The 57,671-nt window shown below is 35.6% G+C and carries 50 protein-coding genes and 1 riboswitch; of the genes, 9 read left to right on the forward strand and 41 right to left on the reverse strand.

Going from position 1 to position 57,671, the window contains the following annotated elements; translation table 11 throughout:
- Positions 1-624: 624 nt before the first annotated feature.
- Positions 625-1,860, reverse strand: a complete 1,236-nt coding sequence (locus BUA03_RS00010) for an ABC transporter permease (RefSeq protein WP_066082875.1) — start codon at positions 1,858-1,860, stop codon at positions 625-627.
- 6 nt (positions 1,861-1,866) lie between these two features.
- Here BUA03_RS00010 and BUA03_RS00015 point away from each other — a divergent pair, with 6 nt between their 5' ends.
- Entirely contained in the window at positions 1,867-3,081 is a 1,215-nt protein-coding gene (locus tag BUA03_RS00015; protein WP_066082877.1) for an exo-beta-N-acetylmuramidase NamZ family protein, read from the forward strand.
- Positions 3,082-3,144: 63 nt separating this feature from the next.
- On the opposite strand, the gene BUA03_RS00020 is transcribed toward BUA03_RS00015, so the two are convergent.
- Complete coding sequence (locus BUA03_RS00020; protein WP_066082878.1) at positions 3,145-3,639, reverse strand: YkgJ family cysteine cluster protein; 495 nt, start codon at positions 3,637-3,639, stop codon at positions 3,145-3,147.
- 85 nt (positions 3,640-3,724) lie between these two features.
- Here BUA03_RS00020 and BUA03_RS00025 point away from each other — a divergent pair, with 85 nt between their 5' ends.
- A complete protein-coding gene (locus BUA03_RS00025) occupies positions 3,725-4,432 on the forward strand; it encodes a class I SAM-dependent methyltransferase (protein ID WP_066083180.1) in 708 nt (235 codons plus the stop codon).
- A 143-nt stretch (positions 4,433-4,575) separates the two neighbouring features.
- Here the strand turns inward: BUA03_RS00025 and BUA03_RS00030 are convergent, their stop codons facing one another.
- The 8 genes from BUA03_RS00030 to BUA03_RS00065 all read right to left on the reverse strand — a co-directional run bounded on the left by BUA03_RS00030 (position 4,576) and on the right by BUA03_RS00065 (position 11,158).
- Positions 4,576-5,208 carry a 7-carboxy-7-deazaguanine synthase QueE gene (locus BUA03_RS00030; RefSeq protein ID WP_066082880.1) on the reverse strand — a complete coding sequence of 211 codons (633 nt, stop codon included), beginning with the start codon at positions 5,206-5,208 and terminating at the stop codon, positions 4,576-4,578.
- A 218-nt stretch (positions 5,209-5,426) separates the two neighbouring features.
- Complete coding sequence (locus BUA03_RS00035; protein WP_317041078.1) at positions 5,427-7,127, reverse strand: tetratricopeptide repeat protein; 1,701 nt, start codon at positions 7,125-7,127, stop codon at positions 5,427-5,429.
- The gene (locus BUA03_RS00040) at positions 7,117-8,040 is read right to left on the reverse strand and encodes a PstS family phosphate ABC transporter substrate-binding protein (protein WP_066082881.1); all 924 of its coding nucleotides are present in this window, start codon (positions 8,038-8,040) and stop codon (positions 7,117-7,119) included. Before BUA03_RS00040 ends, BUA03_RS00035 begins: the two co-directional genes overlap by 11 nt.
- A gap of 3 nt (positions 8,041-8,043) precedes the next feature.
- Positions 8,044-8,274, reverse strand: coding sequence for a hypothetical protein (locus BUA03_RS00045; RefSeq protein WP_066082883.1), 231 nt, complete (start codon positions 8,272-8,274; stop codon positions 8,044-8,046).
- Positions 8,274-9,071 (reverse strand): energy transducer TonB, encoded by a 798-nt coding sequence (locus BUA03_RS00050; RefSeq protein WP_066082885.1) that lies wholly within the window; start codon positions 9,069-9,071, stop codon positions 8,274-8,276. Before BUA03_RS00050 ends, BUA03_RS00045 begins: the two co-directional genes overlap by 1 nt.
- A 33-nt stretch (positions 9,072-9,104) precedes the next feature.
- Positions 9,105-9,674 carry an ExbD/TolR family protein gene (locus tag BUA03_RS00055; RefSeq protein WP_066082888.1) on the reverse strand — a complete coding sequence of 190 codons (570 nt, stop codon included), beginning with the start codon at positions 9,672-9,674 and terminating at the stop codon, positions 9,105-9,107.
- 18 nt (positions 9,675-9,692) lie between these two features.
- Complete coding sequence (locus BUA03_RS00060) at positions 9,693-10,304, reverse strand: ExbD/TolR family protein (RefSeq protein ID WP_066082889.1); 612 nt, start codon at positions 10,302-10,304, stop codon at positions 9,693-9,695.
- A gap of 38 nt (positions 10,305-10,342) precedes the next feature.
- Complete coding sequence (locus BUA03_RS00065; protein ID WP_066082891.1) at positions 10,343-11,158, reverse strand: MotA/TolQ/ExbB proton channel family protein; 816 nt, start codon at positions 11,156-11,158, stop codon at positions 10,343-10,345.
- Positions 11,159-11,528: 370 nt separating this feature from the next.
- On the opposite strand from BUA03_RS00065, the gene BUA03_RS00070 reads away from it, so the two are divergent.
- The 3 genes from BUA03_RS00070 to BUA03_RS00080 are packed head-to-tail and all read left to right on the forward strand — an operon-like array spanning position 11,529 to position 14,804.
- Positions 11,529-13,088 carry a helicase HerA-like domain-containing protein gene (locus BUA03_RS00070; protein WP_066082893.1) on the forward strand — a complete coding sequence of 520 codons (1,560 nt, stop codon included), beginning with the start codon at positions 11,529-11,531 and terminating at the stop codon, positions 13,086-13,088.
- A 49-nt stretch (positions 13,089-13,137) separates the two neighbouring features.
- The gene (locus tag BUA03_RS00075) at positions 13,138-13,500 is read left to right on the forward strand and encodes a cupin domain-containing protein (RefSeq protein ID WP_066082895.1); all 363 of its coding nucleotides are present in this window, start codon (positions 13,138-13,140) and stop codon (positions 13,498-13,500) included.
- A gap of 44 nt (positions 13,501-13,544) precedes the next feature.
- Complete coding sequence (locus tag BUA03_RS00080; RefSeq protein WP_066082897.1) at positions 13,545-14,804, forward strand: NAD(P)/FAD-dependent oxidoreductase; 1,260 nt, start codon at positions 13,545-13,547, stop codon at positions 14,802-14,804.
- Positions 14,805-14,836: 32 nt separating this feature from the next.
- Here BUA03_RS00080 and BUA03_RS00085 read toward each other — a convergent pair whose 3' ends face one another.
- Both BUA03_RS00085 and BUA03_RS00090 read right to left on the reverse strand, forming a co-directional pair.
- A complete protein-coding gene (locus BUA03_RS00085; protein ID WP_066082899.1) occupies positions 14,837-16,174 on the reverse strand; it encodes an FAD-dependent oxidoreductase in 1,338 nt (445 codons plus the stop codon).
- A 61-nt stretch (positions 16,175-16,235) separates the two neighbouring features.
- The gene (locus BUA03_RS00090) at positions 16,236-18,626 is read right to left on the reverse strand and encodes a penicillin acylase family protein (protein WP_066082901.1); all 2,391 of its coding nucleotides are present in this window, start codon (positions 18,624-18,626) and stop codon (positions 16,236-16,238) included.
- Positions 18,627-18,793: 167 nt separating this feature from the next.
- On the opposite strand from BUA03_RS00090, the gene BUA03_RS00095 reads away from it, so the two are divergent.
- Both BUA03_RS00095 and BUA03_RS00100 read left to right on the forward strand, forming a co-directional pair.
- Positions 18,794-19,435, forward strand: a complete 642-nt coding sequence (locus BUA03_RS00095; protein ID WP_066082904.1) for a flavin reductase family protein — start codon at positions 18,794-18,796, stop codon at positions 19,433-19,435.
- A gap of 3 nt (positions 19,436-19,438) precedes the next feature.
- Positions 19,439-20,971: a cryptochrome/photolyase family protein gene (locus BUA03_RS00100; RefSeq protein ID WP_066082906.1), complete on the forward strand. Its 1,533-nt coding sequence runs from the start codon at positions 19,439-19,441 to the stop codon at positions 20,969-20,971.
- Between the two features lie 79 nt (positions 20,972-21,050).
- On the opposite strand, the gene BUA03_RS00105 is transcribed toward BUA03_RS00100, so the two are convergent.
- Both BUA03_RS00105 and kynU read right to left on the reverse strand, forming a co-directional pair.
- A complete protein-coding gene (locus tag BUA03_RS00105; protein WP_066082909.1) occupies positions 21,051-21,485 on the reverse strand; it encodes a YMGG-like glycine zipper-containing protein in 435 nt (144 codons plus the stop codon).
- Positions 21,486-21,573: 88 nt separating this feature from the next.
- Positions 21,574-22,872: a kynureninase gene (kynU, locus tag BUA03_RS00110; protein ID WP_066082911.1), complete on the reverse strand. Its 1,299-nt coding sequence runs from the start codon at positions 22,870-22,872 to the stop codon at positions 21,574-21,576.
- Positions 22,873-23,048: 176 nt separating this feature from the next.
- Here kynU and BUA03_RS00115 point away from each other — a divergent pair, with 176 nt between their 5' ends.
- Complete coding sequence (locus BUA03_RS00115; RefSeq protein WP_066082913.1) at positions 23,049-23,783, forward strand: SIMPL domain-containing protein; 735 nt, start codon at positions 23,049-23,051, stop codon at positions 23,781-23,783.
- Between the two features lie 327 nt (positions 23,784-24,110).
- On the opposite strand, the gene queA is transcribed toward BUA03_RS00115, so the two are convergent.
- The 13 genes from queA to BUA03_RS00185 form a co-directional block, all read right to left on the reverse strand.
- Positions 24,111-25,160: a tRNA preQ1(34) S-adenosylmethionine ribosyltransferase-isomerase QueA gene (gene queA / locus BUA03_RS00125; protein WP_066082916.1), complete on the reverse strand. Its 1,050-nt coding sequence runs from the start codon at positions 25,158-25,160 to the stop codon at positions 24,111-24,113.
- A 149-nt stretch (positions 25,161-25,309) separates the two neighbouring features.
- Positions 25,310-26,539 (reverse strand): 3-phosphoshikimate 1-carboxyvinyltransferase, encoded by a 1,230-nt coding sequence (gene aroA / locus BUA03_RS00130; protein WP_066082918.1) that lies wholly within the window; start codon positions 26,537-26,539, stop codon positions 25,310-25,312.
- Positions 26,540-26,639: 100 nt separating this feature from the next.
- A complete protein-coding gene (locus BUA03_RS00135; protein ID WP_066082920.1) occupies positions 26,640-26,966 on the reverse strand; it encodes a nucleotide pyrophosphohydrolase in 327 nt (108 codons plus the stop codon).
- A gap of 2 nt (positions 26,967-26,968) precedes the next feature.
- Positions 26,969-28,984: a DUF3857 domain-containing protein gene (locus BUA03_RS00140; RefSeq protein WP_066082922.1), complete on the reverse strand. Its 2,016-nt coding sequence runs from the start codon at positions 28,982-28,984 to the stop codon at positions 26,969-26,971.
- 3 nt (positions 28,985-28,987) lie between these two features.
- Positions 28,988-30,898, reverse strand: a complete 1,911-nt coding sequence (locus BUA03_RS00145) for a DUF3857 domain-containing protein (protein ID WP_066082925.1) — start codon at positions 30,896-30,898, stop codon at positions 28,988-28,990.
- A 48-nt stretch (positions 30,899-30,946) separates the two neighbouring features.
- On the reverse strand, positions 30,947-31,399 hold the full coding sequence (gene dtd, locus BUA03_RS00150) for a D-aminoacyl-tRNA deacylase (protein WP_066082927.1): 453 nt from the start codon (positions 31,397-31,399) through the stop codon (positions 30,947-30,949).
- 92 nt (positions 31,400-31,491) lie between these two features.
- Positions 31,492-32,469 (reverse strand): ribosome small subunit-dependent GTPase A, encoded by a 978-nt coding sequence (gene rsgA, locus BUA03_RS00155; RefSeq protein ID WP_066082929.1) that lies wholly within the window; start codon positions 32,467-32,469, stop codon positions 31,492-31,494.
- A gap of 209 nt (positions 32,470-32,678) precedes the next feature.
- A complete protein-coding gene (locus BUA03_RS00160) occupies positions 32,679-33,329 on the reverse strand; it encodes a hypothetical protein (RefSeq protein ID WP_066082931.1) in 651 nt (216 codons plus the stop codon).
- 108 nt (positions 33,330-33,437) lie between these two features.
- Positions 33,438-34,520 (reverse strand): bifunctional 3-deoxy-7-phosphoheptulonate synthase/chorismate mutase type II, encoded by a 1,083-nt coding sequence (locus BUA03_RS00165; RefSeq protein WP_066082933.1) that lies wholly within the window; start codon positions 34,518-34,520, stop codon positions 33,438-33,440.
- Positions 34,521-34,585: 65 nt separating this feature from the next.
- Positions 34,586-35,437 carry a prephenate dehydrogenase gene (locus tag BUA03_RS00170; RefSeq protein WP_066082935.1) on the reverse strand — a complete coding sequence of 284 codons (852 nt, stop codon included), beginning with the start codon at positions 35,435-35,437 and terminating at the stop codon, positions 34,586-34,588.
- A 225-nt stretch (positions 35,438-35,662) separates the two neighbouring features.
- Positions 35,663-36,808 carry a pyridoxal phosphate-dependent aminotransferase gene (locus BUA03_RS00175; RefSeq protein WP_066082937.1) on the reverse strand — a complete coding sequence of 382 codons (1,146 nt, stop codon included), beginning with the start codon at positions 36,806-36,808 and terminating at the stop codon, positions 35,663-35,665.
- Between the two features lie 65 nt (positions 36,809-36,873).
- Entirely contained in the window at positions 36,874-37,698 is an 825-nt protein-coding gene (locus BUA03_RS00180; RefSeq protein WP_066082939.1) for a prephenate dehydratase, read from the reverse strand.
- Positions 37,699-38,189: 491 nt separating this feature from the next.
- Complete coding sequence (locus BUA03_RS00185) at positions 38,190-39,443, reverse strand: dicarboxylate/amino acid:cation symporter (protein WP_066082941.1); 1,254 nt, start codon at positions 39,441-39,443, stop codon at positions 38,190-38,192.
- A gap of 196 nt (positions 39,444-39,639) precedes the next feature.
- Here BUA03_RS00185 and gldA point away from each other — a divergent pair, with 196 nt between their 5' ends.
- On the forward strand, positions 39,640-40,536 hold the full coding sequence (gene gldA / locus BUA03_RS00190; RefSeq protein ID WP_066082943.1) for a gliding motility-associated ABC transporter ATP-binding subunit GldA: 897 nt from the start codon (positions 39,640-39,642) through the stop codon (positions 40,534-40,536).
- A gap of 213 nt (positions 40,537-40,749) precedes the next feature.
- Here gldA and metF read toward each other — a convergent pair whose 3' ends face one another.
- The 14 genes from metF to BUA03_RS00260 all read right to left on the reverse strand — a co-directional run bounded on the left by metF (position 40,750) and on the right by BUA03_RS00260 (position 57,593).
- On the reverse strand, positions 40,750-41,706 hold the full coding sequence (gene metF / locus BUA03_RS00195) for a methylenetetrahydrofolate reductase [NAD(P)H] (RefSeq protein ID WP_066082945.1): 957 nt from the start codon (positions 41,704-41,706) through the stop codon (positions 40,750-40,752).
- A gap of 82 nt (positions 41,707-41,788) precedes the next feature.
- A complete protein-coding gene (gene metH, locus BUA03_RS00200; protein ID WP_072675698.1) occupies positions 41,789-44,482 on the reverse strand; it encodes a methionine synthase in 2,694 nt (897 codons plus the stop codon).
- Between the two features lie 498 nt (positions 44,483-44,980).
- Positions 44,981-45,982, reverse strand: a complete 1,002-nt coding sequence (locus BUA03_RS00205) for a homocysteine S-methyltransferase family protein (protein ID WP_066082949.1) — start codon at positions 45,980-45,982, stop codon at positions 44,981-44,983.
- A 279-nt stretch (positions 45,983-46,261) separates the two neighbouring features.
- Positions 46,262-46,373: riboswitch (SAM riboswitch) on the reverse strand.
- 144 nt (positions 46,374-46,517) lie between these two features.
- A complete protein-coding gene (locus BUA03_RS00210; protein ID WP_066083185.1) occupies positions 46,518-47,570 on the reverse strand; it encodes an NAD(P)/FAD-dependent oxidoreductase in 1,053 nt (350 codons plus the stop codon).
- Between the two features lie 209 nt (positions 47,571-47,779).
- Positions 47,780-48,391, reverse strand: coding sequence for a precorrin-2 dehydrogenase/sirohydrochlorin ferrochelatase family protein (locus BUA03_RS00215; protein ID WP_066082951.1), 612 nt, complete (start codon positions 48,389-48,391; stop codon positions 47,780-47,782).
- A complete protein-coding gene (gene cobA, locus BUA03_RS00220) occupies positions 48,378-49,172 on the reverse strand; it encodes a uroporphyrinogen-III C-methyltransferase (protein WP_066082953.1) in 795 nt (264 codons plus the stop codon). Before cobA ends, BUA03_RS00215 begins: the two co-directional genes overlap by 14 nt.
- Positions 49,162-51,255 carry a nitrite/sulfite reductase gene (locus BUA03_RS00225; protein WP_066082955.1) on the reverse strand — a complete coding sequence of 698 codons (2,094 nt, stop codon included), beginning with the start codon at positions 51,253-51,255 and terminating at the stop codon, positions 49,162-49,164. The genes cobA and BUA03_RS00225 overlap by 11 nt, the downstream gene beginning before the upstream one ends.
- 105 nt (positions 51,256-51,360) lie before the next feature.
- A complete protein-coding gene (locus BUA03_RS00230) occupies positions 51,361-52,611 on the reverse strand; it encodes a sulfate adenylyltransferase subunit 1 (protein WP_066082956.1) in 1,251 nt (416 codons plus the stop codon).
- 79 nt (positions 52,612-52,690) lie between these two features.
- On the reverse strand, positions 52,691-53,590 hold the full coding sequence (cysD, locus tag BUA03_RS00235) for a sulfate adenylyltransferase subunit CysD (RefSeq protein WP_066082957.1): 900 nt from the start codon (positions 53,588-53,590) through the stop codon (positions 52,691-52,693).
- A 67-nt stretch (positions 53,591-53,657) separates the two neighbouring features.
- Positions 53,658-54,359 (reverse strand): phosphoadenylyl-sulfate reductase, encoded by a 702-nt coding sequence (locus BUA03_RS00240; protein WP_066082961.1) that lies wholly within the window; start codon positions 54,357-54,359, stop codon positions 53,658-53,660.
- Positions 54,359-55,261 carry a sulfite exporter TauE/SafE family protein gene (locus tag BUA03_RS00245; RefSeq protein ID WP_066082962.1) on the reverse strand — a complete coding sequence of 301 codons (903 nt, stop codon included), beginning with the start codon at positions 55,259-55,261 and terminating at the stop codon, positions 54,359-54,361. Before BUA03_RS00245 ends, BUA03_RS00240 begins: the two co-directional genes overlap by 1 nt.
- Before the next feature lie 117 nt (positions 55,262-55,378).
- Positions 55,379-55,789 (reverse strand): RrF2 family transcriptional regulator, encoded by a 411-nt coding sequence (locus BUA03_RS00250; RefSeq protein WP_066082964.1) that lies wholly within the window; start codon positions 55,787-55,789, stop codon positions 55,379-55,381.
- A gap of 95 nt (positions 55,790-55,884) precedes the next feature.
- Positions 55,885-57,057 carry a trans-sulfuration enzyme family protein gene (locus tag BUA03_RS00255; RefSeq protein ID WP_066082966.1) on the reverse strand — a complete coding sequence of 391 codons (1,173 nt, stop codon included), beginning with the start codon at positions 57,055-57,057 and terminating at the stop codon, positions 55,885-55,887.
- Between the two features lie 101 nt (positions 57,058-57,158).
- Complete coding sequence (locus BUA03_RS00260; RefSeq protein ID WP_066082968.1) at positions 57,159-57,593, reverse strand: OsmC family protein; 435 nt, start codon at positions 57,591-57,593, stop codon at positions 57,159-57,161.
- Positions 57,594-57,671 lie beyond the last annotated feature (78 nt).

Consider the following 57,671-nt stretch of genomic DNA (forward strand, 5'->3'; position numbering starts at 1 on the left):
TATTTAAAGGAACGTTTGCCGTTGTTGCGGGTGCAAAACTAACACCTTTATACCGTTATTCAAGCTTTTTATTCGCTTTTTTTTATCGCTTTCTTAATACTGCATTTAACTCGCTGAAAATACGCTTCTTGAAAAAAAAGTTTTTTCTGCTTACCTCACCCTATCCAAAGCAAAGCATGCAAAAATGACCAAATTCCAGTTTTTTTATCATTATATCCCTCTAGGAGCGATTGGAAATGCAATCCCTTTTCGCTATTTATTGGTTCTCTAAGCCGCTTTGGTAGGATCACAGACAGGATTAATCTTGAAATTAGGTCCTTGACTGCATTATCATCTGAGATAGGTTAGGTTTTTTATCGCCTAGGCACTTGTTCCTTGTCTATTTCTTACGGTACTTATTATAGTAAGACATTTTATACCTACCTATATATAAGGTACACCGAATTCTAAATCAATTACACAACTCCCCGCGTTAGGGATAGTAGCGCAAAGCCCGCAGCCAAGTGAAGTGTAACGCAACTTGACGAGGACTTGTAGCGAATAGCCCGACCCTTTATAAAAAAGAGGCTACTACCCAATTAGATAATAGCCTCTTTTTTATAATGGGAAACGCCCAAATGAAGTTTAATCGAAACGGATGGCTTTTACTGGTGCTATTTTGGTTATTATATAGGATGGAATTAGCAACACCAAGAAACAAACAGAAACTGTGAGGGCATTAAGCATGGCTATATATCCCCAGTTCAAATAAACTGGTGCTTGATTGACATAGTAATTTTCTGGATTGAGTTTGACGACACCAAAATGTTGCTGGATTAATAACAACGATATCCCTATCAGATTTCCCCAAAACAGACCTCTCACTATTAAGTAAAAAGCATTGTATAGAAATATTTTTCTAACTGACCAATTATTTGCCCCTAAGGCTTTAAGTATTCCTATCATTTGAGTGCGTTCAAGGATGAGGACTAAAAGCGCAACAACCATATTAATGGTCGCAACGAGTATCATGACCGCTAAAATTACAATAATATTAAAATCGAATAATTGAAGCCATTCGAATATATAACTGTATTTTTCGATTATGGTTTTCGTATCTAACGTAGAAGATGTTTGTGCATAAACCTGCTCACCTGTTGCCTGAATAGTATTAAAGTCATCTACAAAAACTTCAAAAGCTCCCACTTGATCGGGACTCCATTTATTAATGCGCTGCAGGTGTCGAATGTCACCTATTAAATAAGTAGCATCAAATTCCTGAAATCCAGAATTAAAAATACCTGTGATTTTGAATCTTCGGATGTTTGGTAATTTGTTTTGACTTTCTTTAATGAAAAACGTGTTAAAAGAATCACCTACTTTTAGATTCAACCTTTTAGCCAAGAATTGAGAAATTAACACCTCTTGATTAAGCTCTTTTGAGAAATCAGGCAATTTACCTGAAACCAGATATTCTTTAATGTTATTCCATCGGTAATCCTTGCCGACTCCTTTGAGGATGATTCCTTCGAAAGCAGTTTCAGTTCTTATTATTCCCGCTTTAGTTGCGATGGCTTGAATATGACTTATTCCAGAAACTGAAGTGAATTTTGGATAAAATTCCTGTTTTTTAGAAATAGGAATAAGTGTAACTTCCGATTGATTATTATCATAATTCGAAATAATAATATGGCCATTGAATGCAGAAATCTTGTCTCGTATTTTTTGTTGCAATCCAATACCAGTTGCTACAGAAACAATCATCATGATCATTCCTATGGCAATTGCCGAAATTGCAATTTTTATAATTGGCGAAGATATACTACTTTTATAATCTTTAGCAGTGATAAGTCGTTTGGCAATAAAGTATTCTAAATTCAATTTGATATGGTATCTAGTTTGGTGTTCAAAAATACATTTTTATTATTTGTTTTACTAATCGTGTCTTGCGGAAGTTCCATTAAGATTAAAGAAGAAACAAAAAACTATAAAGAAATTCCAATAAAAAATCCCATTCAAACAGTAAAAACTGGTGCTGCTAATTTTGATGCTTATATGCCATTATTAAAAGATAAAAAAGTTGGTATTGTAACCAACCAAACAGGCATCTTACCCAACAAAACCCATTTGGTTGATTTCTTTTTAGCAAAAAAAATAGCTATTCAAACTATTTTTGCTCCAGAGCACGGTTTCCGAGGAACTGCAGACGCGGGTGAACATGTAGTCGACGGAAAAGATTATAAAACAGGATTGCCAATTATTTCGCTTTATGGGGATAACAAAAAGCCTAGTTCCGAACAATTAGCTGGAATAGAGATCTTGGTTTTCGACTTGCAAGATGTGGGTGCACGATTTTACACGTACATTTCCTCTTTACATTATATCATGGAAGCTTGTGCCGAAAACAATATTCCTGTAGTGATTTTAGACAGACCCAATCCAAACATAAGTAGTGTAGACGGTCCAATTTTAGAAAAGGAATTTACGAGTTTTGTAGGGATGCATCCAGTGCCAGTACTTCACGGAATGACTATTGGCGAATACGCACAAATGATAAATGGAGAAAAATGGTTAAAACAGGGAATTCAATGTCAACTAACAGTAATTCCTTGTCTCAATTACACTAGAAAACTAAATTACAGTCTACCAGTAAAACCCTCACCTAATCTTCCGAACGACCAAGCCGTTGCTCTTTATGCTAGTTTGTGCCTTTTTGAAGGCACTAATGTCAGTGTGGGTCGAGGTACAGAGAAGCAATTTCAAATTTATGGATCACCCTACTTACCAAACAACACCTTTAGTTTTATTCCAAAACCAAATTTAGGGGCCAAAAACCCATTGCATAATGGAGTAAAATGTTTTGGCGAAGACCTATCAACTCAAACTAAAGAGAATCAACTGGAATTGAAATGGCTTATAAAAGCATATAATTCTACTTTAGATAAATCAAAATTCTTCAATTCTTTTTTCACAAAATTGGCGGGAACTAAAAAACTTCAACGGCAAATAGAAAATGGAATTTCAGAAAAAGAAATCAGAGAAAGCTGGACCGACGGCTTACAAACTTTTAAGAAAATGAACAAAAAATATTTGATTTATTAACGCTTAAGCCTATACTCAGCAGGAAAGGATTGCAAGTAACAACAGGAATTCGATGATAGTCAATTATAGCGGCAACTTCTTTTTCATTTCTTCTACAATATTAAAAGCAGCTGGGCAAATTGCAACGTTCTTTAAAGTTAGATCTGTAATTTGCTGAAACTTCTTTCTGTCCGTATGTGGGAATTCTCGACACGCTTTTGGTCGAACATCATAAATCATACATGCGTTTTCATGATCTAAAAAAGTGCACGGCACACTTTGCAAAACATAATCCTGGTCTTCATCAACACGCAGATATTGTTCTATAAATTGCTGCGGCTTTTGTCTCAAATATTTCGACACACGCTCAATATCAGCAGAAGTAAATAATGGCCCTGTTGTCTTGCAGCAATTAGCACATTTTAAACAATCTGTTTTTTTGAATTCAGCGTCATGTAAATCCTGCATTACATAATCTAAATTTTTTGGTGTCTTCTTTTTCAGCTTATCGAAATACTTTTTGTTTTCGATATGCTTATCTTTGGCTTCTTTAGGAAGTTCGTTTAAAGTAGGTTTCAATTTGAAAGTTTAAATTTTTTACAAAACTAACACTTTTTAAACGAGGATTATAGCTTTATAAATGTTGAATTTAGAATTACAAACAATGAAAGACCTTTTTGGCCAAGCCATACTTGATTATCAAACTAATAATGCTCCAGAGGATTTGATTACTGAGACCACCATCTCTGAAGAAGATGAAATGTCTGTTGCTTACTTATTCCGTTCACATGCCGAGATGCCCTTAATGGAACAAAAAGCGCTACAACTTGCCAGAGGAAAAGTGCTAGATGTAGGTTGTGGCGCAGGAAGTCACAGTTTGTATTTACAAAACGAGAGAAATTTAGATGTTACTTCGATTGATATTTCTGCAAATGCCATTCAAGCCTGCGCGCTTCGTGGACTTAAAGACGCAAAAATTCAGGATGTCATGACATTATCTAATGAAAAATACGATACCATTTTATTGTTAATGAATGGAGCTGGCATGTGCGGAAAGTTAAAAAACATCCCTAACTTTATTTTAAAATTAAAATCGTTACTACTTCCAGGGGGTCAGATTCTACTAGACAGTTCTGACATCATATATATGTTTGATGATGACGAAGATGGCGGGAAATGGATTCCTTCAGACAATCATTATTACGGCGAAATAGTTTTCAATATTTCGTACAAAGGAGAAAAGGAAAAACCATTTGATTGGATGTTTATAGATTACAACACCCTGCAAAATGCTGCTTTAGACAACGGCCTACAATGTGAATTAATTCTCGAAGGGGAACATTATGATTATTTAGCCAAGCTTTCTTTTTAAAGTAAGACAAAGAAGGAGGCAAGATAAAAATAAATCCTTCAATAATAAAAAAGTGAAGATGCTGGCACTCAACAAATCGATATTTTTACATTTTATCCTAAACAAAAACCCCAAAACAGACTTATCTGTTTTGGGGTTTTTGTTTATGGTATATTTAAATATTTATGAGTTTGCAACGAGACACGCCATTTCGGATTTTTCATTACATAATCCACAATTAATGGTGTCATCTCTTCCTTTTTACTCCATTCTGGTTGCAGAAATAAAATAGCCTTTGGATTCACTTTTTCGGCTTGTTCTTCTGCAAAAATAAAATCATGCTTATTAAAAATTATTACTTTCAACTCGTGTGCATTATCATAAACGGTTTCTGTGGGTAATTTGTTTTTCTTTGGCGAAAGACAAATCCAATCCCAAGTTCCGGAGAGCGGATAAGCTCCTGAGGTTTCAATATGTACTTTTAAATTTTGTTCTTTTAGCTTTTGAGTAAGCAAAGTCATATCCCACATCAAAGGTTCACCACCAGTAACTACAACAGTATTAGCATAATTATTTGCATTTTCGACGATTAAATCCACACTCGTTGGAGGGTGCAATGCTGCATTCCAGCTTTCTTTTACATCACACCAATGGCAACCCACATCGCAACCACCTATTCGAATAAAATATGCTGCTGTTCCTGTATGAAATCCTTCTCCCTGAATGGTATAAAATTCTTCCATCAAGGGTAACATCGCACCTTTGTTAACTTCTAACTGTATTTCTTTTGATAACATTATTTTATTTTAAAGTGCAAAGATAGTTAATTTGAAAAGGAGTTAATTTGAAATCAGTAGCTAAAATTACAAACTACGAAAATGCCTTAGCAATCATCATTAAAATCAATAGTTAGAAATGACAATTTGATCTTAAACCTATCTGCCTTAAAAATACTAACCACAAAAAAACCGATAATCAAATGACTATCGGTTTCTATTATCCTTACAAATTTCAACTATTTTAAAATCTTGATGGACTCAGCAGCATAACTATTTGCTGGATCTAAAGCAAGAGTTTTTTTAAAGTACTCAATAGCTTTAGGCTTGTTAGTATTTGCAAAACTTGCTGCCATATTATTGTAAGATTCAATGATCTTAGTCTTAACGGCAGGTTTAGCAAGTTCTTCTGCTCCTAGTTCCGTAGTTTTTGCTACATAGTCTTCATAATTCTTAACCATTATATCATCTTTTTCAAGCAATCTACTAGTTCTCGCTTTATAAAGATAAGCTTCTAAATACGTAGGAGAAGCTACTAACACTTTATCAAAAGCTGCTTGAGCCTTTTCCAATGCAACTACATCAACTTTAACTCCTTTTTCTTTATTAATGTTAGCATAGTAATTAGCTAAACCAAAATAGACATTGTCATCAAGAAAATTTGAAGAATCATTGGTGTTTGCACCATATTCAAATATTGCAGCAGCTTCAGCATACAGTTTTTGTGAAAATAATTTTTTACCTACTTCACTTAATTCTTGAACGGCTAAAGGTTCCATTTCAATCGCTTTCTTGATATCCACTAAACCTGCTTGAAAGGCAATTGGATCAATTGATAATCCATCAGCACTAGTTCCTTTTTTAATTTTAGTTAAACCCAAATATAAATAATCTAATGCTATGGCTTTATTTCCTGGCGAAGTGATAAAACTATCCAACGATTTAATAGCCACATCAACATTACCGTTTTTGTATGCAGCATATCCTAAATAGCGATAGATTCTTGGATTAACTTTGTCTAATTCTATCATTTTATTTGCTTCAGCTTCAAGTGCTACATAATCCTCTACTAGAATAAGAAAATCGGCACGACGCATTCTAGAATGAATAGAATAATCTGTTAAAGACATGTATTTATCATAGTATCCCATCGCAGTCTTATAATTTACATCAGCTTGAGATGGCTTATTACGTGCAATTTTATAATACGTTTCTGCCAACTCTCTGTATACCGGTCCATAATTTGGATTCAGTGCAATTACTTCATTGTATGCTTTTAAAGCTTCATCATACGATTTAGCCCCTTTCAACAGAACACCTAATTGCATTTTTGCCCTAAGCAAAGTATTATCTGCCTGAAAAGCATTTCTATAGGCAACATAAGCTTCATTTTGCTTACCATCGCCATAATAGGCATCTCCTAACGCCAATTGCAATTGGGCATCTTGAGCATTATTAATTGCCGCTCTACTTAAAACTGCGATTGCATTTTTGTAATCTGGTTTCACAGCATTCATATAGGCTCTACCGATATAAATAAATTCTTCGAAATCTTTTCTTCTCATGTCAGCTGTAGCCAAAGCAAATTTAGCCTGAGCACCTGCAACATCATTTTTATCTAAATCCATTTGGCCTAAACCAATTTGATTCACTTTTGCTCCATCAGAAGCGCTTAATCCACTTTGAAAATAAATCTTAGCAGAATCTTGTACATTTTGATTCAGATAAACATTCCCTAAAGTAAAAAAGGCAGCCCCATTAGATGGCTTTGCTTTGATGATCGATTTTAAAATTGTTTTTGCGCTTTCAAATTGCTCCGCATCAATCGCTTTCTTAGCTTGATTAATATCTTGTGCTTGCAGCGTAAAAGCAGACGCCACTAGGGCCACACTTAACGTTGTAAATTTATTCATGTTCATTGTAGTTAAATTATTTTTCATCTTTTTTTGATTTTGTATCAATTATAAATTTTCTTCCAGGTATACGTATAGGTAGCAAACCTGATTTCAAAATTATCCTTTGCCCTATGTCACCCCCAACAAATGAAGCAAACCCCATTCCTAATCCAGAATACCCTTGACAATTTATAATAAACAAATCGCGTGCCAAAGGATACTTTCTTTCTGCTAAATTATTTTGTGAAGGAAAATAGGATTCGTTCCCTACCAGCCCTTTTACTCTTAAAGCATTCACATTATCAACATATTTTTGCATCGCTGGACTTGGCTGCGATAGCCAGTTGACACCTACAATACCAATCATGTCGGTATTTTCCGAGACATATTTTATTACTTCATCATTCGTTTTAAAGGAGAAAACTCCACTTTTAGGGATACTCGTAATCCCAGCAAGTGCATTCATGTAGCGCACAGTACTTGAATTCAAATTATCAAAAACCAGCCCTTTAATAGATGGGGTAGGTTTTCCTTGCATAAAACTTATAACCTCTATTAGAGAGACAATCGAGTCTTTGCTACTCTTATTGGAGATAAATGCAACTGCATCTGTGGCAAATGGTGTTATTTTAGGATTAATTTTCCTTGCTTTAAAAATATTTAGTTCATCCGCTGTCAAATTTCTAGATAAAATCGCAATAGCCCCTTTTTCATTAAACAGTGCGTTAACGACTTCAGACTCCGATTTTGAAACAAGCTTTATTTTAGCCTCATAATTTTTCTCAAATACCGCTACCTGATCTTCAATTAAAGGAGATAGCGTTTCATCAACAAAGATCGTTGCGTTACCTTTCAAAATAGTTTCCTCCTCCTTTGACGTTTTAGTTTGATTGCAAGCACAAACTAATACTAATATTAAGAAAAGAACAAAATAAGGAAGTGGAGCAAATTTTTTCATAAACTAGTTGTTATTATCATTAATAATTCGAAAGAATCTATAAGAAGCATAACCTATGAGCAACGTTCCAGCTGCAATTCTATAAGTTGGCGTCAAATCTAAAGGGAAATTCTTCATGAAAATAATGAATAAACCCACAAAAAGATATACCATAAAAAACAAAATTCCTAAAACAAGAAGAAATCGCTCTTTAAGCGATTTCTTCCTAATATTACTAAGTATTTTATTCAACATTAATCTGCAGATTGAATAGTGATTGGAAGCGAATAAAGTACCCTTACCTTCTTACCATTTTGCTCACCTGGTGTCCATTTTGGACATTTCTTCAGAACACGAATCGCTTCTTTTCCTGTACCATAACCAATATCTCTAATTACTTTGATATCTGTCAATGAACCATCTTTTTCAACTACGAAAGTAACGTAAACTTTACCCTTCAAACCTTCTTCTTCCGGTGTTTGATAGTTATCACCTACAAACTTATAAAATTTATTGATTCCTCCTGGAAAGTCCGGTTTAACTTCAATACCAGCCGTATTATAAATTTGGTTATCAACTTCTTCAACTACAGCTGCTTTACCAGTTCCTACTGGTTCTACAGTTAAAACAGCATCAGGATCCCCTTTTATGGTTACGGCTCCTAGTGTTTTATTTTTTACTTCGATAATTTTAGGTGGCTCTTCAGTTACCTCTTCCGCTTTAGCAACTACGGGTTTCACGAATTTGATCACATCCACTTTAGGAGCTGGCGGTGGCGGTGGCGGAACATTTAATTTAGGCTCTTCCTTCTTTGGAGGCAGTTTAATGGCAGTGATTTTAATGTCTCTGTCGATCTCCTGCTCCTCACCTTTAGGAATTAAGTTAATGATAAGAGGAGTCGCAACAGCGATACTAAAAAATACAGCTCCCAAAATGAGTGCTTTAATAGTAGTTTTTCTGTTTGTCCTTCTTAATTCATACGCTCCGTACGCTTTATTACGCCCTTCGAATACGATATCAAGCCATTGATTTTTTAATATATCTAATTTCATTTTTCTTAATTATTAGGTTATTGGGGAATAAGATTACTCTTGTTTTCCTTCTAACAATTTTTGTTCTTCAGGAGAAAATTCAGGAACAATGGCATAGTTACCAAAATCTCCAATCCCCACAATTGCCATTTCATCAAGTATATCAATCAAATTTTTATAATTTGATTTTTTACTTGGTTTAATAATTACAATCAATCCGTTTTTGGGTTTACCCTTAGCAGCCGAATATTCCAAAACCGACTTTTGCCTTGAGATTAATTCTTTACGAATACCATCTTTACCAAAATTCAAATCTTTAGGACCTCCTATTGGAGTAGCTAATAAACCGACATAATACACTAACTTATTATCAGCACCCAACAGAATTGTCATCGTCCGATTTTCGTCAACTTTCATATCAATATTATCTTTGTTAGGATCCTTATCTGGCAAACCTAAGCTCATAGATTGAGGTTTTGACAACGTAGTGGTTAGCATAAAGAACGTGATTAACAAGAAGGCTAAATCCACCATAGCAGTTAAATCTACCTTTGCATTTGCTTTTTTACTTCTTATTTTTCCACCTTTTCCGCCTTCACCGTCGCCAGTATTTAATTCAGCCATTTTAGTGTCTTTTTTATATTAAAAATCATTTCCTCTTAAACCAGTAACTAAACTAAAGCTATTGATTTTTTGCTCTTGTAAAATGTCCATTACTTTTCTGATAGCTGGATATTCCTCTTTTCCGTCTCCTTTAATAGCGACTTGCAGTTCTTTATCGTTGATTTCAATATTTGCCTTACGAGCATTAAAAATCCATTCTTTCAACTGGTTGTCGAGGGAATCTGCAGGGATACCAGGTTGACCTGCCTTACTCCTGTCAGATGCGTCCATTTCAATGATTTGTTTCAAATTCTGAATTGGAACACCAAAATCATCCATTCTTGAAAACGTGCTTTTATCGTCTTCGGTAAAAGTCACATTATACTTCTCTGCCATCAACTCTAACGTTCTCAAGCGAACTTCTCTACCTTTCAGATCAAAAAACACCATGCCTTTACCTACAGTTAATGTAGCCAAATCAGTTTCAGGCAATTTAGTCTGAACTGTTGATGCAGGTGTATCAACCGGCAATGCTTCCGGTATTTTGGCTGTTGAAGTCATTACAAAGAAGGTAAGCAAAAGGAATGCAACATCACACATTGCCGTCATGTCTGTCGATCCCGGATTTTTTTTTATTTTTATTTTAGCCATTCTTTTTGTTTTTTAATTGCTATAAATACCAACATCTACTATTGCTTCAAACTTCCTCTAAATCTTCTGTAAGAATTTACAATTGATACAGCAGCTTCGTCGATTGAGTAAGTCAAATCATCAATTTTAGACGTAAAGAAATTGTAAGATATAATTGCGACAGCCGAAGTTCCAATACCTGTTGCAGTGTTAATTAGTGCTTCAGAAATACCAGCTGCAAGAGCTGCTTGATCAGGAGTCCCAGCAGCAGCTAAGGCGCCAAACGCTTTAATCATACCCGCTACAGTACCCAACAATCCAACAAGAGTACCTAACGAAACTAAAGATGAAATAATGGTCATATTTTTTTGCAACATTGGCATTTCAAGCGAAGTAGCCTCTTCTATTTCTTTGTGAATAGTCTCTGCCGCTTCTTCACTATTAAATCCTTCTTTCTTGACGGCTTGGTACTTTACTAATGCCGACTTAATTGCATTTGCAACAGACCCTTGTTGTTTATCACAAGCAGCAATCGCTTCATCGATTTCACCTTGTTTGATACTTAATTGTATCTTTGTCATAAAACTATCCAATTTAGTTTTACCAGCTGCCTTAGATATCACAAAATATCTTTCAATAGAAAAAACAAGAACCATTAATAACATTCCTAATAATATTGGCACAACCGCACCACCATGATATACTTGCCCTAAAGTGTTCAAAGGAATACCTTCATTATTTCCTCCTTCAAAATTCGAAGGATTACCCATAATAAATTTCCAAATCAACACACCAACACTAATACATGCAACAATAATCATTCCTGAAACCATTCCTCCACCGTTTGAAGTGCTTTCTTTTTTAACGTTTGCCATTTTTTTTAATTTTAATAGTTTTAAATAATTTATCTTAGTTACATTAAACTTGTAGTGGAGCAAATTTATATTTTTAGTTCAAATAAAAAAACTTTTTTTAATTTTATTACAATTAAATTTATTTCAAAAACATATTTACAGATTTTCACACTACATTTATATCAATATACGCAAACAAATAGGCTGTTTTATAAAAAATAATATATTTTTTTATGAATAATTAACATAATATTTCAACAAGAAGCTCTTTAGCAGGAAAACTATTATTTTATGGTATTAACAATAAAAAAGCAGGAAAACTGCAGTATACACCAAAATTGTTAATTTTAGAAAAATATAATATCTTGCAGTTGATTAAAAATAACCCACTATGAACGCAAAGGAAAATTTCATTCAACATATATCACAAGGATATAGTTCTAAAGGCGAAAGCATTATTCTTGGCGGGGCAATTTTAAACGGAGAGGCTATACCCAATACATTTGTAAAAGTTCCTTTAAAGACCTTAGACCGACATGGCCTAATTGCGGGCGCTACCGGAACTGGAAAAACCAAAACCATTCAAGTTTTTTCAGAACAATTATCAACCTTTGGAATACCTGTTTTAATGATGGACATCAAAGGCGATTTTAGCGGAATCGCTAAGGAAGGAGAGGAAAAACCTTTTATAACGGAGCGCCATGCTAAAATTAATATCCCTTATTCTACCGCAAGCTTTCCCGTTGAATTATTGACTTTGTCGGAACAAAATGGCGTTCGACTTCGCGCCACACTATCTGAGTTTGGACCAGTATTATTTTCTCGAATCCTAAATTTAAACGACACACAGGCGGGTGTGGTTTCTGTCATCTTCAAATATTGTGATGACCACAAAATGCCTTTATTGGATTTAAAAGACATCAAAAAAGTAATCAATTACATTACCGAAGAAGGTAAAGATGAAATTAGAAAACAGTATGGCAAAATTTCAACTTCGACCACGGGAACTATCCTTAGAAAAATAATTGAACTTGAGCAACAAGGAGCAGACTTATTTTTTGGAGAAATGTCTTTTGACATAGAGGATTTATTGCGTATTGACGAAAACGGAAAAGGATACATCAATATTTTGAGACTGACTGATATTCAAGATAGACCAAAATTATTCTCCACATTCATGTTGAGTTTATTAGCCGAAATTTATCAACAAATGCCCGAAAAAGGAGATTCAGACCAACCAGAATTAGTGATTTTCATCGACGAAGCCCATCTGATTTTCAATGAAGCTAGCAAAACTTTGTTAGAGCAAATAGAGACCATTGTAAAATTAATTCGTTCTAAAGGCATCGGAATTTACTTTATCACACAAAACCCTATGGATATTCCAAGTGGTATTCTGGCTCAATTAGGTTTAAAAATTCAGCACGCTTTACGAGCATTTACAGCCAATGATCGAAAAGCAATCAAACAAACCGCCGATAATTATCCAACATCCGAATATTACAATACTGATGAAATTCTAACGAGTCTAGGAATTGGCGAAGCACTGGTTACCGCATTAAACGAAAAAGGAATTCCAACTCCACTTGCAGCAACCATGATGCGTGCGCCAATGAGCAGAATGGACATTTTGACAGAAAGCGAAATTCACGAGATTAACAGCAAATCAAAATTAGTTAAAAAATATAGTGAACTTATAGATCGCGATAGTGCTTATGAAATGTTGAACAAAAAGATTGCCATAATGGAAGAGGATACAACTGCAAACAAGCAAGCACAAGAGTATCAACAACAACAACAACAACAACAACAACAACAACAACAACAACAACAACAAAATCAGAGTTCTGATACAGCAAGTGCTGTTGGAAAATCTGTTTTAAAAGTACTAACTAGTGCCACTTTTATCAGAGGCGCTTTTGGAATCTTGACAAAAATGTTTAAAAAATAAGTGAACCGAACCCCATTGTAAGGTTAATTTTAAAAAATACAAATCAATCATGAAAAAATATTTTATTCAAAGCACCCCTTTTGTAGTCCCAACCACCGATGGAAAATTAATCGAAGAGCATCATGGAAAGGCATCAACAGCCAACAATGACATTTCTATAGCTCACATGGTTGCTCCACCTAAATGGAGTGAGCCATTTCAAACTCCTGATTTTGAAGAATACACGTATATTATTAAAGGTAAAAAGCAATTTATAATTGATGATGAAATTATTATCCTTGAAGCAGGACAATCTATCAAAATCGAAAAAAATACCCGTGTACAATACTCCAATCCTTTTGACGAATCTTGCGAATACATCGCCATTTGCAAACCCGCATTTTCTATAGAAAACGTTAATAGAGAAGACTGATCCTGCAATAAATTGTATCTTTAGATTTCAAAAATATATTTAATATGGGAATTCAAAAGAAAATTGTAATTATTGGTGCTGGGTTTGCCGGTTTGCGTTTGGCACAAGATTTAGAAAACACGGATTTTGACGTTTTATTAATCGACAGAAACAATTATCATCAATTCCAACCATTAATGTATCAGGTGGCAACCGCTAGACTTGAGCCAGCGAGTATTTCATTCCCTCTCAGAAAAGTATTTCAGCATTCAAAAAATGTACGGATTCGGATTGCAGACGTCTTAAGCGTTGACTCACAAAATAAAATTGTAAAAACTTCTATAGCTGATTTTGATTACGATCACCTTATAGTTGCTTTTGGATGTACAACTAATTATTTTGGAAATGCTGAAATTGAAAAATATGCATTTCCCATGAAATCCGTTCCTGAGGCTATTCAACTTCGAAACCAAATTCTACAAACTTTCGAAGATGCTTTAATTGCCCCACCAGAAGAACTTCAAGCCCTAATGAACTTTGTAGTTGTAGGAGGTGGACCTACCGGAGTTGAACTTGCTGGTGCTTTGGCGGAAATGAAAAAAAACATTCTCCCAAAAGATTATCCGGACAAAGACTTCTCAAGATTAACTATTTTTCTACTAGAAGGTTCACCCAACGTCTTGAACCCAATGAGCATCGATTCACAAAAAATGTCTCGCAAATATTTAGAAGAATTAGGTGTAATTGTCAAAACAAGTACCATCGTAAACCATTATGACGGTAAAAATGTAAGCTTACAGAACGGTGATATCATCAAATCAACTAATGTTATTTGGGCTGCAGGAATTATTGGAAACATTCTTGAAGGCATTCCTAACGAGAGTATAACTCGAGGGAACCGCTTTATTGTGGACCGATACAGTACCATTTTAAATTTGGAGAATGTCTATGCACTTGGCGACATTGCTTTTATGGCTACTCCAAAATACCCAAACGGACATCCACAGGTGGCTAGCGTGGCTATAGAACAAGCCAAAGTTCTAGCTAACAACTTCAAACTTACCTTAAAAAACAAAGCAAAAATTAAATATGAATACCACGACAAAGGCTCCATGGCGACGGTAGGAAAGCGAAAAGCAGTTGTTGATTTGCCAAAATTTAGTTTTCAAGGCAGACTAGCTTGGTTTACCTGGATGTTTATCCATTTAATGTTAATTTTAAGTGTCAAGAATAAACTCTCCATATTCATCACTTGGATGTTCAGCTATTTTAATAATGACAGCACCTTACGAGTCTTGTTAAAACCGGCTACAAAAAATAAATAAATCTAAAAAGGACTCCTAGAAGAGTCCTTTTTTTATTTTAATAGTTCTAATATTTTATTTTCAACAGTTGGAGAGTCCCATATTTTAGCAATATTTTCCATTTTTAAAACTTCATCCATAATTGAGTTTTGATAATCGCCTATGGCTAACGCTTCTGTATAGGGACGATCGCTAAAAGTAACTCTACTATAAAGCGGAATCCATTTATCTGGATGTTTGTCTGAGAATAATTTTTCGATTTTCTTTTGGAGGAGAAAATTCTCATCGGCTGTTTTAGAACTCATTTCTAAGAAATTGCGATAGGAAAGTTCTGCAATCGCATCAGCATTAGGCTTGCGTGATCTTTGGTATTCAGAGAAAATAGTTTTCCAATCGTCGTCATACTTTTCAATCATCTCGTTAAGAATAAAAATGTCTTCAAACCCGGAATTCATCCCTTGGCCATAAAACGGGACAATTGCATGACTAGCATCACCTATAAGAGCGACTTTATCTTCATAAGTCCATGGATAGCATTTCATTGTGACTAATGTGCTCGTAGGATTCTTGAAAAAATCTTCGGCTAATTTTGGAATTACATCAATGGTATCTGGTAGGTTTTTTTCAAAAAAAGCTTCAACCGAAGCTATGGTTTTCAAGGAATCAAAAGAATTTTCTCCTTCAAATGGCATAAACAAAGTACATGTAAAAGTTCCATCTAAATTAGCCAAAGCAATCAACATATATTCGCCGCGAGGCCATATATGAAAAGAATTCTTATCTAATTTATGTGTTCCATCAGGATTGGCCGGAATGTTTAGTTCCTTATAACCAATAGGTAAGAATTCTTGTGAATAATCAAACATGCTTTGACGTTGCATACGGTGACGAATTCTGGAAAAAGCGCCATCTGCACCAAAAACCATATCGTATTTTTTATCCTCCCACGCACCACGCTCTGTTTCCCCTATATGAAGTGTTGCACTCTCTAAGGAAACATCCCATATTTTATGCTCAAAAAAGAATTCAGCACCGGCGGCTTCAGCCAAATCAATCATTTTTCTATTCAAAATTCCTCTAGAAATAGAGTCAATCGTCTCACCTTCTTGTCCGTAATTTTGAAAATTAAGTTTATCGACTAAATGAATCGCTCGCTTCTCCATGGGAATGGCAATTTTACGAATCTCATCTCCTATTTCTACTGCATCTAAAGCTTTCCAACCACGATTAGACATAGCCAAATTGATGGAACGTCCTGAAAATTGTATTTTGCGGATATCAGGGCTTCTATCGTAAACATGTACTGTATGACCCGCTTTACGAAGGTAAATAGCTAATAAAGATCCTACTAATCCAGAACCTACAACTGCTATTTTTATGGGAGTTTGCATTATTTTTTTATAAAAAGTTAAGCAAAATTACTCATTTATTATTTTAGCTCCTTTATAAAAATCATTTTTTACCAGGAATAAGAATCAATTTTGTCGAAGTCCTAATAATCTCTTTCTTATTCAGCATCATTCTTCTGAATTTACCAGCGTTATACAACTCAGCCTGATCGCTATAATGAGCACTTAGTGGATTACCAGATTGTCCTGTTGGCAAGATACTCCAGCTGTTTTCTATATCCGAAAAGTCTATGATTCGTCTTGTGGACGGACCCCCTTTTACCACATAATTACCGTCTTCAGTGTAATCAAAAAACAAGTTATTAATCACTTCCGTAGCCCCTGAAACTTCAAAAGGCCCTACGTTAAAAATACTTCGCAAAGCTGCTACCTTTCCTAATGGATGCTGGTGCTCCAATGTATGTACTCGATTCCAAGTCCAATCCATAACGGAATTCCCTAACTGATTTTCCAAAGCTTGAATTGATTCTTTAAAAGATTTGGATACGATTTGCTGTCTTGTTTCTTTCACCGTTTTGGTCGTTATATTGTCCCACCAAAGTGATTTTTCGTTCGTAATTTGTGGTGCAATAATTTGCTTCATGATATGTGTTCCTAAAAACATCTTAAAATTTTCAGGTCCTAGTTCATCTTCGAACGTATTTTTCAAATAATTAAAAATCCATTTATTATAGATCGTAGGAGCTACATCATTGAGATTATTAGACCCTTTCCATTCTCTTAAAACACCAAGTGCCTGTTTTTCATTTTCAGACAACTCTTGAAGATTACTATTTGCAATCAAATTCTTAACCACTGATGGAGCAACAGCAGATGTGTTGTCAAACACCATTCTTCCTACAGAGGCTTTGTCCCAATCTGATTTTGAATTCAGTAATTGCGTGATTCTTTTGGCTCGATCTTCTGGAAGATAATAACCAGGATACAAAAATCCATCAATTGGTTCCGGTTGATTATTTGCAGAATAGACATAATTCCATCTTGGATTCACCGCCGAAGGATTTTTGGAGAAATCTAAATATTCTATTATATCATTTTTACCACTAGCACCATCCAGGATAAAATTACGGTTTACGCCTGACTTGTGCTTGTATAACTTTCCTGTTGCCCACCAAGCCACATTTCCTTTTGCATCGCCATACATAACATTCAAACCGGGTGCTGCTATTAAACTGACTCCATTTTGAAAATCACCTTTGTTCTTAGCATGAGAAAGCTTGTAAACCGCCTCTAATATATGAATGGGTTGTTGGGTATAAATCCAAGACATTGCAACCGGTTTATCTTTAGGCAAACCATCAATTAAGTCATTCATCACTGGACCATGGCGAGTGACTTTTACCTTTAAAACCACATCGGATGAATCTTTTACTTTAATAATTTTTTTTCGGTTTTCATACGGACTAAATCCATTGGGCGTCTTGTATGAATTAATGTCCTTTGGATTATTTTCTTCCTGATACAAATCAATATCATCATTTTCAAACATAGTTAAACCATAAGCATATTCCCTATTGTGGCCTAATAAAGGATAGGGTGTTCCAGCTAAATAACAACCATATAATTCAAAATCTGGAGTGACAATATGCGCTTCATACCACGTTCCTGGCTGCGAAAATCCAATATGTGGATCATTAGCAAAAATAACCTTCCCATTCTTTGTTTTCTTTGGAGCAATAACCCAACTGTTACTTCCAATAAAAGGAGCAATAGGAGACTGATCTAAAAGCAACGCAACCGACTTTGAAATTGCAGCATATTCTTGAGGCCTGTCCTTTGCGTTTTTAATTTTTGTCGTATTAAAGGCACCATCAATTCCAAAATCTTTAAGATAATCCATTCCATATTTGTTTCGAATATCGGTTAATAAAGGATCTGATTTTTGAGCCATCGCAAAACTAAAAGACATGTATCCAAAAATATTATACACATCCTTAATGGTAAACTTTTCTTTTTTAACTCCCACTAAACTAAATTCTATGGGTGCTGTCCCTTCCTCCATATATTGATTAATCCCATCCAAATAAGCCATCGTTAATTGATAACTGGGACTGTTTTTATCCAATAATGCAATCGCTTTTTCGGAAGCTTCTTCAATTCCCAATCCCGCAAAAAACATATCGTTTTTAAGAGCAACAGAACCGAAAATGGCTGACAACCGCCCAGGAGCAATACGACGCATCAACTCCATCTGCCACAATCTGTCTTGAGCATGAACATAGCCCAAAGCAAGCATTGCATCTTTGGAGCTAGTGGCATAGATATGTGGCACACCAAATTCATCAAAATAAACTGTAGTTTCCTTTTGAATATTTTTCAACTGCACTTTACCTTCATATTTTGGTTGCAAATAAAAACCATAGACAAGGATAGCTACCACTAAAATTAATAGCAAGGCAAGCAAAAAAACAAGGGATTTTTTTAGTATTTTCATCATTGGATAAATTGAAAAACAAATATATAGGATTTAGCAGCTAATTAAAACTATTTATTTCAATGTCTTCTTTCTAAACAGCCAACACTAAATTAATATAATATTTTGTTTAATTTATTTCTTAATCAATTAAACAAAAAGTATATTTGTTTTAAATAACAGTAAATATGAAAAACATTTCAAGAGATGCTATTGCTCAAATGGGAAAAATCGAGAGATTAAATTTAATTAATTCCTGCACTGGTTATAAATCTGCTAATCTACTTGCTTCAAAATCCGTTGATGGCAAATCAAATGTTGCTATTTTTAGTAGTGTCACCCATCTAGGCAGCAACCCAGCGCTGATTGGATTCATTATGCGCCCAACAACGGTGCCCAGAGACACGTACAAGAATATTAAAGAAACCGGATATTTCACAGTGAACCATATTACTGTTGACATGATTGCAGATGCGCATCATACGTCAGCAAATTATGAATTGGGAATTTCTGAGTTTGATAAAACTAATTTAGAAGAAGAATATAAAAAAGGTATTGAAATCCCTTTTGTAAAAGGAAGTCCTGTTCAATTGTATTGCAAGTACGTTAATGAATATTACATCAAAGAAAACGACACCATTCACCTGATTGCTTCTATCGAAAATTTATTTTTTGAAGAAGAACTAGAACACAAAGACGGCTGGTTGCAAATTGACAGAGGGAACGTTGTGGCAATAAATGGCCTAGATGGGTACTGTTTACCCAAGTTAGTGGATCGTTTCCAATATGCCAGAAAAGAGATTCCAAGTACTTCCTTTCCCAAAAAATAAGAAATGAAAAAACTCCGGTTAATCCTTGGTGATCAGTTAGATTCACAGCATTCTTGGTTTCAAGAATACGATGATAACACCATTTACGTTATGGCAGAAATGCGTCAGGAAACAGATTATGTAAAACATCATATTCAAAAAGTTGTGGCCTTTTTTCTGTCAATGAGGAATTTTTATACAACTATAAAAAACTTGGGACATCAAACGGTCTATTTTCAAATTACCGATAGTACTAATCCACAGGATTTAGAAAAAATAATTGCGCTTTGCATCGAAAAATATAAAATCGAAAAATTCGAATACCAATTCCCTGACGAATACCGACTGGACGAGCAACTAAAAACAATTTGCTCCAAATTAAAAATTGATTCGGAAGCTTTTGATTCGGAACATTTTTATACCACACGTCACGAACTTTCTGATTTTTTTGAAGGCAAAAAATTGTTATTGATGGAGAATTTCTATCGCAACATGCGCAAAAAACATCATGTTTTAATGGATGGATCCACTCCTGTGGGAAACCAATGGAATTTTGATGCCAACAATCGCAAGAAATACAAAGGAGAAGTTCCAGTACCTTCAGAAAAAAATTTTCAAACCAATGTGTCTGAAATTGTTGCCCAAATAAAAAAAACTAACATAGTAACCTTTGGCAACATTGATGTGCAACATTTCAGTTGGCCGACTTCACGGGAACAATCATTAGCCGTCTTAGATTATTTCTGCAAGCATCTATTAAAACATTTTGGTGATTATGAGGATGCGATGCATACAGATGAAAAATTCCTTTTTCACTCTCGATTGTCTTTTGCTATGAATAGTAAAATGCTTTCACCAAAAGAAGTCATAGAGACTGTCATCGCTTTTTATCACGCACATGAAACTGAGATCTCCATACCACAAGTAGAGGGTTTTGTGAGGCAAATTCTGGGTTGGCGCGAATACATTCGAGGAATTTATTGGAAAGAAATGCCAAACTACGCGCAACTTAATATTTTAAAAAACACAAATAAGTTACCTGATTTTTTCTGGACGGGTAATACCAAAATGAATTGTATGAGCCACGCACTCAATCAAAGTTTGGACGAGGCTTATGCGCATCACATTCAGCGTCTAATGATAATTGGCAATTTTACGTTATTAACGCAAATTCATCCTGACGAAGTGGATGCTTGGTATTTAGGAGTTTACATCGATGCAATCGAATGGGTCGAAATGCCCAATACTAGAGGAATGTCACAATATGCTGATGGTGGAATTATTGCTACAAAACCGTATGTATCTTCAGGAAGTTACATTAACAAAATGAGTAATAATTGTGCCAAGTGCCATTACAATGTCAAAGAGAAATTTGGAGATAAAGCGTGTCCCTTCAATTCATTATATTGGAATTTCCTAGATGAAAAGAAAGAGTACTTTAAAGGAAATCAGAGAATGGCCATGATGCTGAATTTATTAAATAAAATAAATCCTGAAGAATTGTACAAGATCAAAACAAAGGCAAACGCCATCATTGAAAATATGGATTCGTATTAAACGAAAATTGACTCAAAAAAAAGAGTGTTTAAATTCTGAAGGAACTTAAACACTCTCTTTTTTTATATAAAAAATACATTTACTCTTTTTTGCTTCCGTCGATAATTGCCCCAGTACCAGCACCTATTCCAGCGCCAGCAACACCGCCAATTATGGCTCCTTGTACTTTTTTCTTGCTTATAATAGCTCCGGTAGCAGCACCAACTCCTGCACCAATTACAGCACCCTTAGCGGTACTACTCCACCCTTTCCTCCTAGTTGTTGTTGAATTTGTAGTAGTGGTAGTTGTTCCAGGGGCCTGTTGATTGACAACAACAACCTCTCTTTTCGTTTCAATTTTTGCGGCTTCAATAGCAGCTATTTCAACTTGCATGGAGTCGATAACTCTTTGTTTCTCCATTTCAACTTTCATGGAATCTACAGTAGCTAGTTTTGCCTTTTCAATTTCCATTTTTCCTTGATTTTGACAAGACACAACTATTAAAGATAACAATATAAAATATACAATTTTCATAATTTGATTTTTATTAATTTCTAACCTACAAAGGAACACTTAAAGTCGTAAAAAACAGTTATACGATTAAAACTATTTTTTATACAATTTAAAGCTGTCGTTTATTTAGAATTCCTGTTTTCAAAATTTGACCAAATTCATACATATCCGTGTAGGATGTATACAATGGAACTGGTGCTAGGCGAATGACATTAGGTTCGCGCCAATCTGTGATGACACCATTTTTCATTAAATAGTCAAATAAACTGCGGCCTTCACCGTGCAGCAAAACTGATAATTGAGAGCCTCTTTCTAAAACATGTGATGGCGTAATGATTTCGAAACTACTATCAACCTCTTTATCAATCTCTTGTAAGATAAACTCTAAATAAGAAGTGATCCTATCTCTTTTTTGTATTATCGCATCCATTCCAATTTCATCAAATAGCGCTACAGAAGCTAAATAAGGTGCCAATGATAGAATAGGTAAATTGCTAATTTGCCAACCATCGGCTCCATGAATAGGATCGAAAGTTTGTTCCATCTTAAATCGGCGTTCTTTATTATGTCCCCACCATCCTGCGAATCGTGGCAACTCTGAATTGTTATGGTGGTTTTCATGTATGAAACATCCTGAAGCATTTCCAGGTCCAGAATTCATATATTTGTAACTGCACCAAGCCGCAAAATCCACGTTCCAATCGTGCAATTCTAGTCTGACATTTCCAGCAGCATGCGCTAAATCCCATCCTACGTAAGCACCCACTTTTTGACCTGCAGCTGTTATGGTTTTCATATCAAATACTTGTCCGGTATAGTAATTAACACCCCCTATTAAAACTAAAGCCAACTCGTCGCCAACTTCTTCAATTTTAGCTAAAACGTCTTCAACACGAATATTATGTTCCCCCTCACGACGTTTAATTTCGACAATAGTGTCCTCTAGTTTGATCCCAAGGTAGTGTGAATGAAAATCAACCTGACTTTGAAACATGTACTGATCCGAAGGAAAAGCTTTTTCCTCACAGATAATTTTATATCTGCTTTTTGTAGGTCGATAAAATGAAACCATCAACAAGTGAAGATTCACCGTTAAAGTATTCATTACCGTAACTTCGCTTGGCAGCGCTCCAACAATTTTACTCAGTGGTTGTGCAAAGCGCTCGTGATAGTCCCACCATGGTTTTTGACTGTAGAAATGCCCTTCAACAGCTAAATTTGCCCAATCATCCATTACTTCATCGACGTAAGATTTAGTCCGTTTGGGTTGTAGCCCCAGCGAATTTCCTGTAAAATAAATTACTTTTTTACCATTTACCTGCGGGAAAATAAACTCTTCTTGGTACTTATTTAATAGATCTTGCGAATCTAACTGTCGTGCAAATTCAAGGGTATTTTCGAAAATCATAATTTGTTTTTTGTTTTGTAAAAGTACTAAAAAAAGACCTATCGATAAAAGACTTTAGAAGGATTGAATATAAAACATTAGTTAAAAAAATAGCCTTTCTAGAACTAAAAACAAAAAATCTGTACAATATCACACTTCAAAATTGACTATATTTGATTGCCTATAAAAATTAAAAGATGCTTAAAAACAGTTTAAACGTGATTATTATTGCCATAGCCTTAGTAATTTCCTCCTATCTCTTTTCCAATGCTTTTCAGAATCGAAATAAAAGTAACGACACCATAAGCGTAACTGGTTCCGGGAAAAAGGATTTTGTCTCCGATTTAATAGTTTGGAGTGGTTCCTTTTCTAAAAAAAGTATGACGTTAAAAGAAGCATACGCAGCTTTAGACGCTGACCGAGAAAAAATAAAAAGCTATTTATCAAGCAAAGGAATTGCTCCCAATGAAATGGTTTTCTCAGCAGTAAGTTTCAATAAAGATTTTGAAACTATTTTTAACGAAAATGGAACTACAAGACAACAAACATTTACTGGTTTTACCTTAACGCAAAGTGTCAGTATCCAATCCAAGGAAGTTAATAAAATTGAAGAACTATCCAGACAATCGAGTGAATTGATCAACTCAGGCGTAGAATTTTACTCTTCTCCCCCTGAATATTATTACACCAAACTTGCCGAGTTAAAAATAAAAATGATTGCTGAAGCCACGAAAGATGCCAGTATCAGAGCTAAAAGTATCGCAGAAAATGCAGATGCCAGTTTAGGAAATTTAAAAAAATCAGACATGGGTGTTTTTCAAATAACAGGTCAAAACTCATCGGAAGATTTTTCTTATGGAGGATCTTTTAATACCCAATCTAAAAATAAAACGGCTAATATTACTGTACGATTAGTATATCAAGTAAATTAGCATTTGCAGCAAAATCTTGTGCACTATGGTCCACTCTATTTTTTGTGAAATCGAGCTCAGTCGAGATCCAAATGATGATTCTCCCCTGCACCCGAACTGGCAACAGCACTAGGTAATAAGAAGTATTGGTATTATGCTGTATCTGGTACCATTGTATGAGGGATTTCAGCAGCATCCATTATTTTCTTCCTTTAAGAAAATAAAGACAAAGTGGATAATCCGACCGGCTTTTATTGCGGGACACACCCCAATTATAATTTGCCAAAAGCAAAAAAATCTCGTCATTACTGACGAGATTTTCATATTTAAAACTGAAATGCTTTCGGATTAGATGATTAACATCGCGTCTCCGTACGAATAGAATTTGTATTTTTCTTCGATAGCTTCGGCATACGCTTTTTTCATTAAATCATGTCCACAAAATGCGGATACCATCATCAATAAAGTTGATTTTGGCGTATGAAAATTGGTAATCATACACGTTGGAATAGCAAAGTCATGCGGAGGAAAAACGAATTTGTTAGTCCATCCATCAAAAGGGTTCAAAGTATTTTGAGAAGAAACAGAACTTTCAACTGCACGCATAGAAGTTGTTCCCACTGTGCAAATACGTTTCTTTTTAGCCTTAGCACCATTGACAATGTCGCATGCTTCTTGACTTATTTTTAATTCCTCAGAGTCCATTTTATGTTTAGATAAATCCTCAACTTCAACTGGATTGAAAGTTCCTAAACCTACGTGAAGAGTTACTTCAGCAAATTTGATTCCTTTAATTTCTAGCTTTTTCAATAAATGTTTAGAGAAGTGTAATCCTGCAGTAGGTGCTGCAACGGAGCCTTCCTCTTTAGCATAAATAGTTTGATACCGTTCTGCATCTTCCGGAGTTACATCTCTGGAAATATATTTTGGAATTGGAGTTTCTCCAAGTTCTGTAAGTTTATTGCGAAATTCTTCATAAGAACCGTCATAAAGAAAACGCAATGTTCTACCACGGGAAGTAGTATTATCGATTACCTCAGCAACTAATGAATCGTCATCTCCAAAATATAATTTATTACCGATTCTGATTTTACGTGCTGGATCAACCAAAACATCCCAAAGTCTTTGCTCCGAATTCAATTCTCTAAGTAAAAACACTTCGATTCTTGCTCCTGTTTTTTCTTTGTTTCCATACAAACGTGCTGGAAAAACCTTAGTGTTATTCAGAATTAACACATCGCCTTCATCAAAATAATCGATAACATCTTTGAACATTTTATGTTCTATAGTTTGTTTCTTGCGATCAATAACCATTAGACGTGCTTCGTCTCTGTTTTCAGCTGGATACTCTGCAAGAAGTTCTTTAGGTAAATCGAATTGAAAATGTGATAATTTCATTTGATATATTTATGAGTTATGGATTTTGAAGCATGAGTTTTGAGCTCAGGCTTTTAAATCGTGTGCAAATATACGATTGTGAGATAGGCGTTGTCAAGTGTTTTGCTGTTTATTTTCAAAAGCTGTTGATTCACTAGCTTTTAAAGCGATTATTTTTCGGAAATATCAAAATTTAAACTTTTTAAATCCTTCCAAAAATCGGGATATGATTTTGAGACCACCTCAGCATTTTCGATAATTATCGGCACTTTTAAAGCCAATGGTGCAAATGCCATCGCCATCCTGTGATCGTTGTAAGTGGCAATTTTGATATTGTGATTGATTTCATTCGAGGCCATAAGCGTCAAGCTATCATTGGTAACTGAGATTTTCGCACCTAGTTTTGTTAGTTCAATTTGAAGTGCTTCCAGCCGGTCCGTTTCTTTAATTTTTAAGGTATGAAGTCCCGTAAAATGGCAACCAATCCCTAGCCCTAGACAGGTAACTACAATAGTTTGGGCGATATCCGGGGTGTTGTTTAATTCTAAGTTTAAAGATTGTGGTTTAAAGTCTAGCCGTTTAACTAAAATCATTTTGTCCCCTTCAAAATGAGTTTCAACGCCCATTTGTTTGTAGATTTCAATCAAAGCCGAATCGCCTTGCAAACTAGTTTCTGTATAACTGTTCAATGAAATCGTAGCATTTTCGGCCAAAGCAGCCAGACTAAAAAAGTACGAAGCAGAACTCCAATCGGATTCTACGGTCATTACTTTTGATGCTACTTCTTGTTTTGGATAAACGGTAATAACATTTCCTTCGAAACTCGTTTTAATGTTTAAATCATTCAACAGAGCCAACGTCATTTTGATATAAGGAACCGAAGTGATTTCTCCCACCATAGTGATTTCGATTCCATTTTCCAGTTTTGGAGCCACTAATAATAATGCCGATATGTATTGACTACTTACATTGGCAGGAATATTCACTTTAGAAGCCGTGATTTTTTGTCCTTTGATTCGAATAGGCGGATAACCAACTTCTTTCTCGTAGGAGATTTTAGCCCCTAATTGCTCCAATGCTTCCACCAAAACTTTTATGGGACGCTCCGTCATTCGTTGAGAGCCGGTCAAAACTACTTCTCGTCCTTCATTTACAGCAAAAAAAGCTGTCAAGAAACGCATCGCCGTTCCCGCATGATGAATATCAACTACTTCCTCGTTTCCTTTCAATGCCTTTTGCATGACTTCGCTGTCATCAGAATTGGAAGTATTGGCTAAAGTAATATTTGGAAATAAAGCTTGTAATAATAAGAGTCGGTTGGTTTCACTTTTTGAACCAGTAATATTCAATTGTGAATTATCAATTGTTAATTGTGAATTCGTACTTAATTTTAAATTCATGTTGCTAATTATGAGTTATGAATTATGAATTATCAGTGGTATAATTCAAGTTCGCAATTTACCACTCCGCATTTATAATTCATAATTTATAGTTCACAAATTATTTGAGTTTTTCGTTGTTTTTGTGACGGTCTTTGTCTCTAACGGACTTTAAATCCATCTTTTTGTCGAAAGCGGCTTGTAAATCGATTCCGGTTTGGTTTGCCAAACACAATACCACAAAAACCACATCGGCTAATTCTTCGCCAAGGTCCTTGTTTTTATCGCTCTCTTTCTCGGATTGCTCACCGTAACGACGCGCTATAATTCGGGCCACTTCGCCTACTTCTTCGGTAAGTTGCGCCATATTAGTCAGTTCGTTAAAGTAACGAACGCCGTGTTCTTTGATCCAAATGTCAACGTCGAGTTGGGAATTTTTTAGGTTCATGATTATTTTTTAATTAATACTATTTTTTCATTTTGTTTTTCAATCATTTTTTGATAAAATTCTTTTAACATTGGATAATAATCGGCAATAACGATTGGTACGTTTATTTGATGTGTTAGTACTAACTGAATCGCATTATCTAATGTATTTATCATAAATTTAAATCCTCCTAAATTATCTTCCATATTTAAAAGTAACGGAGTTGGCACAGACTCCACTTTATAACCTTCGGGAATTTTAATTGTTATGTTGTATTTATCTAAAAAAGGGAATCCATAATCTACTGGATAAGCTCTAATTTCTTGTTTGAAAGGATTTTGTGTAACGGCAAAAAACAACATTGGATTTATATAAATTGATCCTCCAATTATCTCGCTAAAATTCGAACCTGAAAACGCAAAGTTTTCTAATATTGGTAACTTTAAATCCTTTTCATTTGTTCTTGAATAGTCACTTATTTCAATTTTATCATTTTCATTTTCTAATTTCTCCAGATAAGTATCTTCTTTGATATTCTTAGTATTTCCTCTAAAAATAATAGCATTGTAATCTGTTCTTTGACGCTTCAACCTTCCTGATACTTCCCCTTTAGCATCAATTTCATAGTTCATAATCACTACGTCGTTGGAGGAAGCTTTAGGCATTAAATCGACTTCTATCGAAGTACCGTCTTTACGAATCAATCTTCCTACCCAATTCAAGGCTCTTAACGGCAAGATATTTGGAGTAGAAAATGGATCCGTCGCATCCAGTAAAACAAGACCATTAGGAGTTTCAACGGCAGCAATAACATAATTGAAAGCAGTTCGGTTGGGAAAAAATGCAATCCCGTTAGATCGGGTACTAACAAGAACAGGATTCGCAGTTAAGCCCACATGACGCAGCATAGCTGTAAGCATCAAATTAATTTCGGCCACATTACCTGTTTTATCCTTGTACGCTTTTTTTACACCATCATCACAAGAATATCCATAATAATCATTCCATTTTACAGACGCTTTCACATGGTTAAAAATTGCCAAAATCTTTTCATCAGCAGAAGAAAGCCCGGCAAGAACAACTTTTAAATCTTCCTCAAAGTACCCTGTTTTATTTAATTCAGGTCCAAAATCTTCGTAGTCATAAATTGTTTTGGTAACGGATGGCCAATCGGTTGATAATGTCTGGTATGGTTGATTTGGAAATTTTACAACTGAAAGTTCGTGAGAAACACTTGTAGTATAGTTAGCAATGTTATTCACATAAGCTTCCTCTTTCATCGCAGGAAGATTTTCTGCAATATAAACCGTTCTGGTTTCTACAAATTCTAACTTTTCTTGGGAAGTAGATGTATGCAAGTTATCTCCTGGCATTACCTTTGGTTTGTACGAATAACTTAAAGATTTACTACTTTTCTCCTTGGTTATGTTTGGAGAGACAAAGCCTTTTATGTTTGGATTGTAATCAAAATACTCTGGAATGAAAGTTTTAAACTCCGAATAATTTACTGGAATACTCGATTGAAAACTCCACTCTGTTAACTCGCTAAAACGGGATGAACGCACTACGTACTTGAATTCGACAACAGAGCCAACTTTTACATTAGGAAGAGTGATTTTTTTTCGCCCCCAATATTTGTTCACTTTTTCATCAAACTCCCCATCACTTTTTAATTTTGTTTTCTCAATCTTACCATTTATCAAATTATACGTAGCAACATCTGAAAAAGATAATATTTCTTTCGCATTTGAACCAATGTAGTAGCTGACCGCTTTGTTTGCCCATTCATACCCTTCCTTTTTATAAATTTTGATACGAGTTGTAACCTGTGTAATCATTTTAAAACCATCATCTTGAGTATATTCAAAATGAACTGCTCCTTTTTCGAAAAGAATAGCAGCTACTGCAGTTGAATCCATCTCATGGTTTTTCTCTTGAAGTTCCTCAACTGAAACATTTCCTAATTTAAAATCTTGTGCATTGGCTTTATAAAAATAAAAAGTACAAAATAGAATAATAACGAGTTTATTGCATTTCATGATTTATTGGTTTGAGGTTAGAATAATTTTGGCATTGTCATTTTTTGAAATTTGTTCTATGAAAAGTCGGTATTCATCATACTCTTTATTTGAAAATAATCCTTTTTTTATGAATAACGTTCGTTTGTAAACTAAATTTGAACTGTCAATTTTTATAATCTCCGTTGTATAAGTCCCGAATTTATTACTCAATTCATAATAAGCGGGCATATATTCTACAGAAAAACCAAGAGGAAGAACTACGTTGATCTCATCTTCATCAAAAAAACCTCTCTGTATTTCTAAAGAATTCGTACGGTTTCTTATTCTCTTTACATAAGCGCTTGTTTTATTGAAAGCATTAACAGCAAATATCAATTTATTTGATGTAAGACTTCCATATTTTACAGCTTCTACAGCTAAGTTTTCAGTTAAATTAATTTTATCTTTATCATTAGAAAATGATATTTTGTTGATTTTTAAATTGTTTATATGCCCCCAATAATCCTTATAATGAGCTTCTTTTTCCGTTGGTTGTAAATTTTCAATAGACGCTTTTTGACTGTATTGTGAACCTCCTGAAACAATTGTTATTTTTCCCGAAAAATCTCCATTTGCTGTTAAAGAATACGAACCTTTACTAATTTGAGTATTTCCTTTATCTTCATATATTTTTGTTCGTACAATCTCTCCTCCCTCTGGTTTTATTACCAAAACTTCTCTGTCATCCGTAAAAATTCCTTGATAACCAAAAGGATCGTCTTGGCTGGTACATTCCAGCCAAGTATAATTATCACCATTTGGAATCGATAAAATAACATGATTCCCTTGCATGGATACAAATTCAGACTGAATATTTAATTTCTTCCTGTCTCCATACAAAATAGTGTAATAAGATGGCACATTAACCACATCCAATAAGGCCTTAGTATAATTAGTCAACGCCTTGCAATCTCCATAACCCAAACGATCCACATCACTGGCAAGCATCGGTTTCCATCCGCCAATTCCAACTTGAATACTAATATACCGCACTTTATGTTGCACGAAATTGTAAATCAATTTAGCTTTTTTGATAGGATCTTTTTCATCTCCAACGAGAGCCTTTACTTTCATTTTGGTTTCATCTGGCAAGTCAGTTGTCCCCAATAAAATTTTATCAGAATACCATTGTCCAAACTCCTTCCAAGTCTTTGCATTTCCGTCTACTCCTTCTAAATGAAACAACTCCAATCCCATCATCAATTTTGGAAAAATAGTGCTAACAACAGGACTGTAATCCTCTTGTTTTTGAGCTAGAATATTAGTTGCGGTGTAGGACAAATTTGTTGACGTGTCTAAGGTTTTCTCAATTTTAAAATTAAAAAAGTTGAACTCCATTTTTTTAAAACCTAAATTATCAGGATACTTTACATTCAAAATACTTTTTTCGACGCTGACAAAATAACTATTTAATGGACGCCAGTCTGGTATAAAAGCGGTAGTTGAAGTTTCGATTTCACTATCAAATACAATAGTAAAAGGATATTGAATGGGAGTATAATCTAAATAAAGATATCTGTTGTCAGAAAAAAGTGTACCGCCGCCAACCGCACTTTGATCTTTGAAATCTTTTCGTTTAAATTTTTTAATTTCTTTTCCAAAGGCATCATAAACTGTGGTTTCAATGTTCCTGATGGTAGTCCTTTTATCGTAGTTCCCTACTGCATCTATCGCATCTAAGCCTTTTTCGTTTAAAACTGTAACGATTCTTTTAGTAATGACATTCATATTTCTTTGAGAAGAAATAAGGATATCTATTTGATTCAAACGAATAACAGCATTAGCATTTTCTTTTAAGCTATCAGAAATAGTGAAAGAGGTATATTCTACCTTTTGAGCATAAATAAAGGTGGTACAAAACAAAAGCAGGGAAGAAACATATTTGAAAATCATAAAAATTCTTTTTATCAAAAATATAAGAATTTTTCGATTAAAGGGAACTTAGTCTCTATTTTTACTATCTATGATTATAGTAACCGGTCCATCATTCATTAAAAGCACTTTCATATCAGCGCCAAACACTCCAGTTTGGACGGTTTTACCCAATTCTTTTTCCATCTGATTTACAAAATTCTGGTATAAAGGAATGGCGATTTCTGGTTTTGATGCTTTGATATAGGAAGGGCGATTGCCTTTTTTGGTTGCGGCATGCAATGTGAATTGAGAAACGACAATGATTTCGCCATCAATAGCTGCAACAGATAAATTCATCACGTCGTTTTCATCACCAAAAATGCGAATGTTCGTGATTTTATTCACCAACCAATCAATATCTTCTTGACTATCGGCATCTTCAATACCAACTAAAACCAATAGACCTTTTTGAATATCCGCTACGATTTTGTTATCTATTGTTACTGAAGCTGAGGAAACTCTTTGTATTACTACTCTCATTTGTAAGTCTTAAACTTTTAAAGTCATAAGGTCCTAAGTCGAAAAACTATTCCAGATAAATAGTTGGTACTACCAAGCAACTTTCGCCACTTTTATTCTCTGGTCTTATCACTAATGATTCGATCTTCGTTATGAATATCCGTACGATAGTTCTCATCATCGCCTTCTAGAATTTTCAAGTAACTTCTATAACGAGACCAAGCAATTTCATCTTTTTCCAAAGCTGCTTTTATAGCACAATGCGGCTCTTCCTTATGCAAGCAATTGTTGAATTTGCACTGCTCTTTCAATTTGAAAAACTCAGGAAAATAACCACTGATTTCTTCTTTTTCCATATCCACAATTCCAAAACCTTTGATGCCTGGTGTATCGATAATTCTGGCATCAAAAGACAGATCATACATCTCAGCAAACGTTGTTGTGTGCTGTCCTTGTTTGCTTGCTTCGGAAATCGTTTTTGTTTTTAAATGCAATGAAGGTTCCATAGCATTCACTAAAGTTGATTTCCCAACTCCAGAATGTCCAGAGAACATACTCACTTTACCAATCATCATTTCCTTTAATTGCTCAATTCCTTTCATTTCAGTAGAAGAAACCCGCAAACATTTATATCCTATTTCCTGATATACATGTTGCATGTAAAGCTGTTCGTCTAGAGTAGCATCATCAAACGTATCTATTTTGTTAAAAACAAGAACAGTTTCAATTCCGTACGCTTCAGCAGTAACCAAAAAACGGTCAATAAAATTAAAAGTCGTAGGTGGATTATTGATCGTAACCAACAAGAAAACCCGATCAATATTAGACGCTATAATGTGCATCTGATGCGATAAATTTACCGATTTACGTACAATATAGTTTTTTCTATCGTGTATTTTATGAATCGTTCCTGTAACTGTGTCAGAGGATTCTTCTAATTCATAATCTACAATGTCACCTACAGCGATAGGATTCGTACTTTTGATTCCTTTGATTCGGAATTTCCCTTTCATACGGCATTCTATAAAACCCCCTTGATCTGATTTTACGGTGTACCAACTTCCTGTAGATTTATACACGAGTCCTGTCATGGAGGATTTTTGATTGAAGATTAACGATTTTAGATTTCTGATTTAAAATCTAAGACTTTGCAAAGATAATTCTTTGTTTCAGGTTTATCCCGAAGCTTCGAAATAATGTTTAAAATTTTTACCCATTTATACAAATAAAAAGATCCCCACGACTTTGATTGTAAAGTAGTGGGGATTGATTTCAAAATATACTATTAAAAATAAAATAATTATTTTTTAATCTCATAAGGAAAATTACGACCTACTTTTCTCATCATTCTTTCCATTACTGCATTTGCAGAACTCATAACATCTTCATTCATTTCTTTATAAAATCGCCAAAGCAGACCACCATCCACTCCATTATACACATTCATCGTCATTTCCCCGCTAGCAACTTTTCCTGTTCCAAAACCTATTAAAAGTGTTTTGGCGATCGCTAAACCTTCACTACTGGTTTTTTCATAAGCATAACCACATTTGATTACAGCATCAACACCTAAAATTTTAGCAAGTGCGTCTGGAGTCATTTCGTCAATTTTATCATACACTTCACTTTGTTTTAAAAGAATATTTGTTCTTTCCACATCCTGAACCTTGACAGTATAATCATCTGATTTTCTCAAAAGATAGGTATACATACCTGATTGCAAGCTAGAACCTAACTTCTTTTCTTCATCCCTATTTGTTTGTGCATCAAAATTTTTAGGAAGCCTTTTATAAGAAATAGATGCTTTAAAAGGCAAAATAGCAACCGTTTTGTGATCTGCAATTAACTCACCTAATTTAGGCGATTCAAAGATTTGTTTTGAGCCTTCAAATTGCGCTAACATAAAAGTTGAAGACAGCAAGCTAATTAAGAGTAAAGTAATTTTTTTCATAATAATGAATTAATTTTAGGTTCGTTGTTAAAGAATGCAATACTACAAAAAAACCTACAAATAAATTGCAGGTTTTAGTAAAAAAAATAAATAGCTTTTTTTAGCTCCTTAAGCATTCAACACTTTATCTTGATGATTTATACTTTCTTGGTGTATGGCTTTGAATAAACGAAGAACAAATTCTTCTGAAAGTCCTTTTTTCTCTCCGTCCAAAATCATTTTTCCTAAAATTTCATTCCAACGGTTGTTTTGCAACACAGCAACATTCGCCTCTTTTTTCACGTGACCTATTTCGTCTGCTACTTTCATTCTTTTTCCTAAAAGCTCAACCAAAGTGGCATCTAAGACATCGATATTTGCTCTCAATTTCTTCATCTTATGCGTAAACTCATCTGAAACATCATCAAGCTTTCTAACCTTTAAATCAATAAAAATTTGTTTCAACGCATCTGGTGTCACCTGTTGTGCGGCATCACTCCAAGCGTTATCAGGATCAATATGCGTTTCGATAATCATACCATCATAATTCAAATCTAAAGCTTCTTGCGTCACTTCAAGAATCATTTTACGATCTCCTGTAATATGAGATGGATCTATAATTAAAGGTAAATCAGGGAATTTATTTTGCAACTCAATAGCAATTTGCCATTCTGGAATGTTGCGGTATTTTGTTTTCTCGTAGGTCGAAAACCCCCTGTGAATCACCCCTAATTTCTCGATTCCTGCATTGTACAAACGCTCTACACCACCTAACCACAGAGACAAATCTGGGTTTACAGGATTTTTTACCAATACAATTTTCTTAGTTCCTGCTAATGCATCAGCAATTTCCTGCACCGCAAAAGGATTTACTGTTGTTCTTGCTCCAATCCACAAGACATCAATATCATATTCTAACGCTAATTTTACATGTGCAGCATTCGCTACTTCCGTTCCCATTAGCAATCCGGTTTCTTCTTTTGCTTTTTTCAACCATTTCAAACCTATTTCTCCCACACCTTCAAATCCTCCTGGGCGTGTTCTTGGTTTCCAAATCCCAGCTCTAAAAATACTTACATCAGAATCTTTCAACTCGTGTGCTATCTTCAATACTTGTTCTTCAGTTTCGGCACTGCAAGGTCCTGCTATTACTAATGGATGAGTCAAATTGAATTCATTCAACCAATTTCTCATTTCTTTTTTATTTTCCATCTTTTCTAAATTTTATTTTTTATTTTGTGTTGTTTTTTTAACTGCAAACTACGACTGAACACTGCCTAGCTCTTCATGCCGTTTAATATATCCTTTATTTTATTCACACTTTGCATTTCATTATAAATAGCCTCGTAATCCTCATTTTCTAGCAACTCCTTAAATTTGGACAAATTCAAGATATACTCGTTCAATGTTTTTACGACTTGTTTTCGGTTTTGTTTGAAAATTGGCGTCCACATTGCTGGAGAACTTTTAGCCAGACGCACCGTACTTTCAAAACCGGAACCCGCCATGTCAAAAATATCCTGCTCATGTTTCTCTTTATCAATCACCGTTTTACCTAACATAAAAGCACTGATATGAGACAAATGAGACACATAAGCAATGTGTTTATCATGTGATTTTGGATCCATATACCGTATTCTCATTCCCATGGCGATGAAAAGTTGCAACGCTTTTTCTTGTAATTTGAATGTGGTTTTCTCCACCTCACAAATAATATTCGTTTTCCCTTGAAACAATCCTTTTATCGCTGCTGAAGGTCCTGAAAACTCTGTTCCCGCAATAGGATGTGTTGCTATAAAATTGCGCCTTCTAGGGTGATTCGCAACTGCTTCACAAACTGGCATTTTAGTCGAACCTACTTCAAAAACAATGGTTTGATTGCCAATTGCATCTAAAACTTTTGGCAAAACGGTCAACGCAACATCTACAGGAACCGATACAATTACAAAGTCAGCATCAACCAAATCCGTAAATGTCGCCCCAGCATCAACAACCCCTAAAGCAATGGCTTCAGCTAAATGATTTTCGTTAGTATCAATTCCGTAAATCTTGACTTCTGGATGCAGCGTTTTAATGTCCAATACCATCGAACCACCTATCAATCCTATTCCTACTACAAATACTTTCATTTTTTATTTTTAACAATTATCCCAATTTTTAGCAGGAGCCATGTGCTTCGCCAGTTCGCTTCGCTCGTGCCCTGCTATCCGCTACAATCTTTTATTCGCTGAGGCGAATAAAAGGATTTCCTCTGCTATCAGGGCTAGGGAACTTCGTTTTTTCAGAACGTTCTTCTTTTTACAACCTTTGTCAAAGTTCTAAAGTTTAACAAAGGTTTATATTCTCTAGGAAATTTAAAATCTAGCAATTGCCTCCTGCACTTTTTCCTCTTTCACACACAACGCAAATCGGATGAATCCTTCGCCGTTACTACCAAAAATAGTTCCCGGCGTGATAAAAATTGATTTTTCATATAATATGGAATCAATAAAATCTTCCGAAGAGGTGATTCCCTCTGGCAATTTTGCCCAAACAAATAATCCAACCCCTTCTTTGTACACTTTGCAACCCAATTTTTCTGCTAATTGTTCCGTAAGTACACGCCTTCTTTTATAAATTTCGTTCATTGAATCAAACCAAGTCTTATCGCTTTTCAACGCTTCAGTTGCTCCTTTTTGAATCCCATAAAACATACCGCTGTCCATATTGCTTTTTACTTTCAAAACTGCATCAATGCAAGCGGCGTTCCCCAACAACATTCCAACTCGCCAACCCGCCATGTTAAAAGTCTTACTCAAAGAATTCAATTCCAAAGCCACATCTTTTGCTCCTGCCACTTGCAGCAAGCTCATTGGATTGTCATTCAAAACAAAACTGTACGGATTGTCATTCACTAATAATATGTGATGTTTTTTGGCGAAAGCCACCAATTTTTTAAACAATTCCAAACTTCCTCTGGCTCCCGTGGGCATGTGCGGATAGCCAATCCACATGATTTTTACTTTCGCTAAATCCAGTCTTTCCAAAGCTTCAAAATCAGGCTCCCAATTAGTATCTTCTTTCAAGTCATAAAAAACGGGCACTGCACCAACTAAATTAGTCACTGAGGTGTAGGTTGGATAGCCTGGATTCGGAATCAAAACGTGATCGCCTTCATTCAAAAAAGCTAATGAAATATGCATAATTCCTTCCTTAGAACCCATCAAAGGCAAAATCTCGGTTACAGGATTTAAGGCTACTTGATAGTTATTAGTATAAAAATCTGCCATTCCTTGACGCAATTCCGGTAAGCCTTGATAACTCTGGTACTGATGCGCATTTTCATCTTGCATCGCAACCACTACAGCATCAACAACCGCTTGCGAAGGTTGCAAATCAGGACTCCCTATCCCCATATTAATAATAGGTTTGCCTTCAGCTGCAAGTTGCCGCACCTCTCTCAATTTTGACGAGAAATAGTATTCTTCAACTGTATTGAGGCGTTTTGCTGTTGTTATCATTTTATTATTTTTTATTCATTCGATTTGAATTTCTGCTTTTTTCTCCCTCTTCGGGGTCTAAGGAATTATTTTGTGTTTTTATATTCCCCCAACACTTTAAAGTACTCTGCCATGATTAGCATCAATGATTTTGCTTTGGCATAATCCTGATACTTATCAAAAGTAACATCTACAAAAAAGGAATATTTCCAAGGGGTGTCTATTTTTGGCAACGATTGTATCTTAGTTAAATTCAGTTTGCAATCACTCATGACATTCAAAACTGCTGCTAAACTTCCCCGTTTATGATCCAATTCAAATTTGATTGATGCTCTGTTAATCTCGTTTTCTGGAACAAATGAATTTTCCTTTTTTATAATAACAAAACGCGTCATATTATTTTTAATCGTTTGAATTTCCGGCGCCAAAATTTCCAAACCATACATTTCCGAAGCCGTTTTGCTAGCAATCGCCGCAATCCCTATCAACTGCTTTTCATTTATTCTTCGCGCTGTTTCAGCTGTATCTTTATCTTCAACTAGTTTTATATTTGGATATTTTTTTAAAAATTCCATACATTGTAAAATGGCCATGGGATGCGAATGTACTTCCTGAATATCTTCTATTTTCTGGCCTTTCAGCGCCATTAAATTCTGATGTATACTTAAATAATGTTCTCCTATAATGTGTAAATTGTTTTTGTCAATCAAAGCGTAATTTGGAATAATTGGACCTGCAATAGAATTTTCGATCGCCATAACTGCTTGGTCTGACTTCCCTGACAACAAGTTATCCACTAACTCTTCAAAGGATAGACATTCGTCAAGAGCAATATTTTGATCGAAATATTCCTGTGCCACCTGATGATGAAAAGAACCCGTTATGCCTTGTATCCCAATTATTTTATTCATTTTACACACTTTTAAGCAAAAAAAAATCCCGATTCACATCGGGATTGTATATTTATAGTATCAATTTAATTTTACTAATTAAATAACCATACAACAATCCCTTTCTACTTTCCAGAAGAAATAATAAGAGTTGCTAAAATAAAATCGGTTATTCAACATGTTATTGTTTTTTGTATTACTTACTCTGCGAATGTATACATAATTTCCAGCTAACCCAAAAAAAAGGGCGCTTTTATTGCACTAAAAAAGGATTCACTAAAAAACTAGTTATTAATTATGTAATATTTAAAAAAAGGCGTTAAAAATCTCATTTAGTCAGTGGGCATTTGAAATTTATATCCGTTAAATATTTTCTGTCCAACATTTTATGCCAATTACACTTATGGTCTGCGCTTTCCAATGCCTATCGGCAGTAGTACAATGCCCTTTAATATGAAAATGATCTTATTTACAGAGGATTACATCGGCACTACTTTTACGTAAATACCAAATTAGATTGCTCCTTTTTCCGAAAGCCATTTTTTTCCTTCTGCAATTCGGGTCACCAACATCGCTGATACTAAATCCCCATTGGCATTTAGCAAAGTTGCCATCGGATCTACTAAAGTTCCTATAATCATGGCTGCTGGCAAAGCTTGTTCCATAGGAAATCCATAAACAGTGATAGCGAGAATTTCGCCAATATAGCCCCCATTGGGAATTCCGCCTTCAACAACAGATACGATTACTGTAATCCCAATTGCCATAAGTAAGGTGCTGGGATCCGTAAAATCCTTGCCAAACATCGCAAAAATAACTGCAATTTTAATAATCGACGACATGCTCGACCCATCCTTATGCAAAGGAGCGCCAAGCGGAATTACCATATTTCTAATATGTACGGGAATTTTTATTTGTTCTGCACCCTCTAAATTGGCGGGAATCGTTGCAATACTACTGCAGGTTCCTAGCGCAGTGAGGGAAGGGGTAATGTTATTTCTCCAAAACACTTTAAAACCTAACGTACCACCAGCAAGAAAAGCATATAAACTAAAAAACACAACAAAGTAAAAAGCACAAACAGCATAGTAAAGCCCTAAAGGTTTTGCGTACGCGCCAAATAATTGCGGACCAAAAATGCCGACTTGATAAGCAAAATAAGCCCCCAAACCTATTGGAGCTATTTTCATGATCAGGTGCAGCAATTGTTTCATTACCTCATTCCCTGAATTTAAAAATCGGCTAAAATCTTTCCCCTTCTCGCCCGAATGTAAACTGGCGAATCCTATTAGAAATGAAAATATAATGAGTGCCAACATGTTTTTGCGAGACAACAATTCAAAGAAATCATTTGCGGTAAGCAATTGTGTGATTTGCATCCCTGCAGATCCCGTTTTGACCATTTCCAAAGGGATTTTAGAAATGATTATATCTTGCTGAATCGGGAAAAGTAAAACCCCCACAATCATCAAAATAGCAGAAATAAGTACCGTAGTTAAAAACACTCCAATTACGATTCCAAAAAGCTTACCAAGCTTCTCTGTCTTTTCTAAACTGGCAATTGATGATGCGATTGTAAAAAATAGCAACGGGATAATTGCTGTAAATAGTAAATTCAGAAAAATATCGCCTAGTGGCTTGATAACTTCTACGTCTTTTCCAAAAACTAATCCTAAGATACTACCGGCTAGAATTCCTCCCAGCAGCAATAGAATACTTTTATAATTTTTTAAGAAACCACCAGATCGGGTATTATTTAAATTCATTTCTTTAAAGTTTGTGGTAAATATATAAATCTAGCGGAGAAATTGATTGTTGTTCCTACTGTTATTTAGGCAAATGAAGTTTACGTTAAAAACTAGAGACACTACTTTGTATGAATTTTATAGACGAAGACGGAATGTGTGTAAAAAACAACAAATCAATCCTTTTTCTGTTTACTTTTGCAACAAATAATACATCATGTCAATAGAAGTAAATAATATATCCAAAAGTTATGGTGCTCAAAAAGCACTGGATAACATATCATTTTCTGTCAAAAAAGGAGAAATAGTAGGTTTCTTGGGTCCTAATGGAGCTGGAAAATCGACTTTGATGAAAATATTAACTACTTATATCAATGCCGATGAAGGCTCTGCATTAGTAAATGGCCATGATGTAAATACCAACCAAAAAGCGGTGCAGCTTTCTATTGGTTATCTGCCGGAACACAATCCGTTGTATTTGGATTTGTTTGTGCGGGAATATTTAGCTTTTAATGCCGATGTTTATAAAGTGGCCAAATCCCGTATTGAGGAAGTGATTCAATTGACGGGTTTAACAACTGAAAGTCATAAAAAAATAGGGCAATTATCGAAAGGATTTCGCCAGCGTGTGGGTCTTGCCAATGCCTTGTTACACGATCCCGATGTTTTGATTCTCGATGAACCCACAACAGGTTTAGATCCAAACCAATTAATAGAAATACGTAATGTGATAAAAAACGCGGGAAAAGACAAAACCATTTTCCTTTCTACACACATCATGCAAGAAGTAGAAGCGATTTGTGACCGTGTCATCATCATTAACAACGGAAAAATTGTAGCCGATAAAAAACTGGATAACTTAATCTCTGCCGATAAAGAACAAATTATAGAAGTAGAATTTGATTATAAAATCGAAGAACAAGCGATTGCAAAAATTCCACATTTAAAATCATATAAAAATACACACGATTGCTCTTGGGAATTGACTTTTCTATCCGATAAAGACATGCGTCCAGCTGTTTTTGATTTTGCACATGATAACGGATTGAAAACGTTACAACTCAATCAGAAAAATAAAAATCTTGAGGCAGTGTTTAGGGAGATTACAAAATAAGTACTCAGTGTACCGTTTTTAGCTTTCAGTTAAGATCTCAGGTAAAAAAGCTCCCTTTTTTCATTCCGACGAGGGAGTACTTACAAAATGATGAGAATTTGGAATTGCGAACGTCATTAACAGCACTAAATCCCTAGCCCAGATGGAAGCGGCATCCTTTTTTGATCCGTTTTTCAGGATCAAAAAGATAGAGCGCACAGCTGGAAATAGCTCCTAAAAAACTTTACTAGCGATTTGCTTAATATTTTCTGATTTTCCCATAGAATAATAATGCAAAACGGGAACGCCTGCCGCTTTAAGTTCGAGGGACTGCTGAATTGCCCATTCTATTCCCACTTGTCTGATGTCACTATTATTTTTGCACTGATCAACGGCTTGAATTAAATCCTCCGGCAAATCGATTCTGAAAATTTGTGGCAAAACTTGTAAATGTCTTTGCACTGCAATAGGTTTGATCCCTGGAATAATAGGAACTGTAATTCCCATTTCTCTGGCTTTGGCAACAAACTCAAAATACTTTGCATTATCAAAAAACATTTGGGTTACCACATAATCAGCACCGGCTTCAACCTTCTCCTTCAAACGTTTCAAATCAGAAATTAAAGATGGAGATTCCAAATGTTTCTCTGGATAACCTGCAACACCAATGCAAAAATTAGCTTTATTATCAACATCCATCACATCATGCAGGTACTTTCCGCAATTGAGCTGATTAATTTGCTTAACCAAATCAACTGCAAAATCATTCCCCCCTTTTTTAGGAACAAATGACTGTTCATCCTTCATAGCATCTCCGCGCAATGCCATCACATTATCTATTCCTAAATAATGACAATCCACCAATAAATATTCGGTTTCCTCCTGAGTAAAACCACCGCAAAGCACGTGGGGAACTGTATCTACATTGTACTTATGCTTAATTGAGGCACAAATACCCAAAGTCCCTGGTCGCATTCGAGTTAATTTTTTTTCCAATAAACCGTTTCCTTTATCCACATAAATAAACTCTTCGCGAGAAGTGGTTACATCTATAAATGGGGGTTTGAACTCCATTAACGGATCAATATTGTCGTATAATTCCTGAATACTTTTCCCTTTTTGAGGCGGAATAATTTCGAAGGAGAATAATGTTTCTCCGCTTGCATCTTCTATATGTTGTGTTACTTTCATTTTAAGTCTTAAAGTTTGAATGTCAAAAACCGAAAGTCAAGTCCTTTGGACTTAATGACTGTGTTTTTTATGACTGTGTTTTTTAGTCTGCTATATTTGGACTCAACCACTTCGTCGCCACTTCAGTGGACACGCTTCTTCGTTTCGCATAATCGATGACTTGGTCTTCTTTTATTTTTCCGAGTCCAAAATACCTACTTTCTGGGTTTCCAAAATAATATCCAGAAACCGAAGAAGCCGGCCACATCGCCATGCTTTCCGTTAAAGTCACTCCTATTTCTTCGGCTACATGTAGCAATTTCCAAATGGTAGGTTTCTCTAAATGATCCGGACAAGCAGGATAACCTGGTGCTGGACGAATGCCTTTATACACTTCTTCAATCATCGCCTCCGTGCTTAAATTTTCATCGGCCGCATAACCCCAAATCTCTTTACGGATTTTTTCGTGCAAATATTCCGCGAAAGCTTCCGCAAAACGATCTGCTAATGCCTTCACCATAATTGAACTGTAATCGTCTAAATCTTTTTCGAATTCTGCTGCCCATTCATCAACCCCAAAACCAGTTGTCACACAAAAACAGCCCATATAATCTGTTTTACCAGAATCTTTTGGCGCTATGAAATCAGCCAATGCAATGTTTGGCGCTCCTTTTGTTTTTTGAGATTGTTGACGGAGAGTCAAAAAGAGTGCTTTCGAATCAGTTCCCCCTTCGGGGGTTAGTGGGCTTATTTCAATATCATCATCATTGACTTGGTTAGCAGGAAAAATACCATAAATTCCCTTCGCTGTCAGTTTCTTTTCTTTCAAAATAACTTTTAACATGTCCTGTGCATCTGCAAATACAGAAGTTGCTTGTTCACCCACCACTTCATCGGTCAGAATAGCTGGGCATTTACCAAACAATTCCCAAGTTCTAAAAAACGGTGTCCAGTCGATATACGGAACCAAAACATCTAAATCAACCTCGATGGTTTTTGTTCCAATAAAATTAGGCTTCATCGGGTTGTAGTTTTCCCAATCCAATTGCAATTTGTTTTTCCGAGCTTGCTCAATTGTCAAGAAGTTTTTATCGCGCGAACGATTTAAGAACGTCTCTCTAAAAGCATCATACTCTGCTCGGATATCACTGGCATATATTTTTTTGTCTTTATTCAATAAACTTCCAGCAACCGTTACGGCTCTCGACGCATCGTTTACGTGAATAACTGTTTCTCTATATTGAGGCGCAATTTTCACGGCGGTATGTGCTCTAGAAGTTGTTGCACCGCCAATCATTATTGGAATCTTCAAGCCTCGCTTATCTAATTCCTTAGCCAGGTGTACCATTTCGTCTAAGGACGGCGTAATTAATCCACTTAATCCAATGATATCTACGTTGTGTTCTATAGCTGCCGCAATAATTTTCTCTGGAGCAACCATTACACCAAGATCAACAATCTCATAATTGTTACACGCCAAAACCACCGATACAATGTTTTTTCCAATGTCGTGTACATCTCCTTTGACAGTTGCCATTAAAATTTTTCCATTCCCTCGCTTGTCGCCCGCCTGTTTACTAGCTTCAATGTAAGGCAATAAATAAGCTACGGCTTTCTTCATTACACGAGCTGATTTTACCACTTGCGGTAAAAACATTTTTCCTGAACCAAATAAATCACCAACTACATTCATCCCAGCCATTAAGTTGATTTCGATTACTTCAATAGGTTTTGTTGCCGCTAATCTTGCTTCTTCAACATCAATTTCTATAAATTCATCTACTCCTTTTACTAGTGAATGTGTTAATCGTTCTTGAATAGTTCCCGACCGCCATTCTTGGATTGCTTTTTCAATGCTTTTGGTATCTCCTTTTACATTTTCTGCAAAGTCTAACAATCTTTCGGTTGCATCATCGCGTCTGTTCAGAATTACATCTTCAACGCGCTCTAATAAATCCTTTGGAATTTCATCATAAATAGAAAGCATTTCTGGATTCACAATTCCCATTGTCATTCCGTGTTGGATGGCATGGTATAAAAACACAGAATGCATTGCCTCCCGAACCGTATCATTTCCTCTAAACGAAAACGAAACATTACTTACACCACCACTAATGTGAGCATGCGGTAAATTTTCACGAACCCATTTAGTTCCTCTAAAAAAATCTAAGGCATTCAGGCGGTGTTCCTCCATACCCGTTGCCACTGGAAATACATTTAAATCGAAAATAATATCTTGTGGAGGAAAACCAACTTTGTCAACCAAAATAGCATACGAACGTTGGCAAATTTCTACTCGACGCTCGTAATTATCTGCTTGTCCCGTTTCATCAAAAGCCATGATGATAACCGCAGCTCCATAGCGTTTGATTAGTTTAGCGTGATGGATAAAAGCTTCTTCTCCCTCTTTCAACGAAATTGAATTCACCACACTTTTTCCTTGCACTACTTTTAGACCTGCTTCAATAATATCCCATTTAGAGCTGTCAATCATAATTGGCACTCGAGATATATCAGGTTCGGCTGCAATCAAATTCAAGAATTTTGTCATCGCATATTCGCCATCCAGCATTCCTTCATCCATATTAATATCGATGATTTGAGCGCCGCCTTCTACTTGTTCTTTAGCAATACTGAGTGCTTCTTCGTATTTTTCTTCCTTGATTAAGCGAAGGAATTTTCTAGAACCCGTAACATTTGTTCGTTCACCAATATTTACAAAAACGCTATCCGGCGTAATGATTAAGGGCTCTAATCCCGATAACACAAGGTTTCTTCTAGTTTCTTTTTGTACCATTTTCTTTATTTTGAATTCTACACCATTTTCAAAATGAAATAGATTTGATCTTTATTTTTCTTCTCCTTCTTTTGGGCGTGTCCCTTCAGTTGCTTCGTCGTTCCTCCTCGCAACTTCGGGTCGGGCTATTCGTTACAAGTCCTCGTCAAATTCCGCCAAAGCTTCATTTGTCTGTGGGCTTTTCACTACTATCCCTCACGCGATTTGTGCTTCAATTGTCATTGCGAGGAACGAAGCACGAAGCAAAGCAATCTGATTACGCATCCCTGTTTTCCCATATTCTTGTCATTCAGACCGAGGAAGAATCTACGTTAAGTGAGCAACATGATGCGATTGCTTCGCCTGTTCGCTGACGCTCGATTCTTCGTTCCTCAGAATGACAAAAGCAACCGTTTAATCCTTCTTTACAGGCACAAGCAGTACAATCGCCTGAGTAATTTTAATAATTTCAAAACAATTGTCAAAGTTCAAAACTTTGATATTGGTCATATCAACATTCTACATCACCGCCGTCGAAACTCTTGGTTTATACTCCTTTGCGATATCAGCAATTAACCTGATATGTTCTGGCGTTGTTCCACAGCAACCGCCTATGATATTTACTAAATTATCGTCTAAATATTCTTTGATGAATGCCTGCATTTGCTCTGGTGTTTCATCGTATTCTCCAAAAGCATTTGGCAATCCTGCATTAGGATGTGCTGATACGTTGAAAGAAGTATTCTGAGACAAAGTTTGCAAATACGGCTTCAACAAATCGGCTCCAAGGGCGCAATTAAAACCAACACTCAATAAAGGAATATGTGAAACTGAAACCAAGAAAGCTTCTACTGTTTGCCCAGAAAGTGTTCTTCCAGATGCATCTGTAATGGTTCCTGAAACCATGATTGGAATATCAATATTGCGTTCGTCTTTGACTTCTTCAATAGCAAAAAGTGCTGCTTTAGCATTTAACGTGTCGAAAATGGTTTCAACCAGTAATAAATCACTTCCACCATCAATTAAGGCTTCCACTTGTTGCTTATATGCAATACGCAAATCATCAAACGTCACTGCTCGATAACCTGGGTCGTTTACGTCCGGCGACATACTTGCCGTGCGGTTTGTTGGCCCTATAGATCCAGCAACAAAACGAGGTTTGTCTGGGTTTTTGGCGGTGAATTCATCGGCTACTTCGCGAGCGATTCGTGCGGATTCATAATTAAGTTCATAAACAATATCTTCGAGGTGGTAATCAGCCATGCCTATTGTTGTCCCAGAAAAAGTATTGGTTTCCACAATATCGGCTCCCGCTTCAAAATAGGCTGCGTGAACTGCTCGAATCGCTTGCGGCTGTGTCAGAGATAATAAGTCATTATTTCCTTTTAACGAATGTGGAAAATCCTTGAAACGTTCGCCACGGAAATCTTCCTCCGAAAAATTGTAGCGTTGCAACATGGTTCCCATTGCTCCATCGAGAACAAGAATTCTTTCTTTGATTGCCTTTTGAATGTTTGACATAACTTGTATTATTTACCTCAGTTTGCGGTGAGATTTATTCTTTTGATTAATAATTACAAAAGTTCTCATATAGCAGCTCTTTAGCCCCGATTGCAGCGATATCCTTTTTTTATAAACCCTTTCAGGGTTTTAAACCCTGAAAGGGTTTATAAAAAAAGATATAGCGTAAAGCGGGAAAATCATCGGCAAAAAAGGCCTGATAATTCGCTCTAAAAATAATATCGATAGGTTGTCAAGAAAAGGTTTGAGAAATACTGTGGCAGTATTCTTGTGTTATCTATCTTATAGTTCTGAAATAAAATCAGAATAAAGTAGAATGTAGCACCTTCTTTAAAGATAAAGGGTTGCTAAGGTTTCATCGGGTCTTTCCCTCCGCCTTTCGTGATAACTTGCAATAAATATAGGAACAGTGCAAAGTAAAGAAATAGCGTTACTACTTCCAAGTAATAACGCTATTTTTTTGATTTATGAATGATGATTAACGATTTTTGATTTTTGATGTATCAAAAAATCGGTAATCCGCAATTTGAACTATTTAAACTATGGCTTTCACCACCGCTTTTGGTGCTTCTTTACGGGTTCCGTCAAAGCCATCTACTCCAGAAACTGTCGTATATTTCAATACATATTTTTTACCTGGATTGATAATTTGATAGGCTGCTTGGCACATCAAAGTAGCTTCATGGAAACCACAAAGAATCAATTTTAATTTTCCAGGATATGTATTTACATCTCCTATTGCGAAAATTCCTGGAATATTAGTTTGATAATCCAATGAATTATTTACTTTGATGGCATTTTTTTCAATGTCTAATCCCCAGTTTCCTATGGGACCTAATTTTGGTGTAAGCCCAAAAAGCGGAATAAAATAATCCGTTTCTATCGTTCTTCTTGCCCCATTTTCATCAAGGACAACTGACTCAATATGCTCCGCTCCATTGAGCCCTACCACTTCGGCTGGTGTAATCAACCTGATTTTTCCAGCATCTTTTAATTCCTGGACTTTTTCAACAGAATCCAATGCTCCTCTAAACTCATTTCTTCTGTGAATCAAAGTCACTTCTGAAGCAATATTGGAAAGGAAAATACTCCAGTCTAAAGCAGAGTCTCCGCCACCTGAAATAACGACTCTTTTATCTCTAAATTTTTCTGGGTTTTTGATAAAATACTTAATTCCTTTCCCTTCATAAAAATTGATTCCGTCAATAAGTGGTTTTCTAGGTTCAAAACTTCCTAGTCCTCCAGCGATAGCCACTACCGAAGCCTGAATTTTTGTTCCCTTATTAGAGGTAACAATGAAGCTTCCATCTTCTTGCTTATCAATTGTTTCTGCGCGTTCTCCAAGTGTAAACCCAGGCTCGAATTGCTTTATTTGCTCCATCAGATTATGCACTAAATCTCCTGCTAAAACCTCTGGAAATCCGGGAATATCATAGATTGGTTTTTTAGGATACAATTCTGATAATTGACCACCCACTTGCGGGAGTGCATCTAATATGTGGCATTTTAATTTCAATAAACCTGCTTCAAAAACGGCAAATAAACCTGTTGGTCCAGCTCCTATAATAAGTATGTCTGTTTTAATCATTTTTTTTAAATTAGCTTCCCCCACCATACCCTTCAAGAAGAGGGATGACTGAGTGAAAATTTGTTTTATTATTAGATTGATGAAATTACTTTGTTAAGATGCAAAGTAACTATGCTTTCTTTTATTTTTTAATGACAAATATCATAATTATCCGTTTTAAAAAAAACAGAAAGTTGTTATTAAGATTTATTACAATTTAGAATTTGATTTTACTTATCCTTTTCTCTTTCGCCTTTGCGGGCTGAGGGGATTTTTAATGCTTCTGTGATCTCATTCATTTTTTGTACTTTTTCTTCAAAATTGCCCTTTAAAGTTTTGCGATATTCATTTAAATTCTCAACCATTTTATTGATATCGTCTGGAATTACTTCCTCAAAAAACTCTCGCAATCGTTTGGCCGTTGTAGGTGATTTTCCATTGGTTGAAATCGCAATTTTAACATTGCCTTTAGTTACAATTCCGCCCAAATAATAATCACATAATGGCGGTGTATCAGCAATGTTACAAATCAAGAATCTTTTTCTGCACAAATCATAAATCCTTTTGTTGACCTTTAAATCATCAGTACAAGCGATAACCATATGGCGTTTGCGTAACATCCAGCGATTGAATTTTTTATACGTCAATTTTACGGATGAATGGCTTGCCGCCAAGGTTTCTAATTCAGGCAAAAATCGGGGTGCAACCACCTCAACATTTGCATTTGGACTGGATTTTAATAGAAATGACAACTTTTCTAAACCCACATTTCCTCCACCTACAATAAGGGTACTGAGGTTTTGTAATTTTAAAAATATTGGATATAACTCATTCCTTTCCATATACCAGTACCTTATTGTGATTAGATCTCAATTGATTGAAAAAAGCTACTTTTTTCTTGCCATCACCTACTACTTCTCCAATTACAATTATAGCCGGAGAACTTAAATTATTTTTAGCCACGATTTCTTGGATGGTATCAACGGTCCCAATTCCTGTTTTCTCTTGAGGTGTTGTTCCGTTTTGAATAATTGCAACGGGCATTTCTCCTTTCGATTCTTTTTGGAACAAAGCCACAATTTGATCTAATTTGCTCATGCCCATCAAAATCACAACTGTTGCAGTAGATTGTGCTGCTAAAGCTACATCGGCAGATAATTTTCGTGTTGAAGTTGTTCCGGTAATTACCCAAAAACTTTCCGATACTCCTCTTTTTGTCAGCGAAATCCCCTGAGAAGCAGGAACTGCAATCGAGGATGAAATTCCCGGAACCACAAATGTAGGAATTCCGAAACTTTCTACGAATTCTATTTCTTCGCTTCCTCTGCCAAAAATAAAGGGATCGCCTCCTTTTAACCGAACCACATTTCCGTACGTAAGTGCATTATCTACAATCAACTGATTTATTTCAGTTTGCGTATATTGATGACAGCCTTTCCTTTTTCCGACAAATATTTTCAACGCTTTTTTGGGAGCATAAGACAATAGTTCTTCATTTGCCAGGGCATCATACAAAACAACATTTGCTTCTGCCAAAGCCTTCGCCCCTTTAATCGTCAGTAAATCCGGATCTCCAGGACCAGCACCTACCAGCGTTACTTGCGGTTCTATTTTATTTTTCATCTTGTAGGTCTTTGGTTCTGAAAGTTTCTATTGTGTCAAAAAAAGTAGTTGCTTCTTGGATGTATTTTTTAGCAAATGCTTCAGATGGTTCGTTCTCTTTAATTTGAAATACTAAAGCTTTTAAAGTCGATTGCAACGGAATTTTATTTGTTTCTACAAAAACAGTATCAAATAAGTCTACTATACCCGCTTGATGATTTGTTTTTTGGTTTTCTGAAAGCAATAAGGCTTTGGATCCATTAACAAAACCGGCGTACGCATGATAAATCGCGTCAGACCATTTTTGTTCTTCGAAAGCTTCTCTTGCAAAAGTCAACTTATCTTTGGCTTCCAATAGAAGCGTGGCAACTAAATCAATCACAACTCCCGCACATTCTCCTACACCAACTGCTTTTACATAATTATCTGCATTTCCCCAATCTACAAAATCAGCTTCGGTAAGATTAGTTAAGTCGGCTAAGGGTTTCAACATTTCATAGAAGTATTTCTCGCCTTTGTCATCATAATAATGAAGGAATGATAATCCGTTTGCATTAGCGTGAAAATCATTTAAGATAAAGCGCAATGCGTCGGGTCCTCTTCGACTTGGGATTTTGATCACTTTGTCAGAAAAACGTCCTGATCCGTTTCCTAAATTTCCACCACCCAATAAAACTTGAAGTGCTGGCGCGACTAATTTCCCGGAATTGATCGACATTCCTTGAAAACCAATTTCGGCCATATTGTGTTGTCCACAAGCATTCATACAACCACTAATTTTTATAGTGATTTCACGATTGTTGCTGTATTGTGGATATTCTGCTGCTAATACTCTTTCTAGTTCTACTGCAATTCCGGTGCTGCTCGCAATTCCAAGATTACAAGTATCTGTACCCGGACAAGCAGTAATATCCGCTGTACTATCATATCCTATGGCTACATAGGCAAGTTTGGCTAATTCTTGATAGAAAAATTCGAGATTCTCCTCTTTCACATTGCGGATTAAAATATCTTGACGCAACGTAAAACGCAATTCGTTAGCTCCATAATTCTTAATTAATTCAGCCAATAACCTTGCTTTATCAGTGTAAAAATCCCCTAACAAAACTTTAATTCCAATCGCTACGTAACCGTTTTGTTTCTGAAAAATTACATTTGTTTTTTTCCATTTTTCGAAAGCAACGCGATCTTCAAGTATCACTTTTGGGGCTTTCAATAACGGTTCTGGAATTGATCCATCAAAATCTGTAGTGTCAATTTCAACCACTTGATGCGATAAGGCTTTTTTCTCTTCTTCCACCAATGCTAAAAACTCCTCTCTACCAATATCTTTGATTAAGAATTTCATACGAGCTTTTAATCGTTTGGCTCTTTCTCCAAAACGGTCAAATATTCGCAAAACACCCTCTGTTGTTGGAATAATTTGGTTTACCGGAATAAACTCCGATAATAATTCGGCATGACTTGGTTGCGAACCTAATCCACCTCCAAGCATTACTTTGAATCCTTTTTCCCCATTTACAATTTTTGGAATAAATCCTAAATCATGAATATAACTTAGCGCCGTATCTTTATCCGATGAAGAGAATGAAATTTTAAACTTACGTCCCATTTCTTGACAAACGGGATTTCTTAAGAAAAACTGAAACAAAGCGTGTGCGTACGGCGAAACATCAAACGGTTCGTCCACATCAATTCCCGCGGTTTCACTAGCCGTAATATTTCTAACGGTATTTCCACATGCTTCTCTCAATGTCACATCATCTTTCTCTAATTCAGCCCAGAGTTGTGGAGTTCTATCCAAACTTACATAATGAATTTGAATATCCTGACGCGTTGTAATGTGCAAACGCCCTGTTGAATACTCGTCAGAAACTTTTGAAATACGCACTAATTGTTCGCTTGTCACCTTACCAAAAGGCAATTTGATACGAATCATTTGCACACCTTCCTGACGCTGACCATAAACTCCGCGAGCCAAACGCAGGCTACGAAAACGCTCATCGTCAATTTTTCCATCACGGAATAATGCTATTTTTCGCTCTAAATCGATAATGTCTTTTTGGACAATCGGATCTTCTATTTCGGTTCTAAAACTTTCCATACTGTGTTATTATTTTCCTCCCATCGCCCCCCTCCGAAAGAGGAGGAGCCACTGAAGCGCTTGATTCGACTTTTTATACTATTTTCTTGTTCTCCCTTTCGGGGGCTAGGAGGCTTTTATAAAACCAACTCCTGCTGTTGTATTCGTTGCAATATCGATTAAGATAAAAGCACCGTTTGATTTATTGTCATTGTAGGCATCAAAATATATGGCTTTACTCAATTTAATATTTACTTCTCCTATTTCATTAATTGCCAATTGAGTTGCTGGTGTTGAACCCGAATAATCAGTAGCAATTACGTTTTTCACACTTTCAATTTTAGCCAAAACACGATTTGTATTGTGTTGTACAAAATATTTTGCACCAGGAACTAGTTTTTTACTGTCCATCCAACACACTGTGGTATTGATTTCTTTTTCAACTTTAGGCAATTCAGCTGATTTTACAATCATATCGCCACGTGTTACATTGATATCATTTTCTAATTCAATAGTAATCGAAGAACCCGCTGATGCTTCATCAAATTGCTTGTCGAAAAAGTGAATTTTCGTAACTGTAGATTCTGTCAAAGAAGGCAACACAGTTACTGCATCCCCTACTTTTATATTGTTACCGTATAACTTTCCAGCGTATCCTCTAAAATCATGGTATTCTTCGGTTTTTGGTCTAATAACTGTTTGAACTGGAAAACGCGCCTTTCCTTTTTCATCAACATCTTCAGGTTCTAAAGCTTCCAGATGTTCCAATACGGTTTGTCCGGTATACCAAGGCATATTGTCCGATTTATCAACCACATTTCCGCCATTGATCGCGCTTAAAGGAATATAGCTTACCGTTTGTTCTTTGAAAGTACTTTTAGCATTTAAAGCTTGAAAATCCTCTTTAATTTTATTGTAGACTTCCTCAGAATAATCCACTAAATCCATTTTATTGACCGCAACAATCACTTCTTTTACTCTCAATAAATTATTGATAAAAAAGTGACGGTACGTTTGCTCAATTACTCCTTTACGAGCATCAATCAAAATAATGGAAACCTGCGAAGTCGAAGCTCCCGTAACCATATTTCGTGTGTACTCGACATGCCCTGGAGTATCTGCAATAATGTAACTTTTCTTGGCTGTCGAAAAATAAATATGCGCCACATCAATGGTGATTCCTTGTTCTCTTTCAGCAACCAAACCATCCGTTGCCAATGAAAAATCAAGATAATCATATCCTTTTTGTTTGCTGCTTTTTTCTATTGCTTCTAATTTATCTGTCGTCAACGATTGTGTATCGTACAATAATCTGCCAATTAAGGTACTCTTTCCGTCATCTACACTTCCTGCTGTTGCTATTTTTAAAACTTCCATATTATTTATAAGTATTAAGATCGTAAGTATTAAGTATCAAGATCGTAAGTTCAATAACTTACTTTTTATGTCTTACTCCTTAAAAATATCCTTGTTGTTTTCTTTTTTCCATAGCAGCTTCAGAACGTTTATCATCAATTCTGGCACCTCTTTCGGAAATAGTTGAGGTTCTAATTTCACCGACAACTTCTGCAATTGTCGCTGCATACGAATCAACCGCCGCTGTGCAACTCATATCACCAACGGTTCTAAAACGAACGATGCGTTCCTCGATTTCTTCATTTTCTTCTTGGTAAACAAATGGAGAATGAGACCAAATCATTCCATCTCTCAAGAAAACTTTACGTTTGTGTGAAAAGTAAATGGATGGAATTTCAATTTTTTCTTGTTCGATGTAGCTCCAAACATCTAACTCGGTCCAATTTGAAATAGGAAAAACACGAACGTTTTGACCATTTTCAATTTTACCGTTCAAAATATCAAATAATTCGGGACGTTGGTTTTTTTCATCCCATTGCCCGAAATCATCACGTACTGAGAAAATACGTTCTTTGGCTCTTGCTTTTTCCTCATCGCGACGCGCACCACCTATACAAGCATCAAATTTAAATTCTTCAATAGCATCTAAAAGTGTTGTGGTTTGCAAACTATTTCTACTCGAATATTTCCCTGATTCTTCTACTACTTTTCCTTCATCAATAGCGTCTTGTACATTACGAACGATTAATTCCAATCCTAATTCTTTTACCAATCGGTCTCTAAATTCAATCGTTTCTGGGAAATTATGCCCCGTGTCTACGTGCAACAACGGAAACGGAATTTTAGCTGGGAAAAAAGCTTTTTGCGCTAAGCGCACCAAAGTAATCGAATCTTTTCCACCAGAAAAAAGCAATACGGGTTTATCAAATTGACATATTACCTCTCTAAATATGTATATCGCTTCGCTTTCTAAAGCGTTTGTTTTTACTATTGAACTCATTTTTTTTATTTAAAGATTTAAAGGATTGAAAAATTTAAAGATTCCAACAACCATTTATAATTTATAATTACTTCTGATGCAATCCGCATTCCTTATGACTGGATTCCCACCACCATCTGCCCGCTCTAATATCTTCGTCGTCAGCAATTGCTCTGGTACAAGGCGCGCAACCGATACTAACAAATCTTTTTTTATGCAATGCGTTTTGCGGTACATTGTTCGTTTCTAAATAATCTTCTACTTCTTTCAATGTCCATTTTAACAAAGGGTTGAATTTGATTATTTCAAAATGAGCATCGTATTCAAAAAGAGCTAAATCGTTTCTGTTTTGAGATTGTTCTGCTCGTAATCCTGTAATCCAAATTGAATTTCCATTCAAAGCTTTAGTCAATGGTGCTACTTTTCGAATGAAACAGCATTCTTTTCTATTCTCCACGGATTCGTAAAAACTGTTTGGACCTTTTTGATTTACTAATTCTTCTACTGCGGTTGCTTCTGGAAAATAGGTTTTAATGTCTATTTTATACTTTTTCAATGTCTGATGAAAAACAGCATAGGTTTCTTCAAACAACCTTCCTGTATCTAATGTAAAAATGCTAATTGGCAAATTTTGCTCCGCAATTATAGCCGTAATCACCTGATCTTCCTGCCCAAAAGAAGTAGAAAAAACTACTTTATCTTTATACTCATTCGCTAAAAAAGCAAGTGTTTCTTTCAAAGAAAAAGTTGCAGTTGTATTTAGCAGAGCCTTTATACTTGCTATACTCATTATAATAATTTAGATAATGTTCGTAAACTCAAAACAATAATTAAAATTCCAACCAAAATCATCATGGGTTGTCTTTTGATTTTGTTGACTAACAAAGCCGCTATTGGCGCCGCTATCACGCCTCCTAATATCAATCCTATTATCACTTGCCATCCTTCAATTCCCCCAAAAATCATGAAAGTGATTCCGCTAGCGAATGAAACGGCAAATTCAGCGGCATTCACAGATCCGATAGTGTATCTCGGATTTCTGCCTCGTCCTAATAAGGTTGAAGTCACAATTGGACCCCAACCGCCTCCGCCCACAGCATCCATAAATCCCCCAAAAGAGGCCAAAATACCCAAACGTTTGGTTTTCTTTTTTATAATATTTTTTTGCATTGCTTTTCTAATAATGATACAAGCCAATCCAATCATGTAAACAGCAATAAATGGCTTAATCACATCCCCATCAATCACATCTGACAATAAATAGGCTCCAGTGATTGACCCTAAAACACCTGGTATCAGCAAGTGTCTTACTAATTTTTTATTGATATTTCCAAATTTATGATGCGAAATAGCCGATACTCCCGTAGTAAACATTTCGGCAACATGAACTCCCGTGCTGCTTACCACAGGCGGAACGCCGTACGCTAATAAAAAAGAAGTGGAAGTCGCTCCATAACCCATTCCTAATGTCCCGTCAACTAATTGTGCAAAAACACCAATACAGAAAAAGATTAAAAATTCTGTATCGAATCCAGCAATAAATCCATTCCAAGAAAATTCAGCATGATGATTATAAACCAATGTAGCAATTAATCCAACTAATAAAACTACCGGAATCACAACCCACAGACGCTCTTTAAAGGGTGTTTCGATTTTTAAGGCACCATTATTCTCTTTCACTTCTTTGCTCATGCTTCTTAAATTCAACTGTTTTTTATTATTCAAATCTATTACCCCATCGGAATAGTAGATTATATTGCAAAAGTAAAGATTTAAACTTAACTACAAAATTTATTTTGTGATATTTATCTAAAAAGCAATGTCCGCCAGCGTATTGTTTTCCAATATTAAGAGTGTATTATCACGCACTTCTGTCATGAGCTTACGCACCGCGCACGTCGCCTCATCGGAGCAGTCGGCACAAGGCTCATAAAAATTGTGGCTGGCACATGGAAGTAGTGCGATTGGTCCTTCAAGAATACGATAGACGTGTGCCATATTAATATCCTTTGGCTCTTTTATCAAGTAATAGCCTCCACCTTTTCCTTTTTTGGCACCCAAAAATCCAGAATGACGCAAAAGCAATAAAATACTTTCTAAAAACTTAACCGATATATTTTCACTTTTCGCAATATCAGCAATTGCAACAGGAGTTTGATCTTCTTGGCGTGCCAAAAAAGTCAACGCTTTTATTCCGTATTTTGTTTTTTTGGAGAGCATTTAAATAGATTTATGATTTTTGAATGAAAATTAACGATTTTTCAATTCTTAGAACCAAATCTACAATCTATAATCGTTAATCCCAAACCTAAAATCTACGAAAGCGCCTGATCTAAATCGGTAATAACATCTTTCACGGTTTCCAATCCTACTGAAACACGGACTAAACCGTCTGTAATACTTACCGCTAAACGTTCATCCACTGATAATTTACTGTGCGTGGTTGAGGCTGGATGCGTGACAATAGTTCTGGTATCTCCAATATTTGCAGAAAGGGAACAGAGTTTTATTTTATCCAAAAATGCTCTTCCTGCTTGTAGTCCACCTTTGATTTCAAAAGCAATAATATTACCGCCTAGTAGCATTTGCTTTTTGGCTACTTCATATTTTGGATGAGATTTCAAGAATGGATATTTTACGCTGTTCACATTCGGATTTTTTTCTAAAAATTCGGCTACTATCAATGCATTTTCGCAATGCTTCTCAACACGAACTGCCAACGTCTCTAAACTTTTGGATAAAACCCAAGCATTAAAAGGAGATAAAGCAGGTCCAGTATTTCTTGCAAACAAATAGATTTGGCGAATTAAATCTTCATTTCCAACGGTTACTCCACCCAAAACGCGTCCTTGTCCATCAATTAATTTAGTGGCAGAATGGATCACCAAATCGGCTCCCCATTTGATAGGTTGCTGGATATAAGGCGTTGCAAAACAATTGTCAATAATCAAGATTAAATTGTGCTTTTTAGCAATAGTTCCTAACAACTCCAAATCGATAATGTCAACCGCTGGATTCGTAGGGGATTCTGCGTAAAGAATTTTTGTATTTGGTTTAATAAAACGTTCAATCGTTTCTGGCTTGTTAATATCAAAATACGAAGTTTGAATATTCCATTTTGAAAAATACGTCATAAATAACGCATGTGTAGAACCAAAAACACTGCTTGCAGAAACGATGTGATCGCCAGCATTTAGCAAAGCTGCAAAAGTAGAATACACGGCTGCCATTCCGGTTGCAAAAGCATATCCCGCTTTGGCGCCTTCCATTTTGCAAATTTTCTCTACAAACTCGGTTGTATTGGGATTGCTAAAACGACTGTAAATATTTCGTTCTTTCTCTTCGGTAAATGAAGCGCGCATGTCTTCGGCATCTTCAAAAACAAAACTGGAGGACAAATACAATGGAACAGAATGCTCCTGAAATTGTGTTCTTTCTAATTGGGTGCGGATGGCTTGGGTTTCAAAACCAAATTCTTGTTCGTTCATTCTGCTAATTTTTAGTAGTGTTTCTTAGAGATTCATTAAGAAAACTCAGAGATTCACAAAATAATAGGATCTTTTTTATTTAAATGCTAAACCGAATTATATTAAATTTTCGCTAATTCAACATGATTCAAAACTACCTTGTAATGTATTGTTGCAGTTGGTTCTAATGTTTTAGAAACCGAGCAATACTTTTCAAAAGAAAGTTGGGCTGCTTTTGCCGCTTTGTCTTCTTTAATCTCGCCTTCTAAGTAAAATACCACGTGAATATCTTTAAAAGGTTTTGCTTCTCCGACTTGTACACGCTCACCCTCAACCTCAGCTTTGAAAGAAGTGATTTCCTGACGTTGTTTTTTCAAAATTGAAATCATATCAATAGCGCTGCACCCCGCAACACCCATCAATACTAATTCCATTGGACTTGCGCCCATATCGTTTCCACCAAATTCTGGTCGGCTATCTACGTTAACTAGATGTCCTCTTTCGTTTTTTAATTCGAAATGGAAGTTGTCGTTTACTCTGTTTAGTGTTATTTTCATTACTTTATCTTTTATGGAACACGGATGAAACTGATATTCAAACGCGGATTTTACTATTATATATCTTAAATCAATAAT

This window comes from Flavobacterium fryxellicola (assembly GCF_900143245.1).
In the GTDB taxonomy this organism is placed as follows: Bacteria; Bacteroidota; Bacteroidia; order Flavobacteriales; family Flavobacteriaceae; genus Flavobacterium; species Flavobacterium fryxellicola.

What these genes read in the sequence shown, in the direction of transcription:
- BUA03_RS00170 (WP_066082935.1), bottom strand. Translation starts at nt 35,437, where the DNA reads ATGAAAGTATTTGTAGTAGGAATAGGATTGATAGGTGGTTCGATGGTA.
- kynU (WP_066082911.1), bottom strand. Translation starts at nt 22,872, where the DNA reads ATGATTTTCGAAAATACCCTTGAATTTGCACGACAGTTAGATTCGCAA.
- queA (WP_066082916.1), bottom strand. Translation starts at nt 25,160, where the DNA reads ATGAAATTATCACATTTTCAATTCGATTTACCTAAAGAACTTCTTGCA.
- gldA (WP_066082943.1), top strand. Translation starts at nt 39,640, where the DNA reads ATGTCAATAGAAGTAAATAATATATCCAAAAGTTATGGTGCTCAAAAA.
- BUA03_RS00040 (WP_066082881.1), bottom strand. Translation starts at nt 8,040, where the DNA reads ATGAAAAAATTTGCTCCACTTCCTTATTTTGTTCTTTTCTTAATATTA.
- BUA03_RS00025 (WP_066083180.1), top strand. Translation starts at nt 3,725, where the DNA reads ATGAAAGACCTTTTTGGCCAAGCCATACTTGATTATCAAACTAATAAT.
- BUA03_RS00050 (WP_066082885.1), bottom strand. Translation starts at nt 9,071, where the DNA reads ATGAAATTAGATATATTAAAAAATCAATGGCTTGATATCGTATTCGAA.
- BUA03_RS00245 (WP_066082962.1), bottom strand. Translation starts at nt 55,261, where the DNA reads ATGAGCAAAGAAGTGAAAGAGAATAATGGTGCCTTAAAAATCGAAACA.
- BUA03_RS00185 (WP_066082941.1), bottom strand. Translation starts at nt 39,443, where the DNA reads ATGAATTTAAATAATACCCGATCTGGTGGTTTCTTAAAAAATTATAAA.
- BUA03_RS00230 (WP_066082956.1), bottom strand. Translation starts at nt 52,611, where the DNA reads ATGGAAGTTTTAAAAATAGCAACAGCAGGAAGTGTAGATGACGGAAAG.
- BUA03_RS00175 (WP_066082937.1), bottom strand. Translation starts at nt 36,808, where the DNA reads ATGATAACAACAGCAAAACGCCTCAATACAGTTGAAGAATACTATTTC.
- BUA03_RS00055 (WP_066082888.1), bottom strand. Translation starts at nt 9,674, where the DNA reads ATGGCTGAATTAAATACTGGCGACGGTGAAGGCGGAAAAGGTGGAAAA.
- metF (WP_066082945.1), bottom strand. Translation starts at nt 41,706, where the DNA reads ATGAAAGTAACACAACATATAGAAGATGCAAGCGGAGAAACATTATTC.
- BUA03_RS00015 (WP_066082877.1), top strand. Translation starts at nt 1,867, where the DNA reads ATGGTATCTAGTTTGGTGTTCAAAAATACATTTTTATTATTTGTTTTA.
- BUA03_RS00075 (WP_066082895.1), top strand. Translation starts at nt 13,138, where the DNA reads ATGAAAAAATATTTTATTCAAAGCACCCCTTTTGTAGTCCCAACCACC.
- BUA03_RS00260 (WP_066082968.1), bottom strand. Translation starts at nt 57,593, where the DNA reads ATGAAAATAACACTAAACAGAGTAAACGACAACTTCCATTTCGAATTA.
- BUA03_RS00065 (WP_066082891.1), bottom strand. Translation starts at nt 11,158, where the DNA reads ATGGCAAACGTTAAAAAAGAAAGCACTTCAAACGGTGGAGGAATGGTT.
- BUA03_RS00100 (WP_066082906.1), top strand. Translation starts at nt 19,439, where the DNA reads ATGAAAAAACTCCGGTTAATCCTTGGTGATCAGTTAGATTCACAGCAT.
- BUA03_RS00160 (WP_066082931.1), bottom strand. Translation starts at nt 33,329, where the DNA reads ATGAAAAAAATTACTTTACTCTTAATTAGCTTGCTGTCTTCAACTTTT.
- BUA03_RS00095 (WP_066082904.1), top strand. Translation starts at nt 18,794, where the DNA reads ATGAAAAACATTTCAAGAGATGCTATTGCTCAAATGGGAAAAATCGAG.
- BUA03_RS00205 (WP_066082949.1), bottom strand. Translation starts at nt 45,982, where the DNA reads ATGTCAAACATTCAAAAGGCAATCAAAGAAAGAATTCTTGTTCTCGAT.
- metH (WP_072675698.1), bottom strand. Translation starts at nt 44,482, where the DNA reads ATGGTACAAAAAGAAACTAGAAGAAACCTTGTGTTATCGGGATTAGAG.
- BUA03_RS00045 (WP_066082883.1), bottom strand. Translation starts at nt 8,274, where the DNA reads ATGTTGAATAAAATACTTAGTAATATTAGGAAGAAATCGCTTAAAGAG.
- BUA03_RS00080 (WP_066082897.1), top strand. Translation starts at nt 13,545, where the DNA reads ATGGGAATTCAAAAGAAAATTGTAATTATTGGTGCTGGGTTTGCCGGT.
- BUA03_RS00115 (WP_066082913.1), top strand. Translation starts at nt 23,049, where the DNA reads ATGCTTAAAAACAGTTTAAACGTGATTATTATTGCCATAGCCTTAGTA.
- BUA03_RS00035 (WP_317041078.1), bottom strand. Translation starts at nt 7,127, where the DNA reads ATGAAAAATAATTTAACTACAATGAACATGAATAAATTTACAACGTTA.
- BUA03_RS00030 (WP_066082880.1), bottom strand. Translation starts at nt 5,208, where the DNA reads ATGTTATCAAAAGAAATACAGTTAGAAGTTAACAAAGGTGCGATGTTA.
- rsgA (WP_066082929.1), bottom strand. Translation starts at nt 32,469, where the DNA reads ATGACAGGACTCGTGTATAAATCTACAGGAAGTTGGTACACCGTAAAA.
- dtd (WP_066082927.1), bottom strand. Translation starts at nt 31,399, where the DNA reads ATGAGAGTAGTAATACAAAGAGTTTCCTCAGCTTCAGTAACAATAGAT.
- aroA (WP_066082918.1), bottom strand. Translation starts at nt 26,539, where the DNA reads ATGAATTTAAAATTAAGTACGAATTCACAATTAACAATTGATAATTCA.
- BUA03_RS00250 (WP_066082964.1), bottom strand. Translation starts at nt 55,789, where the DNA reads ATGCTCTCCAAAAAAACAAAATACGGAATAAAAGCGTTGACTTTTTTG.
- BUA03_RS00140 (WP_066082922.1), bottom strand. Translation starts at nt 28,984, where the DNA reads ATGAAATGCAATAAACTCGTTATTATTCTATTTTGTACTTTTTATTTT.
- BUA03_RS00165 (WP_066082933.1), bottom strand. Translation starts at nt 34,520, where the DNA reads ATGGAAAATAAAAAAGAAATGAGAAATTGGTTGAATGAATTCAATTTG.
- BUA03_RS00210 (WP_066083185.1), bottom strand. Translation starts at nt 47,570, where the DNA reads ATGATTAAAACAGACATACTTATTATAGGAGCTGGACCAACAGGTTTA.
- cobA (WP_066082953.1), bottom strand. Translation starts at nt 49,172, where the DNA reads ATGAAAAATAAAATAGAACCGCAAGTAACGCTGGTAGGTGCTGGTCCT.
- BUA03_RS00085 (WP_066082899.1), bottom strand. Translation starts at nt 16,174, where the DNA reads ATGCAAACTCCCATAAAAATAGCAGTTGTAGGTTCTGGATTAGTAGGA.
- cysD (WP_066082957.1), bottom strand. Translation starts at nt 53,590, where the DNA reads ATGAGTTCAATAGTAAAAACAAACGCTTTAGAAAGCGAAGCGATATAC.
- BUA03_RS00240 (WP_066082961.1), bottom strand. Translation starts at nt 54,359, where the DNA reads ATGAGTATAGCAAGTATAAAGGCTCTGCTAAATACAACTGCAACTTTT.
- BUA03_RS00060 (WP_066082889.1), bottom strand. Translation starts at nt 10,304, where the DNA reads ATGGCTAAAATAAAAATAAAAAAAAATCCGGGATCGACAGACATGACG.
- BUA03_RS00255 (WP_066082966.1), bottom strand. Translation starts at nt 57,057, where the DNA reads ATGAACGAACAAGAATTTGGTTTTGAAACCCAAGCCATCCGCACCCAA.
- BUA03_RS00180 (WP_066082939.1), bottom strand. Translation starts at nt 37,698, where the DNA reads ATGAATAAAATAATTGGGATACAAGGCATAACGGGTTCTTTTCATCAT.
- BUA03_RS00070 (WP_066082893.1), top strand. Translation starts at nt 11,529, where the DNA reads ATGAACGCAAAGGAAAATTTCATTCAACATATATCACAAGGATATAGT.
- BUA03_RS00105 (WP_066082909.1), bottom strand. Translation starts at nt 21,485, where the DNA reads ATGAAAATTGTATATTTTATATTGTTATCTTTAATAGTTGTGTCTTGT.
- BUA03_RS00090 (WP_066082901.1), bottom strand. Translation starts at nt 18,626, where the DNA reads ATGAAAATACTAAAAAAATCCCTTGTTTTTTTGCTTGCCTTGCTATTA.
- BUA03_RS00225 (WP_066082955.1), bottom strand. Translation starts at nt 51,255, where the DNA reads ATGGAAAGTTTTAGAACCGAAATAGAAGATCCGATTGTCCAAAAAGAC.
- BUA03_RS00145 (WP_066082925.1), bottom strand. Translation starts at nt 30,898, where the DNA reads ATGATTTTCAAATATGTTTCTTCCCTGCTTTTGTTTTGTACCACCTTT.
- BUA03_RS00135 (WP_066082920.1), bottom strand. Translation starts at nt 26,966, where the DNA reads ATGAACCTAAAAAATTCCCAACTCGACGTTGACATTTGGATCAAAGAA.
- BUA03_RS00215 (WP_066082951.1), bottom strand. Translation starts at nt 48,391, where the DNA reads ATGGAAAGGAATGAGTTATATCCAATATTTTTAAAATTACAAAACCTC.